The 57671-nt window shown below is 31.1% G+C and carries 60 protein-coding genes and 1 pseudogene (1 of these 61 running past the window's edge); 36 read left to right on the plus strand and 25 right to left on the minus strand.

Annotation, left to right across the window (positions count from 1 at the left end):
* Positions 1-185: 185 nt before the first annotated feature.
* Entirely contained in the window at positions 186-794 is a 609-nt protein-coding gene (locus E5167_RS07740) for a hypothetical protein (RefSeq protein ID WP_136842781.1), read from the minus strand.
* A 204-nt stretch (positions 795-998) separates the two neighbouring features.
* Between E5167_RS07740 and E5167_RS07745 the strand changes: the two genes are divergently transcribed.
* Genes E5167_RS07745 through E5167_RS07765 form a run of 5 tightly spaced genes read left to right on the plus strand, consistent with a single transcriptional unit; the run spans position 999 to position 5014 of the window.
* A complete protein-coding gene (locus tag E5167_RS07745) occupies positions 999-1781 on the plus strand; it encodes an MlaE family ABC transporter permease (protein WP_136842784.1) in 783 nt (260 codons plus the stop codon).
* Positions 1778-2539: an ABC transporter ATP-binding protein gene (locus E5167_RS07750; protein WP_136842786.1), complete on the plus strand. Its 762-nt coding sequence runs from the start codon at positions 1778-1780 to the stop codon at positions 2537-2539. The genes E5167_RS07745 and E5167_RS07750 overlap by 4 nt, the downstream gene beginning before the upstream one ends.
* 4 nt (positions 2540-2543) lie before the next feature.
* On the plus strand, positions 2544-3539 hold the full coding sequence (locus E5167_RS07755) for an MlaD family protein (RefSeq protein ID WP_136842788.1): 996 nt from the start codon (positions 2544-2546) through the stop codon (positions 3537-3539).
* Positions 3540-3559: 20 nt separating this feature from the next.
* A complete protein-coding gene (locus E5167_RS07760) occupies positions 3560-4048 on the plus strand; it encodes a hypothetical protein (RefSeq protein WP_136842790.1) in 489 nt (162 codons plus the stop codon).
* A 15-nt stretch (positions 4049-4063) separates the two neighbouring features.
* On the plus strand, positions 4064-5014 hold the full coding sequence (locus E5167_RS07765; RefSeq protein WP_136842792.1) for a Na/Pi cotransporter family protein: 951 nt from the start codon (positions 4064-4066) through the stop codon (positions 5012-5014).
* 458 nt (positions 5015-5472) lie between these two features.
* Here the strand turns inward: E5167_RS07765 and E5167_RS07770 are convergent, their stop codons facing one another.
* The 4 genes from E5167_RS07770 to E5167_RS07785 form a co-directional block, all read right to left on the minus strand.
* Positions 5473-5925, minus strand: a complete 453-nt coding sequence (locus tag E5167_RS07770) for a pyridoxamine 5'-phosphate oxidase family protein (RefSeq protein WP_136842793.1) — start codon at positions 5923-5925, stop codon at positions 5473-5475.
* Positions 5926-6003: 78 nt separating this feature from the next.
* Positions 6004-7224, minus strand: coding sequence for a metallophosphoesterase (locus tag E5167_RS07775; RefSeq protein WP_136842795.1), 1221 nt, complete (start codon positions 7222-7224; stop codon positions 6004-6006).
* Positions 7225-7239: 15 nt separating this feature from the next.
* Entirely contained in the window at positions 7240-7833 is a 594-nt protein-coding gene (locus E5167_RS07780) for a CDP-alcohol phosphatidyltransferase family protein (protein ID WP_136842796.1), read from the minus strand.
* 60 nt (positions 7834-7893) lie between these two features.
* Positions 7894-9861, minus strand: a complete 1968-nt coding sequence (locus tag E5167_RS07785) for a heavy metal translocating P-type ATPase (protein ID WP_136842798.1) — start codon at positions 9859-9861, stop codon at positions 7894-7896.
* Positions 9862-9990: 129 nt separating this feature from the next.
* On the opposite strand from E5167_RS07785, the gene E5167_RS07790 reads away from it, so the two are divergent.
* Together E5167_RS07790 and E5167_RS07795 are read left to right on the plus strand one after the other, a co-directional pair.
* On the plus strand, positions 9991-10632 hold the full coding sequence (locus E5167_RS07790; protein ID WP_136842800.1) for a hypothetical protein: 642 nt from the start codon (positions 9991-9993) through the stop codon (positions 10630-10632).
* Positions 10629-10997 (plus strand): hypothetical protein, encoded by a 369-nt coding sequence (locus E5167_RS07795; protein ID WP_136842801.1) that lies wholly within the window; start codon positions 10629-10631, stop codon positions 10995-10997. Before E5167_RS07790 ends, E5167_RS07795 begins: the two co-directional genes overlap by 4 nt.
* A 1-nt stretch (position 10998) precedes the next feature.
* On the opposite strand, the gene E5167_RS07800 is transcribed toward E5167_RS07795, so the two are convergent.
* The 6 genes from E5167_RS07800 to E5167_RS07825 all read right to left on the minus strand — a co-directional run bounded on the left by E5167_RS07800 (position 10999) and on the right by E5167_RS07825 (position 14653).
* A complete protein-coding gene (locus tag E5167_RS07800; protein WP_136842803.1) occupies positions 10999-11913 on the minus strand; it encodes a mechanosensitive ion channel family protein in 915 nt (304 codons plus the stop codon).
* 2 nt (positions 11914-11915) lie between these two features.
* Positions 11916-12215: a chaperone modulator CbpM gene (locus E5167_RS07805; RefSeq protein ID WP_136842805.1), complete on the minus strand. Its 300-nt coding sequence runs from the start codon at positions 12213-12215 to the stop codon at positions 11916-11918.
* 1 nt (position 12216) lies between these two features.
* Positions 12217-13107: a DnaJ C-terminal domain-containing protein gene (locus E5167_RS07810; protein ID WP_136842806.1), complete on the minus strand. Its 891-nt coding sequence runs from the start codon at positions 13105-13107 to the stop codon at positions 12217-12219.
* Between the two features lie 50 nt (positions 13108-13157).
* On the minus strand, positions 13158-13772 hold the full coding sequence (locus tag E5167_RS07815) for a WG repeat-containing protein (protein ID WP_136842808.1): 615 nt from the start codon (positions 13770-13772) through the stop codon (positions 13158-13160).
* Between the two features lie 81 nt (positions 13773-13853).
* Entirely contained in the window at positions 13854-14240 is a 387-nt protein-coding gene (locus tag E5167_RS07820) for a DUF302 domain-containing protein (RefSeq protein WP_136842810.1), read from the minus strand.
* The gene (locus tag E5167_RS07825; protein WP_136842811.1) at positions 14237-14653 is read right to left on the minus strand and encodes a hypothetical protein; all 417 of its coding nucleotides are present in this window, start codon (positions 14651-14653) and stop codon (positions 14237-14239) included. The genes E5167_RS07820 and E5167_RS07825 overlap by 4 nt, the downstream gene beginning before the upstream one ends.
* 164 nt (positions 14654-14817) lie before the next feature.
* Here E5167_RS07825 and E5167_RS07830 point away from each other — a divergent pair, with 164 nt between their 5' ends.
* The 5 genes and pseudogenes from E5167_RS07830 to ppsA all read left to right on the plus strand — a co-directional run bounded on the left by E5167_RS07830 (position 14818) and on the right by ppsA (position 21472).
* Positions 14818-16701, plus strand: a complete 1884-nt coding sequence (locus E5167_RS07830; RefSeq protein ID WP_136842813.1) for a PAS domain S-box protein — start codon at positions 14818-14820, stop codon at positions 16699-16701.
* Entirely contained in the window at positions 16698-17750 is a 1053-nt protein-coding gene (locus E5167_RS07835) for a response regulator (RefSeq protein ID WP_136842815.1), read from the plus strand. The genes E5167_RS07830 and E5167_RS07835 overlap by 4 nt, the downstream gene beginning before the upstream one ends.
* 89 nt (positions 17751-17839) lie before the next feature.
* On the plus strand, positions 17840-18688 hold the full coding sequence (locus tag E5167_RS07840; protein ID WP_136842818.1) for a universal stress protein: 849 nt from the start codon (positions 17840-17842) through the stop codon (positions 18686-18688).
* Positions 18689-18691: 3 nt separating this feature from the next.
* Positions 18692-19078, plus strand: coding sequence for a hypothetical protein (locus E5167_RS07845; RefSeq protein ID WP_136842820.1), 387 nt, complete (start codon positions 18692-18694; stop codon positions 19076-19078).
* 12 nt (positions 19079-19090) lie between these two features.
* Positions 19091-21472: pseudogene (ppsA, locus tag E5167_RS07850) on the plus strand (phosphoenolpyruvate synthase).
* A gap of 799 nt (positions 21473-22271) precedes the next feature.
* On the opposite strand, the gene upp reads toward ppsA, so the two are convergent.
* Genes upp through E5167_RS07875 form a run of 5 tightly spaced genes read right to left on the minus strand, consistent with a single transcriptional unit; the run spans position 22272 to position 25542 of the window.
* Complete coding sequence (gene upp / locus E5167_RS07855; protein ID WP_136842822.1) at positions 22272-22925, minus strand: uracil phosphoribosyltransferase; 654 nt, start codon at positions 22923-22925, stop codon at positions 22272-22274.
* A 23-nt stretch (positions 22926-22948) separates the two neighbouring features.
* A complete protein-coding gene (locus tag E5167_RS07860; protein ID WP_136842824.1) occupies positions 22949-23593 on the minus strand; it encodes a phosphoribosyltransferase in 645 nt (214 codons plus the stop codon).
* Positions 23594-23604: 11 nt separating this feature from the next.
* Positions 23605-24252, minus strand: coding sequence for a dienelactone hydrolase family protein (locus E5167_RS07865; RefSeq protein ID WP_136842826.1), 648 nt, complete (start codon positions 24250-24252; stop codon positions 23605-23607).
* A gap of 50 nt (positions 24253-24302) precedes the next feature.
* Positions 24303-25064, minus strand: coding sequence for an SDR family NAD(P)-dependent oxidoreductase (locus tag E5167_RS07870; RefSeq protein WP_136842828.1), 762 nt, complete (start codon positions 25062-25064; stop codon positions 24303-24305).
* 31 nt (positions 25065-25095) lie between these two features.
* The gene (locus tag E5167_RS07875; RefSeq protein ID WP_136842829.1) at positions 25096-25542 is read right to left on the minus strand and encodes a DUF2267 domain-containing protein; all 447 of its coding nucleotides are present in this window, start codon (positions 25540-25542) and stop codon (positions 25096-25098) included.
* 142 nt (positions 25543-25684) lie between these two features.
* Here E5167_RS07875 and E5167_RS07880 point away from each other — a divergent pair, with 142 nt between their 5' ends.
* The 17 genes from E5167_RS07880 to E5167_RS07960 all read left to right on the plus strand — a co-directional run bounded on the left by E5167_RS07880 (position 25685) and on the right by E5167_RS07960 (position 40164).
* A complete protein-coding gene (locus E5167_RS07880) occupies positions 25685-27403 on the plus strand; it encodes an adenosylcobalamin-dependent ribonucleoside-diphosphate reductase (protein ID WP_136842830.1) in 1719 nt (572 codons plus the stop codon).
* Positions 27404-27480: 77 nt separating this feature from the next.
* Complete coding sequence (locus E5167_RS07885) at positions 27481-28329, plus strand: universal stress protein (protein WP_136842832.1); 849 nt, start codon at positions 27481-27483, stop codon at positions 28327-28329.
* A 25-nt stretch (positions 28330-28354) separates the two neighbouring features.
* Positions 28355-29197, plus strand: coding sequence for a universal stress protein (locus E5167_RS07890; RefSeq protein ID WP_136842834.1), 843 nt, complete (start codon positions 28355-28357; stop codon positions 29195-29197).
* A gap of 72 nt (positions 29198-29269) precedes the next feature.
* Positions 29270-30124, plus strand: coding sequence for a universal stress protein (locus E5167_RS07895; protein WP_136842836.1), 855 nt, complete (start codon positions 29270-29272; stop codon positions 30122-30124).
* A gap of 12 nt (positions 30125-30136) precedes the next feature.
* On the plus strand, positions 30137-30544 hold the full coding sequence (locus E5167_RS07900; protein ID WP_136842838.1) for a hypothetical protein: 408 nt from the start codon (positions 30137-30139) through the stop codon (positions 30542-30544).
* Positions 30545-30961: 417 nt separating this feature from the next.
* Positions 30962-31456 (plus strand): Hsp20/alpha crystallin family protein, encoded by a 495-nt coding sequence (locus E5167_RS07905; protein ID WP_239021964.1) that lies wholly within the window; start codon positions 30962-30964, stop codon positions 31454-31456.
* Positions 31457-31516: 60 nt separating this feature from the next.
* Complete coding sequence (locus E5167_RS07910) at positions 31517-31966, plus strand: hypothetical protein (protein ID WP_136842839.1); 450 nt, start codon at positions 31517-31519, stop codon at positions 31964-31966.
* Positions 31967-32047: 81 nt separating this feature from the next.
* Complete coding sequence (locus tag E5167_RS07915) at positions 32048-32662, plus strand: TetR/AcrR family transcriptional regulator (RefSeq protein ID WP_136842841.1); 615 nt, start codon at positions 32048-32050, stop codon at positions 32660-32662.
* A gap of 1 nt (position 32663) precedes the next feature.
* Complete coding sequence (locus tag E5167_RS07920) at positions 32664-33914, plus strand: TolC family protein (RefSeq protein ID WP_136842843.1); 1251 nt, start codon at positions 32664-32666, stop codon at positions 33912-33914.
* A gap of 10 nt (positions 33915-33924) precedes the next feature.
* Positions 33925-34815: an HlyD family secretion protein gene (locus E5167_RS07925; RefSeq protein ID WP_136842845.1), complete on the plus strand. Its 891-nt coding sequence runs from the start codon at positions 33925-33927 to the stop codon at positions 34813-34815.
* A gap of 11 nt (positions 34816-34826) precedes the next feature.
* Positions 34827-35294 (plus strand): hypothetical protein, encoded by a 468-nt coding sequence (locus tag E5167_RS07930; protein WP_136842847.1) that lies wholly within the window; start codon positions 34827-34829, stop codon positions 35292-35294.
* Positions 35295-35315: 21 nt separating this feature from the next.
* Positions 35316-35774 carry an OsmC family protein gene (locus tag E5167_RS07935; RefSeq protein ID WP_136842849.1) on the plus strand — a complete coding sequence of 153 codons (459 nt, stop codon included), beginning with the start codon at positions 35316-35318 and terminating at the stop codon, positions 35772-35774.
* Positions 35775-35780: 6 nt separating this feature from the next.
* On the plus strand, positions 35781-36683 hold the full coding sequence (locus E5167_RS07940) for an ABC transporter ATP-binding protein (protein WP_136842851.1): 903 nt from the start codon (positions 35781-35783) through the stop codon (positions 36681-36683).
* Positions 36683-37411, plus strand: coding sequence for an ABC transporter ATP-binding protein (locus tag E5167_RS07945; RefSeq protein ID WP_136842853.1), 729 nt, complete (start codon positions 36683-36685; stop codon positions 37409-37411). Before E5167_RS07940 ends, E5167_RS07945 begins: the two co-directional genes overlap by 1 nt.
* A complete protein-coding gene (locus E5167_RS07950; protein WP_136842856.1) occupies positions 37408-38514 on the plus strand; it encodes an ABC transporter permease in 1107 nt (368 codons plus the stop codon). Before E5167_RS07945 ends, E5167_RS07950 begins: the two co-directional genes overlap by 4 nt.
* Positions 38514-39635 (plus strand): ABC transporter permease, encoded by a 1122-nt coding sequence (locus E5167_RS07955; RefSeq protein ID WP_136842858.1) that lies wholly within the window; start codon positions 38514-38516, stop codon positions 39633-39635. Before E5167_RS07950 ends, E5167_RS07955 begins: the two co-directional genes overlap by 1 nt.
* A gap of 103 nt (positions 39636-39738) precedes the next feature.
* Positions 39739-40164 carry a hypothetical protein gene (locus E5167_RS07960; protein WP_136842860.1) on the plus strand — a complete coding sequence of 142 codons (426 nt, stop codon included), beginning with the start codon at positions 39739-39741 and terminating at the stop codon, positions 40162-40164.
* 106 nt (positions 40165-40270) lie between these two features.
* Here E5167_RS07960 and E5167_RS07965 read toward each other — a convergent pair whose 3' ends face one another.
* Genes E5167_RS07965 through E5167_RS07985 form a run of 5 tightly spaced genes read right to left on the minus strand, consistent with a single transcriptional unit; the run spans position 40271 to position 46413 of the window.
* Complete coding sequence (locus tag E5167_RS07965; protein ID WP_136842862.1) at positions 40271-40480, minus strand: YgaP family membrane protein; 210 nt, start codon at positions 40478-40480, stop codon at positions 40271-40273.
* Positions 40481-40498: 18 nt separating this feature from the next.
* Positions 40499-40804 (minus strand): hypothetical protein, encoded by a 306-nt coding sequence (locus E5167_RS07970; protein WP_136842864.1) that lies wholly within the window; start codon positions 40802-40804, stop codon positions 40499-40501.
* A gap of 2 nt (positions 40805-40806) precedes the next feature.
* Positions 40807-44001, minus strand: coding sequence for an efflux RND transporter permease subunit (locus E5167_RS07975; RefSeq protein ID WP_136842866.1), 3195 nt, complete (start codon positions 43999-44001; stop codon positions 40807-40809).
* A 10-nt stretch (positions 44002-44011) separates the two neighbouring features.
* Entirely contained in the window at positions 44012-45091 is a 1080-nt protein-coding gene (locus E5167_RS07980) for an efflux RND transporter periplasmic adaptor subunit (RefSeq protein ID WP_136842868.1), read from the minus strand.
* Positions 45092-45099: 8 nt separating this feature from the next.
* Positions 45100-46413: a TolC family protein gene (locus E5167_RS07985; protein ID WP_136842870.1), complete on the minus strand. Its 1314-nt coding sequence runs from the start codon at positions 46411-46413 to the stop codon at positions 45100-45102.
* A gap of 232 nt (positions 46414-46645) precedes the next feature.
* Between E5167_RS07985 and E5167_RS07990 the strand changes: the two genes are divergently transcribed.
* From E5167_RS07990 to E5167_RS08000, 3 genes are all read left to right on the plus strand, one after another.
* Positions 46646-47500: an ATP cone domain-containing protein gene (locus E5167_RS07990; protein ID WP_136842872.1), complete on the plus strand. Its 855-nt coding sequence runs from the start codon at positions 46646-46648 to the stop codon at positions 47498-47500.
* Positions 47501-48874 carry an MBL fold metallo-hydrolase RNA specificity domain-containing protein gene (locus E5167_RS07995; protein ID WP_136842874.1) on the plus strand — a complete coding sequence of 458 codons (1374 nt, stop codon included), beginning with the start codon at positions 47501-47503 and terminating at the stop codon, positions 48872-48874.
* Between the two features lie 95 nt (positions 48875-48969).
* A complete protein-coding gene (locus E5167_RS08000; protein ID WP_136842876.1) occupies positions 48970-51546 on the plus strand; it encodes a M14 family metallopeptidase in 2577 nt (858 codons plus the stop codon).
* Positions 51547-51615: 69 nt separating this feature from the next.
* Here E5167_RS08000 and E5167_RS08005 read toward each other — a convergent pair whose 3' ends face one another.
* The 4 genes from E5167_RS08005 to E5167_RS08020 all read right to left on the minus strand — a co-directional run bounded on the left by E5167_RS08005 (position 51616) and on the right by E5167_RS08020 (position 54768).
* Complete coding sequence (locus tag E5167_RS08005) at positions 51616-52146, minus strand: DsrE/DsrF/DrsH-like family protein (RefSeq protein ID WP_136842878.1); 531 nt, start codon at positions 52144-52146, stop codon at positions 51616-51618.
* A 23-nt stretch (positions 52147-52169) separates the two neighbouring features.
* Positions 52170-52484, minus strand: coding sequence for a TusE/DsrC/DsvC family sulfur relay protein (locus E5167_RS08010; protein WP_136842880.1), 315 nt, complete (start codon positions 52482-52484; stop codon positions 52170-52172).
* A 22-nt stretch (positions 52485-52506) separates the two neighbouring features.
* Positions 52507-53754 carry a type III sulfide quinone reductase, selenoprotein subtype gene (sqr, locus tag E5167_RS08015; RefSeq protein ID WP_136842882.1) on the minus strand — a complete coding sequence of 416 codons (1248 nt, stop codon included), beginning with the start codon at positions 53752-53754 and terminating at the stop codon, positions 52507-52509.
* Between the two features lie 168 nt (positions 53755-53922).
* Positions 53923-54768 (minus strand): universal stress protein, encoded by an 846-nt coding sequence (locus E5167_RS08020; RefSeq protein WP_169301400.1) that lies wholly within the window; start codon positions 54766-54768, stop codon positions 53923-53925.
* Between the two features lie 167 nt (positions 54769-54935).
* On the opposite strand from E5167_RS08020, the gene E5167_RS08025 reads away from it, so the two are divergent.
* The 4 genes from E5167_RS08025 to E5167_RS08040 all read left to right on the plus strand — a co-directional run.
* Positions 54936-55715 carry a DUF3108 domain-containing protein gene (locus E5167_RS08025; protein ID WP_136842886.1) on the plus strand — a complete coding sequence of 260 codons (780 nt, stop codon included), beginning with the start codon at positions 54936-54938 and terminating at the stop codon, positions 55713-55715.
* A gap of 4 nt (positions 55716-55719) precedes the next feature.
* Positions 55720-56121 carry a hypothetical protein gene (locus tag E5167_RS08030; RefSeq protein ID WP_136842888.1) on the plus strand — a complete coding sequence of 134 codons (402 nt, stop codon included), beginning with the start codon at positions 55720-55722 and terminating at the stop codon, positions 56119-56121.
* 137 nt (positions 56122-56258) lie between these two features.
* Positions 56259-57293 (plus strand): M28 family metallopeptidase, encoded by a 1035-nt coding sequence (locus tag E5167_RS08035; RefSeq protein ID WP_136842890.1) that lies wholly within the window; start codon positions 56259-56261, stop codon positions 57291-57293.
* Positions 57294-57389: 96 nt separating this feature from the next.
* Positions 57390-57671: the beginning of a M28 family peptidase gene (locus E5167_RS08040; protein ID WP_136842892.1), read on the plus strand. The gene runs 1272 nt beyond the window's last position; 282 of the gene's 1554 nt are visible here — the first part of the coding sequence; its start codon is at positions 57390-57392; its stop codon lies beyond the right edge, outside the window.

A 57671-nucleotide genomic window follows, 5' to 3' on the forward strand; every position in this document is an offset into this window, starting at 1 on the left:
ACTTGCGATACTACTGCTAATTTAAAGCCCAAATTATAATCGCGCTGAGTACGCTTAACTCTTGATTGCTCTTTGTCTTTCATAATAAGTCGTTTTTGTGTCAACTTATTTCAGGACGGGACACTATTTATAAAAAAAGCACACTGTACAGTGTGCTTTTTTATTAGCTAAACTTTAGTTAGAAGTCATGGTTTAGAAAATGCGTTTTTAAAATGATGAAATGCTTCAGAGATTTCATTTTGAAAATGTTCTAGTTTTGTTTCTTCCACTTCTTTCTTCTTTCCATATTTTTCTTTAAGCTTGTCTATAAACGCATTAAAATCGTTTTTGCCTTTTTCAAAAGTGTCTTTAGCTTCATCCTTTTCTTTGCTAAACTTTTGTTCTAAAATCTCTAATTGAACTTTAAATTGCTCAATTTCTATTAGCATTAAAGCATACATTCTATTGAGTGTTTCATTTGTTTTTATTTTTACTTCAATATCATGTAACAATAAAAGCAATTCTTTTTTTTGCTTCTTAAATGCTTCTTTTGTTTCTGCTTTACCTAAAGCTAATTGTACTTTTAATTCATCAAATTTTGCTTTAAGATCCTCCATTTTTTCTTTTACGTCTTTAACTTTATGCTCACTATCATGAATAAAAAGATTAAACTTTTTCTTAATATCTTCATATTTATCTTGAGCTTCAGCTTTTCCTAAAGCAGTTTGAACTCTCAATTCTTCTAACTCAATTGCTGTTTTTCTAAGAGCTCCAATAATTTTATCTATAAATTGATTATCTTCAGTATTTTTCATGACTACTAATATTTATTGTTATATAAATGTCTTAATAACACACAAAATAGACAATGATAAATATCAGTTTTTAGATAATTTTAAAGCTGGTTAAAGTTAAATACTACGAAATAACATTTACTTTACTATGCTGTAGATATGATTTATATCATTTTATTCATCAACCTTTTCCTATACATTTGATAAAGTACATTACCATACAGCATGTTGGGTTTCAAAAATATAATTAAGCAATTAAAATCCTTTTTAATAGAAATTGGAGAACTCTCCATTTTTGCTGTACGGTATTTTAAGGAAGCTTTTAAAAGTCCTTTTGAATTTAAAGAACTTTTAAGACAGTGCTATAATATGGGGAATCGATCTTTGCTATTAGTTGGTATTACTGGTTTTATTATTGGCTTAGTATTAACTTTACAAACCCGACCAACACTAATGGAGTTTGGGGCAGTTTCATGGATGCCATCTATGGTTAGTATTTCTATCGTTAGAGAAATTGGTCCAATAATAACTGCTTTAGTTTGTGCTGGTAGAATAGGATCTGGTATTGGAGCCGAATTAGGCTCTATGAGAGTTACTGAGCAGATTGATGCCATGGAGGTTTCTGGAACAAACCCTTTTAAGTACCTAGTGGTAACACGTGTATTAGCAACAACATTAATGTTACCTTTATTGGTAATTATTGGTGATGTAATAGCGATATATGGTTCTTACTTAGTTGAGAACATTAAGGGTAATGTATCCTTTATGTTATATTTTAATCAAGTATTTGATGCCTTAGAATTTGGCGATATATTACCTGCAACTATTAAATCATTCTTTTTTGGCTTTGCAATAGGAATTGTTGGCTGTTTTAAAGGTTATCATTGTAAAAAAGGAACCGAAGGTGTTGGTAAAGCAGCAAACTCTGCAGTAGTATTCACCTCCTTACTCCTATTTATTATTGACTTTATTGCTGTTTTTGTAACAGATATTTTTTATGACTTATGACAGAGCATGATAACATATCAAAAAGAGACATTGTTCTTGAACTAAAAGATCTGCACAAAAGTTTTGGTGATAATCATGTGCTAAACGGATTTAATATGCAGCTTTTTCAAGGTGAAAATTTAGTGATTATGGGAAAATCTGGTTCTGGTAAATCGGTCATGATTAAATGTTTGGTTGGATTAATGGAGGCCGACAGTGGTACTATTTCGTTAATGCATAACGATATTACTAAACTAGATCAAGAAGCACTAGACATATTACGAGCAGATATTGGATTTTTATTCCAAGGCAGTGCCTTATACGATTCTATGACCGTACGTGAAAATCTTGAATTTCCTTTACGTCGTCATACTAAAAAATTTGGTGAACATATAGATACCGAAATAATGGTAATTGAAGCTCTAGAGAATGTTGGACTAGCAAGTGCAATAGATTTAATGCCTTCGGAATTGTCAGGTGGAATGAAACGTCGTGTTGCCTTAGCTCGTACACTTATTTTACAGCCAAAAATTATTTTATATGATGAACCAACAAGCGGATTAGACCCAATAACAGCTAAAGAAATAATTATATTAATGCAGGACATTCAGAAAAAATATGGAACCTCATCATTAATAATAACACACGATGTTGATTGTGCACGAGTTATTTCAGACAGAATGATATTGCTTATAGATGGTATTGATTATGCTGTTGGTACATATGCAGAATTATCTGCTTCAACAGATCCAAAAATTAAAGCCTTTTTTAAACACTAATATTATGAAAAACACAAGCTCACAGAAATTACGCTTAGGACTGTTTGTTATAACTGGAACAGTGCTATTTATAGTTGGCGTATATCTTATAGGTCAGCGTCAAAATATGTTTAAAAAAACCTTTACCATAAGTGCCTATTTTCAAAATGTAAATGGCTTACAAAAAGGTAATAACGTGCGTTATTCTGGTATCGATATTGGCACAGTTAAAGATATTATCATGATTAACGATTCTACTATTAAAGTAGATATGAATATTGATGAAAAAATAATCACTCATATTAAGAAAGACGCTATTGCTACCATAGGATCGGATGGATTGGTAGGAAACATGATTTTAAATATTGTTCCAGGAAATGGACATTCAGATATTATTAGTAACGGAGACACTATAGAGTCGTATAGCAAGATTGGTGCTGACGACATTTTAAGTACGTTAAGCGTTAGTTCTGAAAATGCTGCCATTCTAACATCAGATTTACTAAAAATTACTACAGCAATGCTTAAAGGAAAAGGAACTGTAGGCTTACTTCTTAATGATACTATTATGGCACAAGATTTAAAACAATCTGTTACTAATCTTAAAATGGCTAGCAAAAGTGCCACAAACACCATTGACGAGTTAAACACAATTATTTCGTCCCTTAAAACCAACGACGAAACTGTTTTAGGCATGCTGATGAATGATACCATTTCTGGTGTAAAACTTAAAAACATTGTTAGTCATCTTGAAACCTCTAGTCAAGAGATAGAAAATGTATTATCAAATATAAATACAACAGTAAACGATTTTAATTCGAGTGAAGATGGTGCATACAACTATATATTAAAAGATACATCGTTAGTAAATAGTTTAAAATCTACACTTAAAAACATTAATGAAGGTACTGACAAGTTTAACCAGAATATGGAAGCTTTAAAGCATAACTTTTTAACCAGAGGTTATTTTAGAAAACTTGAAAGAGAAGAAAAAAAAGCGGCTAAAAAGGAAAATAATTAAACTCTGTAAACTACTTGATTATGAAAATAGAACATTTAGAAGAGCATATTAACGATTATAAAACATCCATAAAAACAGTAGTAGATAAAAAAACATTATGGCAAAACAAGACCAAGAATTTAATAAGCAATACCTTAAAAGCTATTTGCAAACAATATGATATTGGTTGGAAAGTACAGGAACTAAATTGGATAGGTGCAAATGAAGCCGTAAACATTACCTTTGACTCCTTCCCAAAAGAGCTTATGGATTGTATAAACCAAATACCAACCTTTCAATTTATTCAAGGAGGTGCTCTAATATTTTCACAATCTTACAGCGGTGATGTACATACATTTATTTTGTTTCCTTATGTCGAACAAATTCCAATTGATAATAGTAGTATTGAATTGGAAGTTCACAGTCCTAAAGACATTACTAAAAAACTCATTATAGAAAAAGTAGATGATTTTTTAAAAGAAATGATTAAATGGGAAGTCCCTTCTACTAAGAAAAAATTGGGATATTAATACGTTTAATTTTTAATGGAAGAACTCAATATCATTAACGTATTACCACTGGTTTTAGGGGGACTTATTGTTTTTCTATATGCCATTAGGCAACTGTCTGTCACCTTAAGAGATATCTTTTCAAGTAAAGTTGAAAATTTAATTAAAAAATATACCTCAAATATCTTTTTTTCAATCCTATTAGGGGTCATTGTAACCATACTTCTAGACTCCTCTTCTGCAGTCATAATTATTACTATAATATTCATTAATGCTGGTTCACTGAATTTTAAACAAGCCATGGGAATAATTATGGGAGCCAATGTTGGTACAACTTTTTCCAGTCAATTAATTGCCTTTCAAATTAATAAATATGGTGTTATTGCTTTAGCAATTGGTTTTTTTACATGGTTGTTTTATAAATCTTCCAAATTAAAAATCATAGGAAAGGTCGTAATGTATTTTGGTCTATTATTCTTTGGCCTTTATATATTAGAAACTTCACTAATGCCTTTCAAGAACAGTGAACAGTTTTTTAAATGGGTTTCAAGTATTGATAATCCAATAAAAGGAGTTGCAATTGGTGGTTTAGTAACACTTATTATTCAATCTTCTAGTGCAACAGTTGGAATATTAATTATAATGGCAAAGCAAGAATTAATCAATCTTTCGATAGCCGTTTCCATTATGTTGGGAGCAGAATTAGGTACTTGTTCGGACACACTTGTTGCGCTTGTTGGTGGTAAAAGAGATGCCATAAGAGCAGGTCTGTTTCAAATACTTTTTAATCTTATTCCAATTATTATCGGTTTTTTGGTTTTTGATCATTTTTTATATCTAGTTGAAATGTTAGCGCCAAAAGCAACCATATCAAGACAAATTGCCAATGCTCATGTTTTGTTTAGTGTGTTTAGTGTGTTACTGTTTCTACCATTTGTAAATAGCATATATCGATTTATAAATTGGATAATGCCTCATAAGGTGTGAGTATTAATTATAAACTAGACAAATAACATTAGTAATTGTGCTGAATTTAGCTTCTTTCCAAAATAAATGATTAATATTTGAGATGTTACTACAGCTATTAATGCAACAATAAACCACCAATCTTTTTTAGGCATAAAGAACGTTACTGAAATCAAAAAAAGTATTGCACTAAACAATCAAAGTAAACCAAATGGTCTTTGAAATACTTTGGGTTAACTGAGTTATTTTGGTTAATTGAAATGCTTTTGTAAAACCCATTACATGGATAAGTGCATGAATAATCACTATAAATACAAAAACAAATTTCATATAAATAATACAGTAAAAAATATGAGAAGTAACACCGCAATTAAAAGCTTAAGATAAATTTTCATAATAGCACATTATAGGTTATTGTAACAATATATAAATTGAAGGTTACTTACAAAATGATATAAATCAATCTAGATTATAAGATATCAACTTCTCTTTTTACCAGTAATCTCTTCAATATTAATTAAATACACTATAGGGTTATCTCCTTTGTAAATTTTACTAGAAAATTCGCTTATATAATCCAGTTTAATATGTTCTTTTTCCATAATAACATCTTTAACTCCCAATGAAAAAGCGTGTAAATATGCCTTGGCATCACTTCCAAAATGTTGTTCGAATGTACCATGTACTAATACCGATTTCCAATTATTAACAGTAGAGATTTCTGAAACTTGAAATGATACTACATTGTTTTTTCTCATGGCTGTTATTTTATGTCCTTCTCCTGAATAACAAATAATAATATTTCTAGCCTTATCGTAATAATAAGTTATTGGCACTACATAAGGCTTGTTTTTAAATATGTATGACAAATAACCTATATAATTATTCTCTAAAATGAATTCAATTTCTTTTAAATCTAAGTTTTGTATCATATTTTTTTGGATTATATAGTGATTATTTCAAAGCTTAAGAAAGTTATTCAATATTTACATGTTATACCATGATATTAATCAGTCTTCTGTATGAAGCTCTATTAATGTGATTTCTGGACGCATACCTAACCTTCCAGGGAAGCCCAACCAACCCAAACCTCTATTAACATGCAGATATTGGTTTTTGCTATTATATAGTCCTGCCCAATGCTTGTATTTATATTTTATGGGACTCCATTGTAATTGTTTATACTGAAAAGCTGCTTGCATACCATGTGTATGCCCTGATAATGTTAAGGCAATATTGGTTTTATCAACCACTTCTTCTGTCCAATGTGAAGGATCATGCGATAATAATATTTTAAAAGGTATTTCTTCAACTTTATTCATGGCTTTATATAAATCGCCATATTGCTTAAAGGGTGGATTTCCCCAATTTTCAACGCCAATGATGGCTATGTTTTCATTATTTTTTTCAATAATATCTGATTGGTTGAGCAATAAATTAAAATCAATGTCATTGTAAAAGTTTTTAATAGCATTAAAGTTTTCTTGCTTCTCTTTTTTTGAGTTCCATAGGCTATAATCTCCATAATCATGGTTCCCCAAAACAGCATATTTACCAATGGATGCAGATAATTTTCTAAACACTCTGCTCCATCCTCTTAGTTCCCATGCATAATTATTTACCAAATCTCCAGTAAAGAAAATGAGGTCAGGCTTTAAGTGATTAATCTTGCTTACAGCACGATTTAGAATATGAAACCGATAATTAAAACTGCCTAAATGTAAGTCAGAAATATGAACAATTTTTAAGCCATTAAAGGTTTCTGGTAAATGTTTAAATCTTATTTTTAGATGATATGTTTTAAAGTTGTAAATCGACTTGAAAACACCATAGGCTATGACAAAAAAAGGTAAAAAACCAGAAAACAAACCAATAAGTGGAATAAACAAAAGAGATTCTCTTTCTGATAAAACGTAATTTGTAAAAAACAAAAAGGATATAACTATTACAAAAATTATTTTAGGAATAAAAGAAGATATGGTTAAGCCATATAGCGAGGATATTAGTAATTGTTTTCTTCGAGGATCTATATTATCTAGTCGTAATTTTAAAACTATTATTGATATTATAAGTCCAATGGTAAAAACCCAAAAAACAACATGTATCGTGTTAGTTAAAAATGTTGAAGAAATAAGATTAGTAATAGATTGTAACCAATAAAATGCAAAAACATCTACAATAAAAATTGCGAAACATAAAAGTAGTATGGTAAACAGTGAGTAGCTTCGCATTTGGTTTTTTATTTTTTAATTTTTTGGTGTTTTATAACGACGTTTATCTCTAAACGCCCAATAGATTCCTTTAACATCTGAAGCCCAATTATCATACATAAAAATCAGTACAATTTCTTCAAACGTTTCTAAAAGACCAAATACAATCATGATATAAAACAATGTGTAATTTGGAGAAAAAAACAATGCATATAGAATAAAAGCACTTTGTATTACAGCAGATAATTTAGCTAAATATGTATGAAATGCTGTAGCTTTTCCATACTTATAATAAGCTATAATCATTTGTACTACGTAAGGTGCAAATGCAATAGCAATTAGCATAATATTGCTTTTAATGAATTCATTTTCAAAAATGAGCAACCCTACTAAACCAATAACAAGTGTTATTTGATCACCAAAAGAATCTAACTGAGAACCTCTAGGGCTTGTTATTTTTAACTTTCTAGCCAAATACCCATCAATAGCATCAGTTGAGTAACTAATCAATAAAAACCATGCAAAAAGTTGTCTCTCATCCAGACACAATAATAACACAAGAAAAGGGGCTGCTATAACTCTGTAAAATGAAAACCAATCTGCAATATTAAAGTTTTTGAACGTGAGCATACCTTCTTAGTTTGTATAAAAATACATGAAACGTAGTGTAATAAATATGAGAAATGTCAGTTAAGTTTTATTAAACTTGAGTAATCTTAAAGCATTTAATACTACAACTATTGTAGAGCCTTCATGAAAAGCAACCGCTAAACCAATATTAGTAAGTCCTAAAATGGTGACAGGAACTAGTAAAACAACAACACCTAAACTTATCCAGATATTTTGTTTTATAATGCGTTTAGATTGCCTACTTAAACCAATTACAAATGGTAGATTTTCAATTTTATCAGACATTAGAGCTACATCTGAAGTCTCTAAAGCAACATCACTACCTGCCGCTCCCATGGCTATGCTAACCGTGCTTAAGGCCATTGCAGGTGCATCATTTACACCATCACCAACCATGGCTACTTTTTTGTTCTGTTCTATAAGTTTTTTTATTTCTGAAACCTTGTCCTCTGGCAATAAATTCCCCTTAACATCAGTAAGTCCTATTTCTTTAGCAATGGCATCACCTACATTTTGATGATCTCCAGTAAGCATTATCATGCGTTTAATACCAATAGCTTTCAATCGCTTTAGTGTATTTACCGCTGTTTTTCGAGGAATATCCATAACACTTATTATTCCGACAACCTTATTTTTATAGGCTACAAGCATTACTGTATGTCCATTTTTCAAAAGCTCTCTCATTTTAGAAATTACCAATTCAGGCACTTTTATGCCGGAATTTTCCATCAGCTTTACATTACCAATAAAAACTTCTTCTTTATAATAAAGAGCACTTATTCCTTTCCCTTGAATTTCTTTTACATTTGAAGCTTTATTTTTTGGTTCAATTTTATACAACTTTATTAAATCACTTGCTATAGCCTTTGCAAGTGGATGATTACTTAAGCTTTCAACTTCTAGCACCAATTTAATAAATTCATTTTCATTAAAATTATTTAAAGGGATAATATTCGTGAGTTTTGGCTTTCCTTCTGTTAATGTTCCAGTTTTATCAAAGGCTATTGTTGTGATTTCTCCTAAATCTTCCAACGCTTTTCCGCCTTTAATTAGCACTCCTTTTTGAGCAGCTCTTGCAACTCCACTTAACACTGCGCTTGGTGTTGATATTGCCAATGCACAAGGGCTTGCTGCTACTAATACAGTAATTGCTCTGTATAAACTTGTGACAAAACTTTCACTAATAACCAAATGAGCAAAACACAATAAAAAAACAACGATCATAACCACAGGAACATACCATTTTTCGAATTTTTTAGTGAGCCTTTGTGTTGGTGACTTTTGAGCTTCAACTTCGCTTACCATTTTGATTAATCTTGCAACTGTAGAGTCTTGGTTCAATTTTAAAACTTCAACTTCAATAATATTGTCTCCATTTATAGTACCAGTAAATACTGTATGCTTTTTATCTATATGTTTAAATTCCGGTAACTTTTCTGTAGATCTAATTGCTGTTTTATCCACAGGCATACTTTCACCAGTAATTGATGCTTGATTAATACTGCTATTTCCCAATACAATTACACCATCAGCTGCAATTTTGGTGTTAGGTTTTATTACTATAACATCTCCTATTTTTAAATTTTCAATTGCTGTTTCAATAATCTGATTTCCATTTTTAACAAGTGCTATTTTTGGAGATAAATCACTTAAAGCTTCAATAGATTTTTTTGCTTTGTTCATAGCGTAATGCTCTAATGCATGACCTAAACTAAAAAGAAATAAGAGTAATGCACCTTCTGCCCAACTTCCAATATATGCTGCTCCAACAGCAGCAGCAATCATTAAGAAATCAATATCAAATCCTCCTTTAGTAATTTTCCGATAAGCTTCAATTGTAATAAAATAACCTCCAAAAAAATAAGCTATGATATAGCTTAACAAGAAAATCCAGTCAGGTAAATTGGTTAGTCTTTCCAATAAAAAACCTAATAATACAAAGACACCACATAGGATAGCAAAATAAAGCTCTCTTTTTCCTTTAAAAGTATTATCATGCTTATGGGCTTTTTCTTTAATATTTTTCATTAAAAATTATTTCTTCTAAAATCTAAATTATGAATCTACTCAATAAATCTAACTGATAAATATCATTGCAATACCAAATTGTATGAAATAATTTTATCAAATAAAAATAGAATCCAAAAAATAGAATCCATGAAGTTATTTTATTATATCGTAGCACTATTGTTATTGACTAGCTGCTCAACAGCTAGAATGACAGATACTTGGGTGAATAAGGAGTACACAAATTATCAACCTAAAAAAGTGCTTATTGTAGGTCTTACCGACAATTTGATTGCACGAAAAATGTTTGAAGAACAACTAAAAACTGAACTTATAAACAGAGGTATTGATGCTGTTGAAAGTTATGATGTATTTAAACCTACTTTCACCAGTTTAAAACAAACCGAAGAAGATATTGAAAAAGAAGTAAAAAGAATCTCTAATCAAGGGTTTGATGCTATTTTAATTTCTGCAGTAAAGGGTATAGATGAAAAGGTATCATATAGTGGAGACACTTATCGAAGAGATTACTATTGGAGACGTTTTGGTCGTTATTATTATCTGGTTCAAGATGTTTATCTAATTGAAGGCTATTATAATGAGTATGAAATTTACCACATAGAGGCCTCATTATATAACTTAAAAGAAAATAATGATAAGTCATTGGTTTGGGTAGCATCTTATGATATTGTAGATCCTAAACGAATTAATACTACGGTTACAAATTATGTGACTGCTATTATTAAATCTTTAGAAGAAAAACGATTAATCAATGAAAATTATATGCCATGAAGAAAGCAAAATTTATAAGTATTGTCCTTTTACTAGGTGCTTTTTTAAGCCTAGAAAGTTGTGGTCCAGTTATTATTTCATCTAGACCAAGCCATCCAACACCTCCTTGGTTTTATCCCAACAGAGTTGTTAATATTAGATATGTTTACTTTCCTGATTATACTATTTATTACGATTTAACTTTACGTAAGTATATCTATCTTGATAATGGTGCTTGGATAACAGTAAATGTATTGCCATCAAGATTTAACGGTATTAATCTAAGACGAACAAAACAAGTTAAAGTTGAAGATTATTATGGCAATGACATTAGAGAATACCATTCGAGAACCAGAACTCCAATAAAAAGCAGGCGCAAGAGTTAATTTAGGTTTGTTTATTAATACCAATTTTTAATTCTGGAATCTTAATTAATTCTAATGTTGTGGATGCTAAAATTACTTTTCCATTAGTTTTTTCTATTTCAGCTCTTATAGAATCGTTTAGTATATGCTTAGTAATCCGTCTTTTCTTAAAATCAACGATATAGCGTAGATTAAATTGAATCCAATTATCTGTTAGCGTAATGGCTAGTGTAGGTTCTACTTGGGCATCTTCTACGTAATACTTGTTGACAACGGCTTTCCATTGAGATTTTGAATTTGTAGTAAATTCTGAAAGTGTTTTAGACGCTATATCGATAACAATTGATTTTGCTAAATCTATGTCTGAGCCATATCGAATTGGTAAATTAAATTCATCCCAAATAAAGGGAAAGTCTTTTGAATAATTATAGACAGGCCCTTTAAAAACAAAGGCATTGCTAAGTTTTACAATGCGTCCAGTGTAATTGTCGCTACTTACCCACTCACCTATTTCCATCATGGTTGTATAAACACTATCTACATCAATAACATCGCCTTTAATCTCGTTTATTTCAATGCGATCACCTGGTTCATAAACTTTTACTAGAAAAATATAAAGAGATCCTGCTATACTCAATATTAGCTCTTGCAAGGTAAAGGCCATTCCTGCAGTAAATAAACCTATTATAAGAGTGAAATCTTTAATAGTACCTGTAAAGTAAGTAATAGCAATAATTACTAACAATACATAGCCAATAATTTCAACACCTTTTTGAGATTTATAGCGTATAACTGTGTTAGGAATACTCTTTTTTAATTGACTTCTTAAAAACTTTATTATGACTAAAATAATAGAAGCAAGAATGAGAAACTTACCAATACTCCATAGTAAAGGGTAGTCTGCAATCCAATCTTGGATTTGTTTAAAATAAATCATTTTCATTGATAGTTATTGTAAAAATCTAATCTATTTTTTAGTTTATTAATTTCATTTTGAAGTGACTCTACTTGCTTTAATAAATTATATACAGCATCTATACCCTCAAAATTAATATCAAGGTCATAGTGTAATCGCATCATTTTTTCAACTTCACGAAGCTGTGTTGTTTTTAAATACTGTTCATCACTCTTAACTATTATTTCTACTAATTCATATTCATGTAGTGTATTAATAAATGCTTTGGGGACATTGTAATGCTTACAAAACTGTTGTATTGATATTAGATTTTTTGTTTCCATACTATCTCAATTTTGCTAATTCTGTAAAGAGTTCTTTTTCTTTAGCTGAAAGCTTTGTTGGTGTTTTAATGTTATAAGTAACGTATAAGTCACCAAACTGACCTTGTTTTTTATATACTGGAAAGCCTTTTCCTTTAAGTTTCACTTTTGTTCCGTTTTGAGTTTCTGGTTTTACATTTAGCTTTACTTTTCCATCTAAAGTGTTAACCATAATTTCACCGCCCAACATTGCCTTGTATAAGTCTAAATCTACCGAGGTATATAAGTTATCGCCATTTCTTTTAAAAGACGTGTTGTTAACTATTGAAAACTGGATATACAAATCGCCATTTGGACCTCCATTAACACCTTTACCTCCATATCCTTTAATTTTTATAATCTGACCATTTTCTAGACCTGCTGGAATAGTAATTCGTATATTCTTATTGTTTACTGTTAAAGTACGTTTATGAGTAGTGTAAACATCTTTGAGTTCTAGTCGAAGTTCGGCATTAAAATCTTGTCCTCTAAATTTAGCTTGTCTCGTTTGTGATCTTGACGATTTACCACCAAACATAGACTCAAAAAAATCTGAAAAATCTTTTTCTGTGTATCCATCAAAATCTCCTTGAGTACTATGTTGCTGTGAATATTGCTGTTGTTGTTTGGCTTTCTCGTAAGCTTCAGCATTTTGCCAATGCTCACCATATTGGTCATATTTTTTTCGGTTATCAGGATTACCCAAAACTTCGTTAGCCTCGTTAATCTGCTTAAACTTTTTTTCGGCTTCTTTATCATTTGGATTTAAATCTGGATGATATTTTCGTGCTAGTTTTCTATACGCTTTTTTAATATCTTTTTCACTAGCGTTTTTAGGCACTCCTAATATGTTATAATAGTCTATAAATGCCATTGTGAGCTTCTCTATGAGTTTTTGTTGTGTTTAAAATCGTGCTTTAAACTTTATTCAATAATCTTTTTTATTGTCCACTTACCATTATCACTCTTAACAGCAATAAGGTTATTAGATAATTGTTTTGTTAAAAACTTAGGAGGCTTTCGTAAAAATTTTCTATCTAAAGCAATATTGACGCCTTTTTGTGTTAAATAGGTTTTTATAGTTCCATTAATATCTATAACAACTTCAAAATATTTGTAATACACTATACCTTTATTTAAAGCAGTATTTTTACCAACCTCTTCTTTTTCAAGTTTTAACGCAGTTGCAACATTGTTATTAAAAGCAGTAGCATTTAAAAATTGAGGTTCAATAGCAGTGTTTCCTAAAGAATCAATATATCCAAAATAGGAGATTCCGTTTTCTTTTTTTACAATTAAACATCTACCACTATTAAATATTGGGTAATTACCATTAACAGATGCTGTTACAACCAAATCATTCCTAAAGTTAATTACAATATCACCAACTTTGTTTATAAAAGCCCATTGGTTATTTTTTTTAATAGCTGCAACACCTTCATTAAAAGGTGATATATAATCAATATTCTCTATGGTTTGTGAAAAGCTACTAATAGGAATAACAACTAGCAGCGTAAACATAATTATTACTTTTTTCATGATGCTAAAGTTTAATATTTATGTAAAAGTATTGATGATTACTTAGTTATAAAATGATATTCATCATAAAGAAGTGATACATCAGCATGATTTTATTACATTTTCAAGCTTATCACTAACTTCCTTTGCAACATCCTTTAATGCTTCATTATTTACAGCCTGCATGGATACTAAAGGGTTAATAGCAGAAATCTCAATATGATTTGGTGAAAGTTCTTGAATGATAACATTACAAGGCAACATGGTTCCAATTTTATCTTCAGCTTGCAATGCTTTATATGCAAAAGGTGGATTACAAGCTCCTAAAATTTTGTACTTTTTAAAATCAACATCCAGTTTCTTTTTTAAGGTTTGCTGAATATCTATTTCTGTAAGCACACCAAAATTTTCTTTTTTTAGTAATGCTCTAACTTTTTCCTCAGCATCATTAAAACTTCCGTTTATTGTAGTTGTAAAATAATATTTCATAATCTTGTTTTTTTAAATTCAATATCAAGCTTTGCTAACAACATTAATTCTGATTTATTGACTTTAGAAAAAGCTGCCGCTATGGCTCTAGCTGTTTTTAAAATAAGCTTGTTAACCTCGTTTGTAAACAGCGTTTCATGGTTGTTTTTAAAAATTAAAAAGCTTTTATAACATTCGCTAGCATTATATTCGTTATCGTCATGCAACCATCTAAAGGTGTTGATAATAGACTGTTGAGCATTTAACTTTAAATCATCATTCGCTAAATGTGTTAATAGCCATTCCTTTTTTACTATTTCTTTTAGGCTTTCAAGTTCTTCGGTTCTTACGCTACCATCTATTGAAGCAATAGCATAGAACAGCTTTCCTAGATTTTGATAAAATTTATGTACTACACTCTCGTTACTATCCATCTTTATAAAAATTAAGATTTATAAAAATAAGCACTTGTTGTGAATTTAATAATGATATAAATCAGTTCTTTAAATTAAGCAAAAACTTAATCTACTAAATAGTATGATGCTCATATCTTTACTATATTTATACATCAATAAGGGATTAACAGAACTAGATAATAATGTTTAAACAAGATCAAGAGATTTTCAATATTCTATTAGAAAGCATTTCTCAAGGCGTTATTATTGTTGATGAACATCAAACTATTATAGAGGTAAACAAATATGCTACTAAAATTTTTGGTTACTCACAAAAAGAATTAATTGGCCAACATCTAAATATTTTAATTCCAAAACAATACCATACAAACCATACTTCTCATTTTAAAAGTTTTATAAAAGATGGCAAACGTCGTGAAATGGGTAAACAAACTATGGATATTTATGGTGTCAAAAAAAGCGGAAGCTCTTTTCCGGTGAAGATTGAATTAAACCCTTTTTACATCTATAGAAAGCTATACACAATGGCTTTAATAAATGACCTTTCTGCAAAAAAGAAGATAAAAAAGAAACTCTTATTAAAAAAGAAAGCTCTAAAGTCTGCTAGTAATGGTATTATTATTACTGATGCTTTAAAAGCTGATAACCCTATTATTTATTTTAACCCTGCTTTTCAAAAATTAACTGGATATTCTAAAGAGGAAATATTACATAAAAACTGTAGGTTTTTACAAAAAGACGATAAGCAACAAAAAGCCATTACCAAACTTAAAAATGCTGTTAATAATGGTAAAAGTTGTAGAGCTACATTAAGAAACTATAAAAAAGATGGCACTCTATTTTGGAACGATTTACAAATAACACCTATAAAAAATAAGAAAGGTGTAGTTACACATTTTATTGGAATACTAAATGATATTACACGCACAAAAAGCATAGAAGAAGAAAGAAATCATCTAGCAAATATTTTTAATGAATCTTTAAATGAAATTCATGTTTTTGATGCTAAAACCTTAAAGTTTATTAATGTTAACTATGGCGCACAAAAAAGCCTTGGCTATACATTAGATGAATTTATTAATATGACACCAATAGATATAACTCCATTTAAGAATGAAGTTGAGCTTAGAAAGACTATTGATGTTTTACAAAAAAAGAATATAGAAAAATTAGAACTCGAAACTGTTCATTATAGAAAAGATGGCACCAAATATCCAGTAAAAACCCATTTACAATTATCAAAATTAGGTGATAGAGACGTTTACGTTGCTATTATTTTAGATATCACTGAGCAAAAAAAACATACAAACGAACTTGAGGAAACTGTTGCAAAACGCACCGAAGAGCTAAAAGCAGCATTGGCTGCAGAAAAAGAGCTCAACGAACTAAAAACAAAATTTTTATCGTTGGTTTCACATGAGTTTAAAACACCTTTAAGCGGCATTTTAACATCAACCATACTGCTGAGTAAATACACTCAAGAAGATCAGCAACATAAACGCGACAAACATATAAAAACCATTACCGACGAAGTACACCATTTAAACAATATACTTACCGATTTTCTTTCAATTGAAAGATTAGATAAAGGGAAATATAATTACAAATTTTCTACCTTTAAAGTTAGTAAGGTTATTAACGAAGTAATATATAACGCAAATATGCTGCTTAAAGAAGGTCAACATATTAATTATCCAAGTAATATAGATGAGCTTTCATTACATCAAGATGAAAAAGTTATCGAGTTGGCATTGTCCAATTTACTTCAAAATGCCATTAAATACTCTGATGAGAATACAGTTATAGACATTAATGTAACACAAACTAAAGACACTACTGTTTTTAAAATAAAAGATTATGGAATAGGTATTCCTTTAAAAGATCAAAAAAATATTTTTAATCGTTATTTTAGAGCAGAAAACGTACTACTAACTCAAGGAACAGGAATTGGGTTAAATATTGTAAAAGATCATCTAAATAATTTAAAAGGAGAAATTTATTTTGAAAGTATAGAGAACAAAGGTTCTACTTTCACAATTGAAATACCCAATATAGCAGACCAATGAAAACTATATTACTAATAGAAGACGATACAGTTTTAAGGGAAAACACTACCGAGTTATTAGAGCTTTCAAACTACAATGTAATTTCAGCCTCTAATGGTGAAATTGGTGTTAACAAGGCAAAACAATTGTTACCAGATATTATTGTATGTGATATTATGATGCCTGAATTAGATGGTTATGGTGTGCTTGATGCCTTATCAAAAAACAAAAACACAAAACATATTCCTTTTATTTTTCTATCGGCTAAAACTGAGCATCTAGACATAAGAAAAGGAATGAATTTAGGGGCAGACGATTATATTACAAAACCTTTTAGTGAAGACGAGTTAATTAGCGCCATAGAAAGTCGCTTAGCAAAAATAGCCATATTAAAAGATGAGTATGATGTTAATAATAGAATAATAGAAAGTGGTCAACATGAAATACAATCACTAAACGATTTTAAAAATTACATGTATGATAAAGGTGAAATTTTTAGATTTAAAGAAGAAGAAACTGTTTACAAAGAAGGTGAACACTCTAACTACATTTATTTAATCACAAAAGGTGTTGTTAAGTGCCATAATCTTGATGAACAGGGGAAAGAGCTTATAACTGGTTTGTATAAAGAAGATGATTTGTTTGGTTATATAAGTTTTACCGAAAACAATCTGTATCAAGAAACTGCAACTGCTATTAAAGATTTAGAAATGGTAGGTATTTTAAAACAAGAACTTAAAAATATTTTAGACACCAACCATAAAGTTACAATAGAATTAATACAATTATTAAGTAATGACCTCACTGGTATAAAAAATCAATTATTACAAATGGCTTATAGCTCGGTAAACAAAAAAACAGCTACCACCATTTTAAAATTTGCCGAAAAATTAAATCGAAAACCAGAAGATCCTATAAAGATATCACGTAGCGACTTGGCTAGTGTTGCCGGAATAGCTACCGAAACTTTTATTAGAACCATGTCCGATTTTAAAAAACAAGGTCTCATAGCTATTGAAGGTAGAAACATTAAAATTTTAGAGCTTCAAAAACTTAAAGATATCTACTAATTTATTTAGTAGAATAGAACCAATATGACGAATATCATTTTGTACAATACCTCTTGCCATTAAATTTGTAATACTTAAGAGGAATTATAATGAAGTCAATATTATTACCAACGGATTTTTCAGAAAACTCATGGAACGCCATACAATATGCACTTCGTTTTTTTGAAAAGTTCAACTGCCACTTTTACATATTACATGTTAATCGATTAAATAATTTAGCATCGGACACATCATATATAATTGCTCCTGAAGTAATAGAAGAAGTACAAACTAAATTAGCAAAAAAACAGTTGCGAGAATTTTTAAAGCGAATTTCAAAAGAATTACCACATAATAAAAAGCATAAATTCTATACGCTTACAGACTATAATTTTTTTATTGAATCCATTAGAAACCAAATAGAAGAAAAGAACATAGACATGATTGTCATAGGAACTAAAGGCGCTTCTGGATTAAAAAAATATATCATAGGGAGCAATACAGGTGATGTTATTACCAAAGTATCTTGTACTACGCTAGTAGTTCCCGAAAATGCTAAGTTCAATAATGTAAAAGAGATAGCTTTTCCAACAGATTTATCTATCTCGTATCCCATACAAACATTGGAGCCTATTTCGGAAGTTTTAGAAGAGTTTGACTCTTTTTTAAGAATTCTTCACATAAGTAAAAAGGAAGAAGATTTAAATATTGATCAAATAAAGTATAAAGAGTTATTGGAGGATTATTTTTTCAACAACAATTATAGCTTTCATTTTTTAACCAATGATGACATAGAAGATGCTGTACAATGTTTTGTACAAAGCAGAGATATAGATATGATTGCTATGGTAGCAAAAAACTTAAACTATTTTCAACGGATTTTATTTATGCCAACGGTTGAAGAAATAAGCTATCATACCGATGTACCATTTTTAGTATTACACGAACAACAAAATTAAATTATGGAAAATTCAATTTTTTTAGCCAAATTTTGGGGATGGTATCTTATCATTTTCTTTTTTATTTTAAGTTTCAACCCTAAACGAATAAAACAAATATTTGAAGATTTAAAAGATGAGAAATTTTTGATCATTTCATCTCTTGTCGCCATTATTGTAGGCTTATTAAATATATTATTTCACAATATATGGGAACCAAACTATAAGCTTATAATTACATTAATTGGATGGACATCCCTTTTTATAGGACTATCATTATTCATATTACCCAAGCAAACCATTTCATGGTTAAAATTTATTAATATAAAACTGGTTCAGGTTATTTATATGCTACTGTTTTTTATTGGGTTATTTCTTTTAAATGTAGCCTATAATATTTTGACTTATTAACTATAAAAAGTCATGCGGAAATTTATTAAAGTATTCAAAGAAATAACTATTAAAGATATTCATGAAGTTGGAGGCAAAAATGCATCTCTTGGCGAAATGTATAATAAATTAACATCACAAGGCATTAAAGTACCAGATGGTTTTGCTACAACATCTTATGCTTTTTGGACTTTTCTAGATGAAAATAATCTCACTAATAAATTAATTGAGTTACTCAAAAACCTCAATAGAGACACATATTCCAATCTTAATAACATAGGTACACAAGCACGAGAATTATTTTTGAATGCTAGCTTTTCGGAAAAATTTATAACTCAAATCAAAAAAGCTTATAAAGAACTTTCTGGTAAATGAAATATTGATGTTGCAGTACGTAGTAGTGCCACAGCCGAAGACCTCCCTGATGCCAGTTTTGCTGGTCAACATGAAACTTTTTTAAACATTAAAGGAGAAGATGCTTTATTGGATGCTGTAAAAAAATGCTTTGCTTCACTATACACTAACAGAGCAATAAAATATAGAGAAGAAAAAGGGTTCAAACATAGCGAAGTAGCACTTTCAGTTGGTGTACAAAAAATGGTTCGTGCAGATAAAGGTTGTTCAGGTGTTGGTTTTACTATTGATCCAGAATCTGGCTTTGAAAATGTAATGCTTTTTTCGGGTGTTTGGGGTTTAGGCGAAAATATTGTTCAAGGTACAGTAAACCCTGATGATTTTTATGTTTTTAAACCTACCTTAAAGCAAGGATATTTTCCATTGATTCAGAAAAAAATTGGCGATAAAAACAAAACCATGATTTATAACAAATCCAATGGTCATGATTCCACTATTAACATTGACACACCAAAAGTAAAACAAGAAGTGTTTGTTTTAAGTGATGATGAAGTTATTAAACTCTCGCAATGGGCTTTACTAATAGAAACCCACTATAAAAAACCAATGGATATTGAATGGGCAAAAGATGGAATAACCAATCAATTGTTTATAATTCAAGCACGACCAGAAACAGTACACCATTCAAAAAACAAAAGCGTATTAATTGAATACAAGTTAACTGAAAAAGGCAAAATATTAACCACTGGAAATGCTGTAGGAACTAAAATATCGGTTGGTAAGGCAAAGCTATTAACATCAACAAAAGATGCAGATAAATTACTGCCTGGAGATATTATAGTGACTGATACTATTAGTCCCGATTGGGATCCCATTTTAAAAAAATCAGGAGGCATTATCACCAATAAAGGAGGTAGAACAAGTCATGCAGCAATTGTTTCCAGAGAATTGGGAGTTCCTGCTATAGTTGGCTGTAACAATGCAACTGAAACAATTAAAAACGGAGAATTAATCACTTTAAACTGTGCTGAAGGTAAAATAGGATACATTTATGAAGGTAAACTTTCCTATGAAGAAAAAGCAATCGATTTTAGCAACATACCACTCCCAAAAACTGAAGCCAAATTAATTTTAGCAGATCCCGATAGAGCCTTTCAGCTGTCTTTTTATCCAAATAATGGTGTAGGCCTATTACGTATGGAATTTATTATTACACATTCGGTAAAAGTGCATCCAATGGCATTGGTTGAATTTAATAAAATAAAGGATGAAAAAGCAAAAGCAATCATTGAAGAACTTACAAAGGCATATAAAAACAAAGAGTACTATTTTATTGATAAGTTGTCTCAAGGTATCGCTACCATTGCTGCAGCTTTTTACCCTAAAGAAGTCATTGTACGTTTAAGCGATTTTAAAACCAACGAATATGCTAATCTTATTGGAGGGAAATTTTTTGAGCCTAAAGAAGAAAACCCAATGTTAGGTTTTAGAGGAGCAGCAAGATACTATAGTGAATCTTATATAAATGGTTTTAAACTGGAATGCGAAGCACTAAAAAAAGTGCGAAATGAAATGGGTCTGACTAATGTAAAAGTGATGGTGCCTTTTTGTAGAACGCTAGAAGAAGGTAAAAAAGTCATAGAGATAATGAAAAACAATGGACTCAAACAAGGTGACAAGGGTTTAGAGATTTATGTTATGATCGAAATTCCGAGTAATGTTATTTTAGCTGAAGAGTTTGCTGAAATTTTTGATGGCTTTTCTATTGGTTCTAACGATTTAACACAACTCACTTTAGGTGTTGACCGAGATTCACAATTAATGGCAAAACTTTTTGATGAAAATGATGCAGCAACAAAAAAAATGATTGCTATGGCTATAGAAAAAGCAAACAATACCAAAACCAAAATAGGATTGTGTGGTCAGGCACCAAGCGACTTTCCAGAATTTGCTTCTTTCTTGGTAGAAAAAGGAATTAACAGCATATCATTTAATCCAGATGCCTTATTACAAGGCATAGACAACATTAATAAAGCTGAAAATAAATTAGTTTCTGTTTAAAAAAAGACATTTTTTACGATTTATTTTTCTAAACTGATATATATCATTTTAAATCGAGGTAATATCATTTATATTAGTGTCATAATTAAAAAGTTCTTTAAAAACACTGATAAATTTTAAAAACATAGATCTATAAATCGTAAGACCTTATAGATCGTAATAGAGTTTAAAATTATTATTTTGTGATATTAATTTTTTGAGATGCCTTTAGCAATAAAGTTGTTTTGGATATTGATAAATTAGATAATGAAATTAAGCTCTTTAAGAGAAACAGGAAGTTTCGGCTTCCTGTTTCTTATAAAGCATACAGGTTAAACATTGAAAAATGCTTAATCTGTTATGAAGAGTTCAAAGCTATAGTTTGGCTTATGGTTCTAATGGTTTTTTAGTAATAAAGAGTTATTGGAAGTGCTATAGGAGGAATAATAAAATTGAGCTTTTCAAGAAAGCAGGAGGTTTCGGCTTCCTGCTTTTAAAAAGCATATAGGTTTTATCATTGTAAAATGATGAGGTCGAAACAAAACGTTCGAAGCTATTATTTAACAGGAAAACCATAATAGGTACTTTAGCAATAAAGTAAATATTATAGTGAATCGAAAGTTAGATAATAAAATTGAGAGTTTTGGAAAAACAGGAGGTTTCGGCTTCCTGTTTTTTATTTAAACATGGCTATTAATCAGTTTGTACAAGCATTATTTTTTAGGAAATATGTTATCTATAATGATTAAATTTTTTGCTTTTGTACAATAAAAAAAGGTAAGTGCAATACTTACCTTTTTTGTTCTATATAACTATTTGATTATAGTTTTAATCCGAAGGACAAATCACCTGCATCACCAAGCCCAGGAATTATATAACCCTTACTGCTTAATGTGTCGTCGATTGTGGCAATCCATAAATGTGTGTCTTCAGAAAAAATCTTTTTAACATATTCCACTCCAATTTTTGAACCAATAACCGAAACAATATGAATTTGTTTTGGAATACCATGTTTTTTTAAAGCACTATAAACGTTTTCCAGGGTTTTACCTGTAGCCAACATAGGATCTGTAAGCACTAACGTTTTATTCGTTAATGATGGAGCAGCTAAATATTTTACAATAACTTTAAAAGCATCTTGGTTATCCCTATGGTACCTATATGCCGAAATAAATGCATTTTCAGCCTTGTCATAATAATTTAAAAGCCCTTGATGCAAAGGCAAGCCTGCACGTAAAACAGAGCATAGTACAAGGTTGTTTTGAGGCATTAAAACCGTTTTGTGACCAAAAGGAGTTTTTACTTTTTTGTCTTTATAATTTAAAGTTTTGCTTAATTCATAACCAAGAACCTCTCCAATTCGCTCAATATTTTTTCGAAAGCGCATGGTATCTTTTTGGATGTTGACATCTCTTAATTCAGCTATAAACTGATTTAAAATTGAATTTTCTTTACTAAAATCATGAAGTATCATGGTATAATTAATTTAAACCTTTATTAATCCTTAATGGTCTTTTGGTTAGCTTCTTTTAATAATCTAATGACTTCACTATCATCAACTTGGTAAAATTCTTTATAGAATTGTCCAACAGCATGAAAATTAAAAGGTGTAAGCAAGCAAATAGTGTTATTTACCGACGACATATTTTTAATTTTGGCAATAACCGAAGGAGGGCCAACTGGTAAGGCTACAATTATTTGAGAAGGTTGTTGTTGGTGAATAAGGTTAATACTAGATATTAATGTTTGACCTGTAGCAACACCATCATCAACCAAAATTACTGTTTTGTTTTTCAAACTAGTAGGCGTGATTGAGCCATAATACATGTCTTGACGTTTTTTTAAAATATCTCGAATCCTACTGGTTTCGCTATCTATATAACTATTTGAAATATCTCTGGCATCTTCACTTAGTATAATGTCATTTAGGGTTACAGCACCAATTGCAAATTCTTTGTGAAGTGGATGCCCAATTTTTTTTGAAAGAACAATTTCTAAAGGGACGTTTAATTTTTTTGCAATAATATGTCCAATAGGTAAACCTCCTCTAGGAATAGTAACCACTATTGCCTTTTTATTGTTTTTATATTCTAACAATTTATTAGCGAGTTGTTCTCCTGCTTCAATTCTATCTTTAAACATCATATAATTTTTTATAAGATTAAATATGTGTCGAACCAATCGCTGGTTTCTTTTGCAACAAGATCCAGTTTACCAGGTTCTGAAAATAAATGAGTAGCACCTTCAATAATTTTTAATTCGCAAACTCCAGGAATGTTTGCTTGTGCCTTTTTATTTAACTCAATAACAACACCATCATTACTTCCAACTAATAAAAGTGTAGGTGTTTTAACTTGTCTTAAATAATTCATAGCAAGATCTGGCCTACCTCCTCTAGATACAACAGCAGAGATAGTTTTTCCTAATTTAGCAGCAGCACTAAGGGCAGATGCAGCGCCTGTACTTGCACCAAAATAACCTAGTGGTAATTGTTTAATATCTTTATTGTTTTTAACCCATTTGGTAACACTAACCAACCTATCTGTGAGGAGTTCTATATCAAACCTATTCTCATAAATAGCATCCTCTTGTGGTGTCAATAAGTCGAATAATAAGCTTGAAAATCCATTATGCAATAAAATATCGGCAACATAATTATTTCTTGAACTTAATCGACTACTACCACTGCCATGAGAAAACAAAATAAGACCTTTACTATTTTGTGCTTGTCTTAAATTTCCCTTTACGTGAATTACACCTATAGGAATATCAATTTCTTTATAAGTTTTTATTGTGTTCATTTTATAATTTGGTTTATGCCATCCAATAAATCTTAAAATATTTTAGCATATTATTTCACGTTCATTCCTCCATCAATTACATGCATGGCTCCAGTAATATAATTGCTCGCATCTGAAGCTAAAAACAAGGCTAACTGCGCAATTTCTTCAGATTCGGCATATCTTTTAAAGAGTATATCTGCTTCAAATTCTTTTTGTACGTCCTTGGCATGACCTGGTGAAATACTTTCTTCTATTGAGCGCATCATACGGTTATTTACTGGTCCAGGATGGATGGTATTAACTCTAATACTATGATTGGCATATTCGATTGCCGCAACTCTCATAATACCAACAACAGCATGCTTGCTCGCAACATAAGTGCCAAGGCCTGAAAAGCCTTTAATGCCTGCGACAGATGACGTTATCATCACACTTCCACCGTCGTTCATTTTTGGAATTACATATTTGCAACCCAACCAAACGCCCTTTACATTAACATCGATAACTTTATCAAAATCTGTTTCAGGGTATTCCTTGATAGGTTTTACTGGACCTTCTATTCCTGCATTATTAAAAAAGACATCAATGTTACCGAATTTTGTAAGTGTCGCTTCAGTATACTTTTTAGTGTCTTCAACTTTTGTAACATCTGCAACACAGTACGAAACATTTTCAGATTTTAACTCGCTAATAGCAGCTTTTAGTTTGTCTTCATTTCGAGCAACCAACATCACTTTAGCACCTTCGGCTAAAAAAAGTTTTGCAGTGGCTTTACCTATATCTCCTGAGCCTCCAGTAATGATTACACTTTTGTTTTTTAGAGTATTCATAGCTTTATTATTATTTGTTATTATAAATTGATTAAAACATAATATTATGGTATATCATAGATTTTAAATCTTTAGGAAGCTCGGATCTTATATCTTCCAGTTCACCTAAAGAGATGTATCTACGTAATAATATAAATGTTGTATCTATATAATTTTCTGCTAATTCATCAGACTCAAAATCGTGAATCGAGGTTAAACCACTATATTTCCTGCATAAATCAATAAATTCAGTCATATTTTTTACCTTTTCTCTTTTATGAGTTGTCCATCCATTTACATAAACTGCCTTTAAAAACATTGGAAACTGTGCAATAAGCTGTATCGATTCTTCAACTGATATTACCTCTCGCAAAGCGTGTAAAATAGCAGATAAAATACGTCCAGCTTTCTCTTTATCGGTAGCAAGATTCATTTCTTTTGAGTATTCCTTTAAAAAAGTATTTGCTTCTGCTGCAAATTGATTAAAATTAAGAGCCATGACAATATGTTTTTTTTGTGAGTTATAAAGTTGGTGACTACCAACAAGTTACCAAATGATATATATCAGTATTAATAAAGATTTATTAAATAAATTTGAGTTAGCAAAATTATAATCAGGAACAAACCCTCACCTTTACAATATGAATACCCTTTCTAATAATGCCATACAAATTTTAAAGGATCGCTATCTTATAAAAGATAAGGAAGGGAAATTGATAGAAACTCCGGAACAAATGTTTAGGCGTGTGGCAAAATTTGTAGCAAGTTGTGAAAATGAAAAAAGTACTTTTTACGAAAGAAATTTTTACTCCCTTATAAGTAATTTAAAGTTCCTCCCTAATTCACCAACACTTATAAATGCTGGCTGCAAAAATGGACAATTAAGCGCATGTTTTGCATTACCAATTACAGATAGTTTAGATAGTATTTTTACGTCTCTAAAAAATGCGGCATTAATACATCAAAGTGGTGGTGGTACTGGATTTAATTTCTCCAAACTTCGCCCCAAAAATGATTTGGTAAGCTCAAAAAGTAGCACATCGTCTGGTCCAGTGGCTTTTATGAAAATTTACGATACTGCTACAAAGTATGTAAAGCAAGGAGGAAAAAGACGAGGCGCAAATATGGGAATTCTAAATATAGACCATCCTGATATCGAGGAATTTATTTCGTCAAAGTCCAATAAAAAATCTATTGAGAATTTCAATATTTCGGTTGGTATTACTGATGCTTTTATGAATGCTGTCAATAATGATTTAGATTGGCAACTAATAAATCCACGAACAAAAAAAGTTGTTAAAACCTTAGCAGCACAATCACTTTGGAAGCTTATTGTTAAGAAGGCATGGCGTACTGGAGATCCTGGACTTGTTTTTTTAGATACAATTAATAAATCAAACCCAACACCAAATTTAGGAAGGCTAGAAACTACAAACCCTTGTGGCGAAGTACCTTTACTGGATTATGAGAGTTGCAATTTAGGGTCTATAAACCTATCTAAAATGATTGTATATAAAGCCAATCACTATTCTATAGATTGGGACACATTATCTAAAACAATTCATCTTGCCATTCGGTTTTTAGACAATATTATAACCTTAAACCATTACATATTACCAAAAATAAAAGCTATAACAACTTCTAACAGAAAAATTGGATTAGGAGTTATGGGTTGGGCAGAGTTATTGATTTTATTAGAAATTCCTTACACTTCAAAAGAAGCTTTGAACTTAGCGGAACAGTTAATGAAGTTTATTAAAACCGAAAGTTATAAAGCTTCAGAAAACCTTGCAAAAGAACGAGGTGTTTTTCCAGAATGGAAAAATAGCATTCATGTTCATAAAACTCAAATGCGAAATGCAACTTGTAATAGCATTGCGCCAACAGGAACTATATCTGTAATTGCTGATACCTCCTACTCAATTGAGCCCTTATTTGCTTTAGCATATAAACGTGTAGGTATTTTAAATAATCAAACTCAAACAGAAATAAATAAGTTGTTTGTTAAAAAAATGAAACAATTAAGTTTATGGAACTTAGAGCTTGAAAATACCGTTTTAAAAGCTGGAAGTATAAAGAATATAGATTCAATTTCAGAAGCAATAAAAGCCATTTTTAAAACGAGCTTGGAAATTCCATGGCAATATCATTTATTGCATCAACAAGCATTTCAAAAATATACCGATAATGCAGTTTCAAAAACTATTAATCTCCCAAGAAATACAACTAAAGAGGATGTTTCAAAAATTTATAAAACTGCTTGGGAATATAAACTTAAAGGTATTACCATTTATCGATATGGTAGTAAAAGCAACCAAGTACTTCAAAAATGTCATCTAAACTCAATTGAAGATTGTTAATGTAACCAATCTGATAAATATCATTGTTCACGTCTATTGCATGCTGTACTTTTAGATAACTAATAAACATTATAGCCATGAGAAAAATATTAGTTCCTATAGATTTTTCCGAAAATGCAATGAATGCCTTAAAGTATGCTTTAGAGTTATTTAAGTATGAACGTAGCGATTTTTTTATAATGCATGCATATCAAGATGAAATTTATGCTAATCCTTCCCTATTAAAAAAACAAACTCTCGATCAAGTTACACAAGAGGTTAGTAATAAGTCACAACAACAGCTGGAAGAAGCCTTAAACAAGGTAAAAGAAATATCTCCAAACCCAAGGCATGTATATAACATAATATCTGCTAACGAAATGCTTTTAGATGAAGCAGACAGAATTGTTGATGAAGAAAATATTGATATTATTGTTATGGGAACTCGTGGTGAAACCAATGATAAAAAATTAATTTTTGGCAGTCACACATTACAAGTTTTAAAGTATGTGCAATGTCCTGTTTTGGCTATCCCAGAAAATTACAAGTACACACAACCTAAACGTGTTTTGTTTCCTACTAATTACATGATTCCTTATAAACGTAGAGAACTTAAATTACTCTGCGAAATGGTAACTCCTTATAGAGCAACAATAGATATGCTTTACATTTCAAAGAACAGCAAGCTATCGTTAAGACAAGAAGATAATAAACAATTTATTAAAGAAGGCTTGTGTAAAAACATCTTAAACTTTTTAACAATTAATAAAAAAACGATAGCTAATACCATATATAAATACATCACAGAAAATAAGATGGATATGTTAGTAATGGTAAATACTAGGCAATCATTTCTAGAGAGTATTTTATTTCAATCTACAATAGATAATATCAGTTTGCATATCGATATTCCATTCTTAACATTACAAAATATTAGACGTAGTTAGTAACTAAAAATAAAATTAAGTCATCATGAAGAAAGTATTATTACCAACCGATTTTTCTGAAAACTCTTGGAATGCTATACAATATGCATTACAGTTATTTAAAGATCAAGAGTGTCATTTTGTGTTATTAAACACCTATACTCCTATAATTTATCAAGTTGAATACTGGCAACCTAGTTCGGCTCAATTAGGAATTGTAGATGCCTTAAAAAAAACATCAAAAAATAGATTGGATGAACTCCATGAAAAAATAATTTTAGGTTTTAAAGACCCTAAACATACATTCTCACAAATATCATCAATTAACAACCTTACATCCGAGATTGACAACCTTTATTCAAATAGCATCATGGATATTATTGTTATGGGAACCAAAGGAGCAAGTGGTGTTGCTGGCGTACTATTTGGCTCAAATACAATACATGTAATAAAAAATGCCAAATGTCCCGTTTTAGCAATTCCTTCAGGTTTTGATTTCGAAAATCCTCACGAAATACTCTTTCCAACAGACTATGAAATAGAATACAAAAACACGCAGCTAAATCCAATTATTGAGATTGCTAAAAAACATATATCAAGAATTAACATTTTACATGTGTTTGCTGGTAATGGTCTAACTAAAACGCAAGAAAAGAACAAGTCAATTTTAGAAACAAGTATGAAAGGAATAGCACATCTTTTTCACGATGTTAAAAATCAAAATGTACCTGAAGCAATTACAAATTTTCAATTAAAATCCCGTGTTAATTTATTGATAATGATAAATAACAAGCGTTCCTTTTTCGAAAACTTGTTTTTTAAATCAACCATTAACCACATTGGGTTTCATTTAAATATTCCATTTATGGTAATACCTTCAAGGAAATAAGCCTTAAACTGATTTATATCATTTCCATTTTATTGATCACACCTTATTTTTATATCTACAAATAATTGAATCATGAAGCGCAAAATTTTACTTCCTACCGATTTTTCCAACAACTCATGGTTGGCTATCAACTATGCCTTGCAATTATTTGAAAACGAAGCTTGTGATTTTTATTTGCTTAACGCTTTCTCTGGAACTAATAGTCTCATTGATAATATTATTAATATGGAATCGGGAGGTAATTTTTTTGAAGAAGCAAAAGAAGAATCTGAAGAAAATTTATCTAAATTACTAGATAAACTTATAATAAACAAACATGGCAACCCAAAACATAATTTCAAAACTATTTCGATGTATAATGAACCTATTGAAGCGTTTAAAGATGCTGTAGAACAGAAGGATATAGAAATGATTATTATGGGAACTAAAGGCAAAACAAGTAATAAAGGAACCGTATTTGGCAGTGTTGCAGTGAACACAATGGAAAAAATTCGAAATTGCCCTATCATTGTTGTTCCAGAAAAAGCTAAACATAGCTTGCCTAAAGAAATTGTGTTTCCTACTAGCTATAAAACACATTATAAAAGAAGAGAATTAAGCTACTTAACCGACATTGCTAAAAAATGTGATGCGACCATAGCAATACTTCACATTTCAGAAGAGAATGAATTAGATAACAACCAAAAAGAGCATAAACACATGCTTAAAGATATTTTTGAAGGTGTCAATTATACATTTCATTCATTATCAAATTATTCCGTAGAATCTGCTGTAAACATTTTTGTTGAAAGCAGGAATAGCGACATGGTAGCATTTATTAATAAAAAGCACAACTTTTTTGGAAGCATATTAACAAACCCAATGGTTAAAGGCATTGCGTTTCACTCTAAAGTACCAATTTTAGTTATGCATGATTTAAGAAATTAAAAACATTAGAAAATGAAAAAAACTGGCATTTGGTTAGATAAGGATAAAGCACTTATTATAACTCTAGAAAATGGTAAAGAAACATTAGATACTGTTATATCGAATGTAGAACATTACCGTACTCATGGTGGCTCTGGAACACGATTTAAAGGCGGCCCACAAGATGTTGTTCAGGACAGTAAATTCCTAGAACGTGAAAAACATCAACTAAAGCAATATTATCAATCATTAGCTTCACAAATTGATGATACTGATGCATTAGTCATTTTTGGTCCGGCAGACACCAATGAGAAATTCAGTAAAGAATTAAACAAAAGCTATAAGTCTTTAAGCTCCAAAATAAAAGGTGTAAGAAAAGCAGATAGTATGACAGAAAACCAAGCTAAAGCTTGGGTAAGAGACTTCTTTAAATCATATTAATTTATTAGTTAGTTGAAAACTGTCAAGACATTATGTTTTGGCAGTTTTCTTTAAAAAGAAGCTTATAGAATGTAAAAGCCTAAAAATTACAAAATCATCTAGCAAAATTCAAGATTTCCGTTAGATAAACTAAAAACTTCACTAAAAAGAACTGGAGCATATAAAAGAGTGTAAATCGAATTATTAATAAAGTAAATGACGAATTATACTAAGGCATAAAAATATACAAATTTTTAAAGCAAATAACTTCAATATTTGAAGATAGTAGGAAAACCTGAACACATTGTTAAAAACACATCATAATGTTAAAAACACATCATAATTTCACCTATCAAACTGATTTATATCATTTTATAAAATTGCCTTCGGTACTAAATTAGCATTACAATTTAATGTTTAATCTAAAAAAAATATATCATGACAACACTAGCAAAACGTAGAAACAGAAACAGACAATTATCTCCATTTAGAAGTAGATTAATGTCACCTTGGGAAAACAGACTATTTCCATCTAGTTTAGATGATTTTCAAAACCTTTTTAAATTTGATGATGTTTTTAATGGTGATTTTTTGGAAGAAGATAGCCTTATGCCATCAATGAATGTGAAGGAACACAAAAATGATTTTGAGATTGAATTTGCAGCACCAGGTTTTAATAAAAACGACTTTGAAGTTACCATAGATGGTAATGTACTTAACGTTGAAGGAAAAAAAAGTGATAAAAAAGAAGAAAACTATACTTGCAAAGAGTTTAGCTATAAATCATTTAAAAGATCTTCAACTTTACCAGAATCAATTGACTTAGATCAAGATGTAAAAGCAGTTTATAAAGATGGCATTCTAAAAATAAACTTAGAAAAAAAGCCTGAAGCTAAAAAATTGTCTACAAAAAAAGTAGTAAAGATTTCTTAACATTTAAAAAGAAGAAAGCAATTCTATGAATTGTTTTCTTCTTTATTTTAAACAAATATTATGAAAACAACACAAACTAGTACAAAATATGTTGAGTGGCTAAGTGCCGAAACAATGCATAAAAACTCAATTGAATGGTTGTCAGACTTAGAATTCATGAAAAATGAACAATTATTTTTTGATGACCTAATCAAGTCTTATACATTACAACTCATAGATTCAAAGCACTTTAAAGAGAGTAAGACAATAATTGATACATTAAGTAAGCTACAAAAAAAAACCGATTTACTTATTAAGTATGTAAAAACTCATAAAAACGATTTAAAAATTATGGTTGATGGTATAGATCAACCAAAAGAAGAAGCAGATTATAAGAATGAGCATCGTCGTTTAATTGTTGAAATTAATGACTTTATAATAGAGTATAGAGTATTAAAAACAACCCTTTTTAGCTTAATTAAAAGCATTAAAAAAGAAATAAAGCAAAGTCGTTTACTCAGCAATAAATAATATATTTTATTTCTTATAAATGACAAGTAAATAAATATTTTGTACATTTGTTAACCAAATGGTTAAACTAAATAGTTGGTTATGACGAAAACAAGAGACGAAAACACAGAAGGACAGATATTAAATGCAGCAAAAAGCATATTTCAATCTAAAGGTATGGATGGTGCGCGTATGCAGGAAATAGCTGATAAAGCTGGTATTAACAAGGCCATGCTTCACTATTATTTTAGAAGTAAACAATTGCTGTTTGAAGCAGTTTTTAAGAATGCATTCTCATTATTAGCACCTCAATTAAATGCGATTTTAAATGATGACTCCACTATTGAAGATAAGATTAAAAATTTCACTTCTAACTATATATCATTCATCATTAAGCATCCTTACTTACCAAATTTTATTATTCAAGAATTAAATAGGAATCAAGATTTTATTCTAAAGATTAAAGACAATAAAGGATTTCCCAACCTTGAAAAATTCAAGAAACAAGTTGATGAGGAAGCAAACAAAGGCATCATCAAACCTATAAGTGGTGAACAACTATTCATTAATATTTTGGCTCTTAATATTTTTCCATTTGTGGCAAAACCTTTGGTAATGGCATTTGCCAATGTTAGCGATAAAGCCTACAAACAACTTATGGAAAACCGTAAAACCGAAGTAGCCAATTTTATTATCAATGCTATAAAGCACACATAAAATGAAACGCTTAATACTCATTTTAATAAGCATAGCAACGTTTACAGGTTATGCGCAACAACGTATCACAATTGAAGAATGCTATAATTTGGCAATTCAAAACTATCCTTTAGCTAAGCAGTCACAACTCCTTGAAACACAGTATGAGTTGGATGCTGAAGTTATTTCTACTGCAAAATTACCACAGCTAAATTTAGATGCGCAAGCAACCTACCAATCAGATGTGATTGAAGTGCCTATTCCTAATTCCAATATTGAGCCATTAAATAAAGATCAATACCGCGCCACGTTATCGGCAAACCAATTGATTTATAATGGAGGCTTAACAGATGCGTCTTTGAACGTAAAATCTGCACAACTTAAAACCAAACAAAAACAGATTGAGGTTAGTTTGTATCAGCTAAAACAACAAATCAATCAACTGTATTTCTCTATTTTACTGGCTCAGGAATCAGAGTTGTTATTAAAAGCCAAACAAACACAGTTGGAAGCAAAGCTTAAAGAAGTGGTTTCTGGCATAAAATACGGTGTTATTTTACCCTCTTCAGATAAAGTATTGGAAGCTGAATTATTGAAAATTAGTCAACAATTTCAGGAACTAGATAGTAATAAGGCTGCACTTATAGAAACACTTTCAAGTTTAATCAAAAAACCATTGGAAGCTTCTACCCTATTTCAAAATCCGCTTATTGAAACTCAGTTGCAGAATGACTTAAACAGACCAGAATTGGAGTTGTTCCAACTTAAAAAAGAAGAAATATCACAATCAGAAACCTTAATCTCAAAACTAAATGCGCCAAAACTACTCGGTTTTGTAACAGGTGGTTATGGCAATCCTAGATTGAATATGCTAGATAATTCCTTTCAAGCTTTTTATACGGTTGGTGTTAAATTGAATTGGAATGTTTTTAACTGGAATTCAAAAAACAAGCAACGCAAATCATTAACCATTAATAAAGACATTATAGATACCGAAACCGAAGCGTTTAAACTTAACACCAACATTGAACTCAACAAACAGCAAAAGGAAATAGAGAAAATAGAAGGCTTTATCACATCAGATGAAGCTATCATTAATCTTAGAAAAGAAGTCTTACAAACCGCAGATTCACAACTTAAAAATGGTGTGATTACGTCTTCGGCTTATATTACAGAATTGACCAATTTATACGAAGACGAAAACACATTGGTAAGACATAAAATCCAGTTACAACTCGCAAAAGCAAATTACAATGTCATTAAAGGACAATAAATATAAACACATGAAAAACTACAACTATATATTAGGAATAAGTGCTATAGCAATAAGCTTGTTTTCCTGTAGCGATTCCAATGGAAAAGCAGATGGTTATGGAAATTTTGAAGCAACAGAAATAACAATTTCGGCTGAAAATAACGGAAAGTTAATGCAGTTTGATGTTAATGAAGGCGATGTTATTGAAAAAGACCTATTTATAGGTTATATCGATACCATTCCGTTGACATTAAAACGTGAGCAATTACAGGTATCTAAAGCTGTAATTAGCTCTAAATCTAAAGGTGTTTTGTCGCAAATATCTGTTTTAAATGCTAAATTAAAAACAGTCAACACCAACAAAACCAGAGTTGAAAACTTAATAAAAGACAATGCTGGAACACAAAAACAATTGGATGATATTGAGGGCGAAATAGACGTGATTAAAAATCAGATTAGAAGCGTGGAAATACAAAATGCTCCTGTGGTTAATGAGCTCAAATCTATTGATGTACAATTAAAGCAGATTGATGACCAGATACAGAAGAACAAAATCATAAATCCAACAAACGGAACAGTTTTAACCAAATATGCCGAACCTAACGAAATTACTGCTTTTGGAAAACCATTGTACAAAATAGCCAATTTAAACACCATGCAATTGCGTGTGTATGTGAGTGAAACCCAATTGGCAAATATAAAAATTGGTCAAGAGGTGACTGTGAAAATTGATGATGCTGATACTATGAAATCTTATAAAGGCACTATTTCATGGGTTGCATCTGAAGCCGAATTCACACCTAAAATCATTCAAACTAAAGAAGAACGTGTAGCCTTAGTTTATGCTGTAAAAATAGATGTTGTTAATGATGGAAGCTTAAAAATTGGCATGCCAGCAGAACTTTGGATAAACCTTTAATTTATTTCATTATGAAAAAATCAATAACCCTTATCATTTTAATATCAGCGTTGGTTATAAGTTGTAAAAACTCTGAAAAACAAGAAGACATAATTCCTTCAAAAGAAGTTTTACAAGAACAAACCGATCTTTTAAGCACCCAATGGATGAACGACATACAATTAAATAATGGTTCAAAGTGGGAAACTAACATTGAAACTACCGAAGGTGTAGAAAAAATGCAAGAGTTACTAAAAGCACAGTCAACGGCTTCAATTGACGATTATCATCAATTAGCAAACCAATTAAATGAAGTTAAAAACAAAGTAGTAAAAGAGTGTACTATGAAAGGTGCTTCACATGATAATCTGCACATTTGGTTGTATCCTTTAATAGAGAAAGTTTCCGCATTATCAAAAACCAATGACATTGATGAAGCTTCAAAAATAAAGCAGAGTATCATTGACAATGTAAATGCTTACACTACATATTTTCAATAACACCATCAAAAAATTAATTCAATGGACAAACATAGTTACAATGTCAACATAAGTTGGACACAAGACCGAAAAGGCATGATGTGTTCACCAGAACTTCAGAACAAACAGGTCAATGAAGCTAATTGCATAGAAGTTTCAACACCACCAGAGTTTGACAAAGGAATTCCTAACATTTGGACACCAGAACATCTATTTACTGCGGCTGTAAGTAGCTGTTTAATGACTACGTTTTTAGCAATTGCTGAGTATTCAAAGTTAGATTTCATCAGTTTTAAATGTAGATCAAAAGGCATTTTAGAGAAAGTAGATGGCAAATTTGTAATAAGCGAAGTACTGTTGTTTCCTGAAGTAGTTATTGCTGACGCATCTAAAACAGAGCGTACCGAACGCATTTTAGAAAAATCAGAAAAAGCCTGTTTAATCTCAAATTCCATTAATTCAAAAGTAACAATGGAGGCAAAAGTTATCGTTCAAAATTAAGGTTTGGTGAGTATTTCCGTAAAACATATTAGTAAATCCTACAAAAGTGTAAACGCTTTACAAGACATTTCTTTTGAAGTTAAAGAAGGAGAACTCTTTGGGCTAATTGGTCCTGATGGTGCTGGAAAAACTACGTTATTCAGGATTTTGACCACACTTTTATTTGCTGATGAAGGCACAGCAACCGTTGCTGGTTTTGATGTGGTTGCAGATTACAAAAGTATTAGAAACAGTGTTGGCTACATGCCTGGTAAATTTTCCCTCTATCAAGATTTAACCGTTGAAGAAAATCTGGATTTCTTCGCCACTATATTTGGAACAACTATTGAAGAAAACTACGATTTAATTAAAGATATCTACGTACAAATTGAACCTTTTAAAAACCGTCGTGCTGGGAAATTATCTGGTGGAATGAAACAAAAATTGGCCTTGAGTTGTGCCTTGATACACAAACCAAAAGTATTGTTTTTAGATGAGCCCACCACAGGAGTTGATCCTGTTTCAAGAAAGGAATTCTGGGACATGCTTAAACGCTTACAACAAAAAGGAATCACCATTTTGGTATCAACACCTTATATGGATGAAGCCGCTTTATGCGACAGAATTGCTCTAATTCAAGATGGGAAAATTTTAGAGATTGATACGCCTGAAGCGATTGTAAAGTACTATCCGAAACCAATTTATAACGTTCGTGCTAATAATATGTATCAGCTCATCAATAGCTTAAATGCCTATGAGCACAACCACAGCGTGTATCCTTTTGGCGAGTTTGTGCATTATACCGATAATAGAACAGACTTTAATCCAGACCATTTAAAAGCGTATTTAGAGAGCAGAAACTTATCAAACATACACATTGAAAAAACAATAGCCACTATTGAAGACACCTTTATGGAATTGGCAAAATAATGAACAACAACAAGGTCATACAAGTAGAAGGATTAACCAAAATGTTTGGTGATTTTACAGCAGTAAACGCCATTACGTTTGAGGTTGATAAAGGTGAAATATTTGGGTTTTTAGGTGCTAATGGCGCAGGAAAAACCACAGCAATGAAGATGCTTATTGGAATTTCAAACCCTACTTCTGGCAATGCCAACGTCGCTGGTTTTGATGTGTTTACACATACAGAAAACATCAAGAAGAATATTGGTTATATGAGTCAGAAATTCGCCTTGTATGACGATTTAACAGTTAGAGAAAACATTACGTTTTTTGGAGGTATCTATGGTTTATCCAGAAAACGCATCAAGGAAAAATCAGATGCTTTAATTGAAGAATTAGGCTTGCAAAATGTTGCTAACAAACTAGTTGGTGCATTGCCTTTAGGCTGGAAACAAAAACTATCCTTTTCGGTGTCCTTAATTCATGATCCTAAAATTGTGTTTTTAGATGAGCCAACAGGAGGCGTCGACCCCATTACCAGACGTCAGTTTTGGGAGTTGATTTACAAAGCTGCCAACCAAGGTACAACCGTTTTTGTAACCACGCATTATATGGATGAAGCGGAATATTGTGACCGAGTTTCTATTATGGTAAACGGAAAAATAGAAGCTTTAGATACACCCAAAAAACTGAAAGAACAGTTTAAGGCTGAAAATATGAACGATGTGTTTTTAAAACTAGCAAGAGGATGAAACGTTTTATAGGCTTCATAAAAAAAGAATTCTACCATATTTTTAGAGATAGACGCTCGTTGTTTATCCTCTTTGGGATGCCCATTGCTCAAATTTTACTCTTTGGTTTTGCTATCACTAATGAAATCAATAATGTGGATATTGCCATTTTAGACCATTCAAAAGACGCTACCACAACAGAAATTATCAATAAAATTTCAGCTTCAAAATATTTCAGCATCAAACAAATCATTGAAAAAGAAGCTGATATTGAATCCGTATTTCAAAAAGGTCATGTAAAAGCCGTTTTAAATTTTGAAAAAGATTTCAGTAAGAACCTTATCAAAGAACACAGAGCAACAGTACAAATTATTACAGATGCCACAGATCCGAACACCGCAAATACTATTAGTAACTACGTTAATGCCATTCTTCAACAGTATCAAAAAGATGTAAATAAAGACATCACTATAGTCTATCAAATCATTCCAGAAACACGTATGGTTTATAATCCGGAATTAAAAAGCGTGTATATGTTTGTTCCTGGTGTGATGACCATTATTTTAATGTTAGTCTCTGCAATGATGACTTCAATTTCTATTACTAGAGAAAAGGAATTAGGAACCATGGAAATACTTTTGGTATCGCCTTTAAAACCTTTTCAGGTGATTATTGGTAAAGTGTTTCCATATATTTTCCTCTCCATTATCAACGCTGTTGTGATTGTGATGTTAAGTGTTTTCATTTTTAAAATGCCTGTTGAAGGAAGCCTATTTTTATTAGCCTTGGAGAGTATTTTATTTATCATTTCAGCATTAGCCTTAGGGATTTTAATTTCAACCATTTCGGCTACACAACAAACCGCAATGATGATTTCACTAATGGGACTCATGCTTCCTGTGATATTATTATCAGGATTTATTTTCCCTATTTCCAGTATGCCGTTACCATTGCAAGTAATTAGCAATATCATTCCTGCTAAATGGTTTATCATCATTATTAAAGGTATTATGCTTAAAGGTGTAGGATTACAATTTATATGGAAAGAAACGATGATTTTATTGGGCATGACCGTGTTTTTTATTGCCTTAAGTGTGAAGAAATATAAAATAAGACTGGAGTAATGAAAACCATTCTATACATCATCCAAAAAGAGTTCAAGCAAATCTTTAGAAATAAAGGGATGCTTCCTATTATTTTTGTGTTACCACTACTCCAACTCGTCATTTTATCTAATGCAGCGACATTTGAGGTCAAGAATATCAAATTTGGGTATATCGATAACGACCATACATCAACATCAAGGGCATTGGTAGAACGATTTAATGCCTCAACGTATTTTAATGTCTTAACTGATTTTCCTTCGGAAGCCTTAGCAAGTTCAGCCATGTTAAAAGGTGAAGTAGATGTTGTTTTAGAAATTCCGCAGTATTTTGAACGCGATTTACAAAACGAAAAACACCACCGTTTAGGTGTAACCATTAATGCCATTGATGGTGCAGCTGCTGGTGTCATGAACGTTTATGTGTCACAAATTATTCAACGGTTTAATCAACATGTAAAAGTTGATTTACTGCAGCCTTCAGATCAACAAATACAAGCATCCAACATAGATACTATTCCGTTGTTTTGGTATAACGAAACGCTCAATTATAAAACCTTTATGGTTCCAGGCATATTAGTTTTATTGGTAACTATGATTACCTTGTTTTTATCAGGTATGAATATTGTTAGGGAAAAGGAAATTGGCACCTTAGAGCAAATCAACGTGACACCCATCAAGAAAAGCCAGTTTATTATAGGGAAACTCTTTCCGTTTTGGGTTATTGGTATGGGTTTATTAACCATAGGTTTAATTATTGCCAAACTCATATTTAATGTACCTATGGTTGGTAGCTTGCCACTTATGTATGTTTACACATCCATTTATATTTTGGTGGTTTTAGGGATTGGTTTATTCATTTCAAACTTTACGGAAACACAACAACAAGCCATGTTTATTGCTTGGTTTTTTACAGTGATTTTTATTTTAATGAGTGGTTTGTTCACACCTATTGAAAGCATGCCTAAATGGGCTCAAATGATTACTGAATTCAACCCAATCAAATATTTTGTTGAAGTGATGCGAATGGTGATGCTTAAAGGTTCTGGATTTATAGATATTCTTCCGCAGTTATTGAAAACCTTTTCATATGCTCTTATAATGAATGGATTGGCTGTTTGGAGTTATAAGAAAACGACTTAAAATGCATATATGCATTGTAAATAAAAAAAACCACTTACTTAAAGTTTGAATTAATCATAATCAGCAGTATTTTTGCAATATATTTAATGTAAATTAATTGAACATGAAAAAAGCCATCATCCTTTTAGCAGTATTAATAACAGTAGTCACATCTTGTAAAAATACAGAAAATGAGACCAAAGAGTTAACCCGTATGGAACGTGTTATTGCAGTTCATGATGAAGTAATGCCAAAAATGGGAACTATAGGCAGGCTTATTAGCCAGTTGGAACCAAAAGTAGACAGTACTGAGATAGGAATGCAATACAAAGCTGCAAAAGATGATTTAGAAGAAGCACATACTTATATGATGGATTGGATGAAAGGCTTTGGAGAGCGCTTTGATGGAGATGAAATATTAGAAGGTAAAACCTTAAGTAAAGAAAAAGAAGTTTTACTTATAGAAGAGGAAAAAAAAGTAAATATCATGAAAGACATGATTAATAATAGCATTACAAAAGCTGAAGCATTATTGAAAGAAGAAAACTAATAATGCAATTCCTTTTGATTAAAAAACTCAATCAACAACTAATAAAAAAACCCTTTAAAATTAATAAATTAAAGGGTTTTATGTTTTTAAAAAGCAGTGTTTAAGATTAATTTACCGAACAGCCAGATCCTTCTTTCTTCACACCTAATTTTACAAGAATAGTTTCTAACAAGCACCATTTTGTAAATGCTGACTGTATTAAGTTTACTCCTATAAAAACTGTAAACCACATCCAGTTAGGATGCACATAAACAGTTAGTACTACACTTAACAGTACCATAGTACCAACAATTGTTCTAAAATATGTATTTAGCATGATAATTATTTATTAAGGTTAAATATATTTTTCTATTGGAACAACAATCGCTTTCATAGGATTATTTGTCTCTAAATTTTCATTAAAAGCTTTAATCAATTCAAACAAAGCATCAATATGCTCGTCATCAGTAAATGAAAAAAACATACTCGATTCATTTCCTCCTTTTTCACTCGGAAACCAACTCGATGTTTTTAATACCGATGGAATGTTTTTATAACCATCAATATCCGAACTACTAAAACTCTCTATATTCGCTTTTTTGAAAAGTTTTAAAACTACATCTTGAAACTCTTCTACTACTGTTACAATTACTAATTTCATTTTTATTTATACTTTTTACGTTCAATCATATAATATACTAGTGGTACAACCAACAAGGTTAGTACAGTACTCACAATAGTTCCACCCATTAAAGAAATGGCTAACCCTTGAAATATTGGGTCAAATAAAATGACAAATGCTCCAATAACAACGGTTCCTGCTGTTAATAAAATTGGCGTCGTTCTAACGGCTCCAGCTTCTATTACTGCTTGCTTTAATGGTACGCCTTCGTCTAGACGTAAATTGACGAAGTCAATAAGTAAAACCGAATTTCTTACCATAATACCTGCTAATGCAATCATACCTATAAAGGATGTTGCTGTAAAGAAAGCACCCATAATCCAATGGCCTAATACAATACCTACCAACGAAAGCGGTATAGCTACCATCATTACAACTGGTGCTTTAAAGTTTTGAAACCAACCTACAATTAAAATGTAAATAATGATGATAACTCCTAAAAATGCAATTCCTAAATCTCTAAATACCTCAAGAGTAATTTGCCATTCACCATCCCATTTCACAGTATAATCGTCTTCAAACTCTGGTTGATTTATATATAACTCGTTCATAGAGTAACCTTCCGGAAGGTTAATTGCCTTTAGTTTTTCTTCCATACCTAAAATTGCATATACAGGACTTTCTAGGGCTCCAGCCATGTCTGCCAATACATACACAACTCGTTTCTGGTTTTTTCTATAAATGCTCTTAGCCTTAATGTTTTGCTGAATATCAACCAAGTCTGCAATTGGAACCATATTGCCTTGTTTCGAGACAACTTTTAATTGTGAAATATCTGTAATAGTCGATTTTTCCTTTTCATCTAAAGCTAAAATCAATCCAATTTGGTTAACAGCATCCTCATCATACAATGTTGTAATGGCTCTATTAGACATAGCCATATTCATGGTATATGCAATTTGCTGAGGTGCTACTCCATATAACATCGCTTTTTCCTTATTGATTACAAATTGGTATTCTATTTGGTTATCCTCAACCATCCAATCAATATCCACAACATCATCAGTGTTTTTTAAGATGTTTTGTACTTCATTAGCAACTTCTATTTGACTATTATAATCTGGACCATATATTTCAGCAACAATGGTTGATAATACTGGAGGTCCTGGAGGTACTTCTACCAATTTCACATTAGCGTTAAACTTATTTCCAATGGTTTGAATATCGTCACGCATTAATTTTACAATATCATGACTTTGAGCACTTCTATCATGTTTATCAGTAAGGTTTACTTGAATATCTGCCATATTACTTCCACCACGTAAATCGTAATGCCTTACAAGACCATTAAACGTAATTGGTGCTGACGTACCAATATAACTTTGATAGTTTACCACTTCTGGTCTTGTTGAGAGGTACTGTGCAATTTCCTTGGTAACAACTCCTGTTCTTTCAAGGGTGGTGCCTTCTGGCATATCTATGACTACTTGAAATTCATTTTTATTATCAAAAGGCAACATTTTTACAGCTACCGATTTTGTAAAAAACAAGCTCACAGAACCTATTAATAAAAGAAAGGTAATACCTAAAAATAACCAACGCTTAATTTTGTTTTCTATTAAAGGAGTTTCAAATTTTGAATAAATTTTGAAGATTAAGGTTTCTTCCATTGGTTTTTCAACCTTTTCCTTGGTTCCTTTTTTATCTTTTTCGCGAAGGAAAATATAACCTAAATATGGTGTAATAGTTAATGCTACAAATAACGATAATAACATTGCTATTGAGGCACCAATTGGCATCGGACTCATATAGGGTCCCATTAAACCGGATACAAAAGCCATTGGTAACACCGAAGCAATCACTGTAAAAGTTGCCAAAATGGTTGGATTCCCAACTTCGTTAATGGCATACAAAGCCGCTTGCTTAAATGGCAAGCGTTTCATTTTAAAATGTCGATGCATGTTTTCGGCAATAATAATGGAATCGTCAACCACAATACCTGTTACAAATACCAAAGCAAATAAGGTAATTCTGTTCAAGGTATAATCAAGCATGTAGTAGCTTAACAGTGTTAAGGCGAATGTAATTGGTACAGATAAAAATACGACCAAACCACCTCGCCAACCCATGGCAAGCATCACTACAAGTGTAACAGCTATAATGGCTCCTATAAGGTGCATTAACAATTCTGATACTTTTTGTGAGGCTGTCTCTCCATAATTTCTTGTAACTTCTACATGAACATCGTTAGGAATTAATGTCGTTTTTAAGTGCTCTACTTTGTCTAATATTACATCTGAAATCTTCATAGCATCTGCTCCCTTACGCTTTGCTACAGATATGGTTACTGCTGGATATTCAGAATTATAGGTTTGAGATTTTTCGCTTGCAGCTCCAAAACCTAATGACACATACTTATTTGGGATTTCTGGACCATCAATGATTTTAGCTATTTGCTTTAAATAAATAGGCTGATTTTGTTGTACACCAACTACTAAATTTTCTACATCTGTTATGGTTTCTAAAAATGTTCCTGTAGTTACTAGAAATTCAGTGTCATTTTTATCAAAACTCCCTGAGTTTAATTGAGCATTATTAGCTTTTATCATTTCTGCAACGGTAAGAAAATCTAAACCGCTAGAAGCTAATTTATCTTTATCTAAAACCACCCGCAATTGTCGGTTTCTACCTCCAATTTTGTTAGTTATAGATACATCATTAACTTTTTCTATCTCACTAATAAGCTCCTGAGCAATTTGATTAAGCTGAAAATCATCATAACTTTCACTCCAGAGTGTCAATCCTAACATTGGCACATCATCAATGGCACGTGTTTTTACTAATGGAAAAGTGACGCCTTGTGGCATAATATCCATGTGCTTATTAATCTCGTTGTATAACTTTACAAACGAGCGCTCAATGTCTTCACCTACATAAAACTGTACGATAACCATTCCCTGCTCTTTCATAGAGGTAGAATAGACATACTCAACACCTTTAATATTAGAAATTAGTTTTTCCAATGGCTTAATAACTCGAGACTCTACTTCTGTTGGGCTTGCTCCTGGATAACCTACAAAAATATCTGCCATAGGCACATCTATTTGTGGTTCTTCTTCTCGAGGAATTAAGAATGAACTATATACTCCAACAACCATAAATACAATCATTAAGAGCACTGTAAGCTTTGAGCTTATAAAACTCTTAGCTATTTTTCCTGCTAAACCTTCTTTCATAATTTTATAATTATTGAATAGTTATTTTTACACCATTATAGAGCTTTCCATCAGCTGAAACGATGTACGATTCATTGGCAGATAAGCCAGATAATACTTCGACTTGATCTCCATACGTTCTTCCTAATCGTAACCAACGTAGTAAGGCAGTATTACTTTGACTTACAGTATAAACTCCTGATAACTGACCATTAGTTACAATGGCTTCAGTTGAAATTAAAACCATTTCTGAAGCAGATGCATTCTCTACTGGAAACTGAACAGTTACAAACATGCCTGCTAAAACATTAGCTTCAGCTTCATCTAAATTTATTTTTACTAAATACTGTCCTCCAGTATGTTTTGCTGAAGTACTTATCTCTGATACCTTCCCTTTCAAGGTTTTATTAATTGACTTTACTAAAACATCAACAGTACTACCATTTTTAATTTCTGATATTTCGGTTTCTGGCACCATGGCTATAACTTCAAAATTTCTAGGGGACTCAACTGATAACAATGGTTGTCCTGGGTTAGCCATATCACCTTGCTTAACTGTTTTAGATGTAATTACACCAGAAAAAGGTGCTGTAATATTAGAATATGCAAATTGAGCATTAACTTCATTTTTCATTTGCTTAGCAGCTTCTAAACGTGCTTTTGCCATTTCGTAATTTGCAGTTATATCATCTAACTCTTTCTGTGAAGCACTGTTATCTGCAAACAAGTTTTTAAAACGGTTATAATCTTTTTGTGCATTATTAAATGCTGCGGTTGCTTCTGTAATACTTGCATTTACTTGAGCTTTTTTTGCTTGTAAATCGGCATTATTTATTGAAACCAAAAGTTGCCCTTTAGCTACCTTGTCACCTACATTTGCATGAACTTTGCTTACATAACCCATCATTCTAGTGCTTAAATCTGCACTATTTACAGATTGTATTTTACCACTAGCTGCTAAAAACGAATTATTTTTTACTTCAGATACTTTGTTTACCTGCACTTGTATAGCTGGCGAATTATCTGCATTTGATTTAGTCTCTTCTCCTCCACAATTAGTTAGCAGTAAAGACATTGTTATTAATGCTATTAAGTATGTATATTTTTTCATTGTAGTAATTATTCTTTAGTTAAAAATTGTAAGTATGCTTGTGTGAAATTATATTCAAAAATAGTTTGGTAATATTCTAGTTGCTTTTGTAAATATTGAGTTTCTGCCGATAACAAATCGGTTGTTTTTTCTAAACCTTCTTTGTATCTATTTGTTCTTATTCTTAGTGCTTCTTCTGATTGTTCTAAGGCAAGTTTTGTTAGATTTAATCTATTTTCAGCATCAGTCAACATGCGTTTTGCTTTGTTTAATTCTAATTGGTTTTTAGAGACATACTGCTGATATTGCAGTTTAGATTTTTCTAATTCAGCTTTACTCTTTTGTGCTTTCCCAAAGCGTTTAGTTCCATCTAAAATGTTCCAACTTAATTGTGCTCCAAAAACGTATCCACTAGCATCTCCTTGAAAAATTTGATCATCGTATAACTCGTAACTTCCAAAAGCATTTAGCCTAGGTAAAAACGACATTTTATCTGCTTTGTTCATAGCGTCATAAGCATTAGATGCTAATTGCATTGCTTTAATGTCTGAACGCTCTTCAGAAATTGTTTCTGAATTTATGTTATTAAAGCTCACTATTTGTAAACTATCTAATGGCTTATAGATAACCTTGTTTGAATCGTTCATTAAAAACGACAAATAATTTGATGCATTTTCCACATTACTTTTGGCTGATTGCAACTGGTTTTTAATATCACTAACTCTAACTTCAACAGACAAAACATCGGCTCTTTGCAAATACCCTTGTTTAAAGCTGTTATCTGCTAATTTCTTGTTTTCATTGGCAGTTTCTAAAGCTTTTTCTAGTACTTCAATGCCTTTATAGGCAAGCTGTAATTGCATGTATGCTTTTTCTACTTCAAGTGTATAATAATCTGAAGTTCTCTCTATTTGCAATGCCTGAGCTTCCATTTTAGACTTGGCAGCTTTACGTTGGTACATGCCATCTACATTAATTAATGGTTGTTGTATTTCAAATCGGGTTGCAAAATTTTCAACTTGGTTTGGATTGTTTAAAAGGTCTGGATTAAAATCAGATGGTGTTAAAATTTCCTGATTCAATTTAGAGCCAAAGGCCATTAATGGATTTGTAGTTGCCATAGCGGTATGACTTGCTGTTATGCTTGGTAAAAACACAGCATTGGTTTGCCTAAAGTCGGCTTTTGCTTTAAAATATTCCTGCTTAGAAATCTTTATTGAAATATTGTTTTCTGATACTTTTGATAAGACTTCTGCTTTTGAAATGGGTACTACCTCTTGTCCTTGTACAAGAAGCGATACCAATAAAAAACTTAAACTTAATATGTATGTATACTTTTTCATTAACTATAATTTTTAATACTGCAAATTTAGTTTCTCAATGGTATAGCTATAGTAACCATTGTTACCAAACAAGCGTAACAATAGTTACATAACTCTATAACAAAAAGTTGTAGAAAAGAGAAAGTAAAAACTGAATTGCATAACTGATATAAGTCATTTTATTATTGATTTTTATTAGGTTACTTCATAATTATTATATTTAGTCAAATAACTGGATTATTAAATAGTTGAAATGAAAAACAAAGATTTTGAAATAATGAAATCATCTGGTGAAAAAGTAAAATTTTCACTAGACAAACTAAGAGCATCACTTAAGCGTACAGGTGCCGACAAAGAGACTATTGATCAAATTATTGATAAGGTACGTGATGAATTATATCAAGGTATTTCAACAAAAGAAATATATAATAGAGCCTTTGCTTTGCTAAAGAAAAAGAAAAGCTATCTAGCCTCTAAATACAAATTAAAAAAAGCTATTTACGAATTAGGACCAACTGGCTTTCCGTTTGAAAGATTTATTAGTGCCATCTTGAAATATTCAGGTTACGACACCGAAGTGGGATCTATTATACAAGGTGAATGTGTAAAGCATGAAGTAGATGTCATTGCAACCAATAATGGAGAAACAACATTAATAGAATGCAAATTTCATAGTGAACAAGGTCTTAGCTGTAATGTAAAAATTCCGCTTTACATAAATTCTAGATATAATGATATAAAAGCATATTGGAATGGTGACAAAAAAACCAACTCTACATTAACTAAAGCTTGGGTTGTAACAAACACCAGATTTACTGAAGACGCTTTACAATATGGCAATTGTTGTGGCTTATACTTATTAAGTTGGGATTACCCTAAAAACTATAGCTTAAAAGAAAGAATCGATGCCTTAGGCTTATACCCAATTACCGTTTCAACACTACTTACAAACCGTGAAAAACAGTTTTTACTAAGTAGAGATGTTGTGTTGTGTAGAGAGCTACTTCAAGATAAATTTTATTTAGACCACTTAGGTGTTTCAGATATTAGAAAAGAAAAAATACTTCATGAAATATCACAACTTTGCACCTTACAAAACCAAAAATAAATGGAAAAACTTGCTAAAATACATTTTTTGGGAGCCTCAGGAATGGTTACTGGGTCCAAGTTTTTTATTGAAACTTCCGAGCAAAACATCTTAATTGACTGTGGTATGTTTCAAGGTTTAAAAGAACTAAGAGAACTTAATTGGAATGACCTACCAATAGATGTAGCATCTATCGATGTAATTTTATTAACTCATGGGCACTTGGATCATGTTGGTTATTTACCTCGCTTATTAAAACAAGGGTTTAATGGAAAAATTATTGGAACACCACCAACATTGGCTGTTGCTGAAATTATTTTGAAGGATAGTGCTAAAATTCATGAGGAAGAAGCCGAAAAAGCAAATAAAGAAAAATATACTAAGCACAACCCTGCACTTCCTTTTTACACAATTAAGGAAGCTGAAACTAGTGTTAAATTATTTGAGGTTTCCATAGAAGATAAATGGACCATTTTAACAGAGCATATTTCTTTTCGTTTCCAATACAATGGACATATTATTGGAGCCACATTTATTGAGTTAGATATTAATGGCAAACGCTTTGTATTTTCAGGAGATGTCGGTAGATGGGATGATTATCTACTTGACGACCCTAAAACACCAGAATGGGCAGATTTCCTGTTTATAGAAAGTACTTATGGTAATAAATTACATCCTGAAGAAAATGTTGAAGATTTATTAGCAGGAACTATTAATGGAATCATTCATAAAAAAGGTAATTTAATAATACCGAGTTTTGCAGTTGAGCGACTGCAAACCCTTATGTATATTCTATGGAAACTTTACAAAAAGAATAAAATTCCAAATATTCCAATTTTTATAGATAGTCCAATGGGAACAAATGTGCTTTCCATTTTTAAGCGCTTTCCAAAATGGCACAAATTGTCAAATACAGAATATAATGCTATGTGTAATCATGTAAACATTGTTCAATCATACAAGGAAACCTGGGAAACAATAGATGATAAAAGGTCTAAAATAGTCATTGCAGGCAGCGGAATGGTTACCGGAGGAAGAGTACTTACCTATTTACAACAACTAATAGATGAATCTTCAACAACAGTTATGTTAGTAGGCTATCAGGCCGAAGGTACTCGTGGAAGACAATTACTTGAGGGTGCACATGAAATTAAGTTTTTTGGCAAATACTATCCTGTTAAAGCCTCTATTAAACACATAGAAAGTCTTTCAGCACATGCTGATCAAGACGATTTAATAAAATGGATGAGCAACATTAAAAATATACCTGAAAAAGTGTATTTAGTACATGGTGAACCTTCTGCTTTAGACACTTTTAGAGTTAAAATAAAAGATGTTTTTAATTGGAATACTTGTATTCCAAAACTAAAAGATGTTGAAAACTTAATGATTTAATTCAATTAAAAACTATCATGTTAAAAGACTTAATTAGTAGCAAATAATTTCTAAATTTATGCTTTACATTAAGCATAACCATTTAAACCAACCTTATGAAGAATTTATTTCGTCTATTGTTTTGCCTTTTTTTCTTGGCAAACCTATCTCTTAATGCACAAATACCAAAGCCTTCTGATGTTTTTGGATTTGAAGTTGGCGCTGATTATAAGCTAGCCGATTACGATCAAATGCTAGAATATTACGAAAAACTAGCTGCCTCGACAGATCGAGTTCAAATGATTGATATAGGAAAATCAGTCATGGGACGTCCAATAAAACTACTATTTATTTCAAGTGAAGAAAACATAAAATCTCTCGAGAAATGGCGAACTATAAGTGAAAAACTATCTCGCGCAAGAATCTCACCAGAAGAAGCTAAAAAACTATCCTACGAAGGAAAAGCTATTGTTTGGTTTGATGGTGGTATGCATGCTACAGAGCGTGCTCATGCACAAATGACCTCGGAACTTATGTGGCGAATTGCTTCAGAAGAATCTGATGAAATGAAAAAAATTAGAGATAATGTTGTAACCTTAGTCGTACCAGTAATAAATCCGGATGGTGTGGATATTGTAGTAGATTGGTATAAGAAAAATCTAGGTACACCCTACGAAACTACTGGACCTCCAATACTTTATCAAAAGTACGTAGGACACGATAACAACAGAGATTGGTTCATGAATAATATGCCAGAAACCAAAGCTGCAACCACAGTTTTATACAATCAATGGTATCCACAAATAGTTCATAACCATCACCAAACATCGCCAGCTTGGGCTAGAATATTTTTACCACCTTTTAGAAGTCCTGTTAACCCAAATATTCATCCAGGTGTTACCACTGGAGTTAATCTTGTTGGTACAGCTATGGCAAATAGATTTGCTATGAAAAAAATGCCTGGAGTAATCTCAGGCACCTCTTTTAGTATGTTTTGGAATGGAGGTATGAGAACAACTCCTTATTATCATAATCAAATAGGAATTTTAACAGAAGTTGCTCACGCTACACCTACACCACGTTTTTACGATCCAAAGAAAAAACCTAAAAATGTTGGTGGAAAACCATCTAATGGTACCGAAATATTTTATCCGTACCCTTGGGAAGGAGGTGAATCCCACTTTAGAGATGCTGTAGATTATATGCTAACTGCGTCTATGGCTGTATTAGATTTAGCTGCTGACAAGAAAGATGAGTTTTTATACAACATCTACGATATGGGAAAAGATGCCATAGAAAATACAGATGAAGCATTTGCTTACATCATCCCAAAAGACCAATGGAATCCTAGTGAAGCAATTAATCTTACAAATATTTTAATGCAAGGTGGTCTTGAAGCTCATAAAGCAACTTCTGGTTTTAGTGTTGGTGAAAAAAATTATGAAGCTGGTTCAATAATTCTTTATGGAGCTCAGGCGTTTAGACCTTACCTAACAGATTTGATGGAAAAGCAAAATTATCCAGATCAATTTTTATATCCAGGCGGACCACCACAACCTCCATACGATTTAGCAGGTTGGACTTTGCCAATGCAAATGGGAGTAACAGTTGATAGAGTTAATGAATCATTTAACACCAATACAACTCCAATCACGTCTAAACTAAGCTATGATGAGGGTTCTGTAAATGGTAGTGGTAGTTTTATGTTTTCTAATAAAGATAACTTAAGTGCACTAGCTATAAACAGGCTTCAAAAAGCTGGTTATAAAGTTTCTCAATTAAAGACAGATTATAACAATTATTCAGCTGGTTCATTTCTTGTTAGTGGAAAAAAGAGTTTAAAAAATGACCTTACAAAGCTTAGTAAAGAACTAGGACTCGATTTTGAAGGTGTAACTAATGTAGATAAATCAAAATTTAAAGAACTAAATAAAGTTAAAGTAGGACTTTACAAGTCTTGGCAAGCTAATATGGATGAAGGCTGGACTAGATGGGTTTTAGAGCAATTTGAGTTTGATATTGATACATTACATAATAAAGACATAAAAAATGGAAAACTATCGCAATACAGTGCTATTATTTTCCCTTCACAAAGTTCAAACGGTATTTTACATGGGTATCGCGAAAACTCTATGCCTAAAAAATTTACTGGAGGCATTGGTTTAGATGGAATGGCAAAAATAGACCAATATGCTAAATCTGGTGGTGCTGTTATTTTCTTTGATTCGGCAAGTGATTTAGCTATAGAACAATTAGGACTTCCTGTACGTAATGTTATCTCTAATTTATCGTCAAGTAACTTTTTTATTCCTGGCTCACTAATTAGAATGAAAGTTGATACAAAAAATCCATTAGCTTATGGTATGATGGATGAAGTTGCAGCTTCCTTTAACCGAAGTCGTGCATTTCAAAAAGTAACACAACGTAAATCAGGCGAAGGTGGAGTCGAAAATATTGCTGATGCTCCTGAAGCTAATGTTATTGAAGTTGCTAAATATGCCGATAAAGATTTATTAATGAGTGGCTGGGCAATGGGTGAAGATCGTTATTTAAAAAACAAGAGTGCTATGATGCATATTCCTCATGGTACTGGTGACATTGTATTGTTTGGTTTCAGACCTCAATTTAGAGGGCAACCAAGAGGCACCTATAAATTAATTTTTAACTCTATTTATATGGGAGCTGAAAAATAAGCATTCATAAAGTCCATAAAAAAAACCGATATTAAACATATCGGTTTTTTTTATGCTTTAGTATAACTACTATGTAAAAATAATTTGTGTTCTATCACCATCACATAATTCATAAAATTGTCCAATAGTGATTATGTCTTCTACTTCATCAGATAAATCTTTTTTCTCTAGTTTAAACATATCTATAGCTAATTTACATGCGTAAATAGTACCTCCACCAGCTGTAATCATTTCTAAAAACTCTTCTACTGGAGGCATATCTAGCTCCTCCATTTGTTTACGCATCATGCCAGAAACTGCAGTTTCAACTCCTGGTAAACCACCAAGCATGGTTGGGAATGGAAGTCCACCTGGCATTCTCATAGCTGGATTACCTATTGTTGCAGTATGCAAATGATTCATTTGTTTTTTGGTTATACCATCAAGACCAAAGAAAGTAAAGAATACATTGGTTTCTATTCCTTCCATTACTGCACCATTAGCCATAACTAATGTTGCATAAACATCTTCCAAACTACCTTTAGCACATATTATACATACTTTTTCCAAAGGTTTTTTCTCTACTATTTCTTTTTTTGTATTTGCCTCTTGTGTTTCCATTTTTAATTTTTTTTTATAATTAATTATATACAGCTCGTTGGCTTAGGTATCCCTGCTATTTTTGATGAGAATTTTAAAGGCCCCTTTGGAAACAATTGATATAATTCTTTTATAGTAACAATACCTGATTTTCCTACTTTTCTAATTGTTAAAGCCTCTTTTGCAGCAGCTTTTTCGCGTAAATAGTTTATAACTTCAAAATGCTTATCGGTTAATTCAATACCAATTTCGTCAGCTATTTCATGTGCAATCTCTTTGTTCCATTGAGACATATCTTCTAAGTATCCGTCTTCTGAAACGTTTACTTCTACCTGTGTTTTACAAAATGTTTTAATCATGATATATATTGTTTTAATGTTATTATTTTTCTATTGTTTCAAAATGTTTTCCTTTTTCACTCATTGTAGCAGATACAAATGGTATGTGTATTCCTTTAATTAACATATTCCAATAAATCCATCTAAATGCCATTTTACCCATATGGTTTGTTCTACTTTCTTTTAATAAGCTTAATGGTCCTACGTGTGGAAAAGGGAATGAACCTTCAACTGGTTCGTGAGTATAATTGAAGTCAATTAATAATGCTTTTCCGTTACCTGTTTCGATAAAACAGTTTGCGTGACCATCAAATTCTTCTTTTAATGGTTCTCCATTAATGTATCTTAAAATGTTTTCGGTTAAAATTTCTGCTTCAAAATGTGCTACAGAACCTGCTTTTGATGCTGGTAAATTAGTAGCATCACCTATGGCAAAAATATTTTCGTAATCATTTGTTTGCAGCGTTGCTTTATTGGTTGGAATAAAGTTTAAATCGTCTCCCATGCCTGATTTTTCTATGAGCTCATCTCCCATATTTGTTGGCACTGTTACCAATAAATCGTACTCTACTTCAGTATCTGCATAATCAATTATTTTGTTGTTTTCGTAATCAACTCTTTCTATGCTAAAATCTGTTACTTCTTTTATATTTTTTTCTTCTAATAAATAGTGAAGCGTTTCGGTTGCTTTAGGTTTTGTAAAAGCACCTCCTAAGGGTGTTACATAAGTTATATCAACCTTATCTCTCATGCCTTTATTTTTAAAATATGAATCTGCTAAAAATGCAAACTCTAATGGAGCAACAGGACATTTTATAGGCATTTCTGTTATATGTACTACCAATTTACCACCTTTCCACTCACGAAGTTTATTACGTAATGCTTTAGCACCTTCGTAAGTATAGAAATCAAATATATTTTTGTGCCACATTGGACCATCCATACCTTCAGTTTCGGCTGGAGCTATTTTTGTGCCAGTTGCTACAATTAAAATATCATAATTTAATATTTCACCTCCTTCTAGTTCTACCTTATTAGCTTCAGGTTGTATTAATTCTATTTTCTTTTGAATATACTCTACCTTTTTAGGAATAAATTTCTTCCCATTTTTCTTTACTTGCTTTGTGGTGTAAATGTCAAAAGGTAAAAATAAAAACCCTGGTTGATAATAATGTGTTTTATATTGATCAACAATTGTAATTTTCCAGTCATTCTTGGGAAGTTTAGACACCAAATGGTTTGCCATCATGGTTCCAGAGGTTCCTGCTCCTAATATTAATAATCTTTTCATCTTTATATAAGTTTAGCGTTTTATAATGTATTCTCTATAAATTTATAAAATCTAGGGTAAAATTATAGGTTTTGCATGCAGTAAATTATGACAAAAATCATGAAAGCCCCATAAGTAACTTATGTTACAATGAGGCTTTCAAATAATAAATATTATTAATCATGCTTCTTATTGGTTGCTATTTTCCATTACTAAAAATGGAATATCAATATTAAAGGCAAAAGCTTCTACTAAATGTCTTGTAAAGAGCCGCTCTAAAAAAGAGTGATGCCTACTTGTCATTGCTAATATTTTAATGTTTTTTTCTTTTATATAATCTTGTATAGCTTTAAAAATATCTGCTTTTTCAAGATCGATAAATTCATGCTTTAAATTACTAAAATACGCGTCTAAAAAAGCTCTATTATTTTCTTGACTTGATGTTAAATCTCCATTATTAGTAACGTGAATGATATCTATACTAGATTTATAAAGTGATGAAATATCATATAACGACTTAAGGTCTTTGTTGCTATACTTAATTAAATAATTTGAAGTAAACGCAATTTTATCTACACCTTTAAATTTGCATCCATCTGGTATAGCCAAAACTGGTGTATTACAACGTTGCATAACTCTTGCTGTATTACTTCCAAAAAGAACTTTTTCGGCACCAGAAGCACCTTTAGTTCCCATAATTATTAAATCAATGTTTCTTGATTCACAAGCTTGATTAATGCCATCAACAAAATTATCATAGTCAACAATAGAATAAAACTGATGTAAATTATTATTATACGTTTCCTTAACATCATCTATTATGTTCTTAATAGACTTTTTGGCAATATCAATTAATGTATGATAGATTGTTGCCGAAGAGGTCATGGTCATTAAATCATCAGACACAAAAGAGGATGCTTTTTGAATGTTTATAACATAAAATTCACATACTTCATCTTTTAATAATTCTACTGCATAGTTAATTGCATTGATGGAATTATTCGAAAAATCTGTAGGTAATAAAATTGATTTCAAAATTCTTTCTATTTTTAACAAAGTAAATGTATTATAGCGAGCATATAAAAACTATGATAATTATCAGTTAATCTATAAGGATATATTTAGTTAGTTTTTAATATAGTAAGCTCTATTTTGGTATAATAAATGTTAATATTTGCGATATAATCTACAAACTACTACTTATGAAATCATTATTATTTACTTTACTATGCTTTTGGGCATTTACTTTTCAAGGTCAAAATAATGCTGTTGGCACTAACGAGAAGCTTGTATTTACAGCCTCGTATAATATGTCTGGGTTATTAACCGATTTAGCTCAAGTAACTATGGAAACCAGCGAAGTAAACACTTCAAAGAGCACGTTATTACATTTAAAATGTAAAGCCAGAACCTATAGTAAATGGGATAATTTCTTTAAGATAAACGATTTATACGAAACCTATGTACACCCTACTTCTTTAAAACCATATTTATACAAACGAGATATTAACGAAGGTGGTTACTATAAATTTATGCAATATAACTACAACCATAATACAAATACTGTAAAAAGCTTAAAAAGAAAAAGACGTGGTGATGGTACCTTTTGGGATGAAAATAAAAATATAACCATCTCTACTAACACAAGAGATCTAGTAGCAACCCTATATCACATTAGAAATTTAGATATACACAAAGCAACTATTGGTAGTGCTGATACTTTTACTGTATTAATGGACAACGAAGAATTTAAAGTAACACTCACTTTATTGGCTAAAGAAACTATTAGTACCAATATTGGTAAAAAAGAATGCTATAAATTAGCAATAGCCATTAATAAGAATAACCTTTTAGAAGGCACTAATAATAACTTACTTTGGTTAACAGCCGATGAAAATAAAATCCCTGTCTATGCCAAATTTAAAGTTCCTGTTGGTAATGGTGAATTAAGAATACAAAGTGCAACCGGTTTAAAAAATTAAAATTATGACTTTATATGTTTATTTGGGTTTTATCTCTCTTATTTTAATTCTGATTTTTGCTGCTATTGTTAAAAAATTAAGATTAGCAATTACTATCTTATCTTTAATAACTGCAATTATTGGACTAATACTTTCTATTTTACCTTTTGGCAAAATAGCTTTAATACCCATAATTGCAGCATTTATACTATGCTTTATTGCTTACAAAATGACTCAAAAAGTAAGTGCAAACACTAAGTTTGTTAAAGTTATTTTTTTAGTGACCATTGTAGCCTTTGCTTTATCTTTATATAGAATTGCGTTTGATGAAAACATTGTAGAAAACGATATTGAAACCATCGAAAAAGAAAAACAATCAAAAGAAGATGCGCTTGAAGAATTAGAAGATTTAGATATTGAAAATTAAACATATTTTCACTTTATTTGCCTAATAATTAATTGCTTAATTCATCAGCTATATATTTCTTTAGTATGATTATTCTCAAATAATCATTTATGTTAAAAAAATGCTTGGTGATTAACATTTGAACAAAGGGTAACTTCATGAAAGTTTTAATATACGTTTCGGCATTAGTACTTATTGGATCTTGTGCAAGCTTAAGCCATAAGGAAAAAATGCAAGCCATTGCTGACAATATTGAAATTGTACAACCTGAACAAGTAAAAACATACTCAAAAACAATAACATCTACAGAATTAAAAGAACATTTATACCTTTTTGCTTCTGATGACTTTAACGGAAGAAAAGCCGGAAGTGAAGGGCAAAAGAAAGCAGTTAAATTTTTACGAGACTATTACAAATCTCAAAACATACCTTCTCCACTAGCCGATTCTAGTTATTTACAAGTAATACCAAAACATTATTTAGGAGACGAATTTAACGACACTGAAAATTTATTAGCTTATATCGAAGGTACTGAAAAACCAAACGAAGTTATCATCCTTTCGGCACACCACGACCATGAAGGTACTGATAATGAGGGGGATATATATAATGGTGCTGATGATGATGGCTCGGGTACAGTAGCACTTATGGAAATGGCTCAAGCTTTTAATGAAGCTAAAAAAAATGGTCATGGCCCAAAACGAAGCATACTATTTTTGCATTTAACTGCAGAAGAATCTGGATTACAAGGCTCTAAATTTTATACCGAAAACCCAATATTTCCTTTAAAAAATACAGTAGCAAATCTAAATATCGATATGATTGGTCGTGTAGATAAGTATCATGAAAATAATCCTGAGTACGTCTATCTTATTGGATCCGATAGATTAAGCACTGAGTTACACTTTATCTCAGAGACTGTTAACAATGAGTTTACAAATCTTGATCTTAACTATAAGTATAACGAAGAAAATGAGCATAATCGCTATTATTACAGATCTGATCACTACAATTTTGCAAAGCATAATATTCCTGTGATATTCTATTTTAATGGAGAGCATGAAGACTATCATCAAGTTACAGATACACCAGATAAAATTGAATACAACATCTTAGAAAAACGTGCAAAACTTGTTTTTGCGACTGCATGGCAACTCGCTAATCAAGAAAATCGCATAATTGTTGACAAATAATGTGTTAAAAAGTGTTAAAAGACATGCTGTAAAAGGCATCATAATCGTTCTTTTTTCGTATTATCGCACATCACTTAAACATAACAATCTAATAAAATGAAAAAAACACTAATTCTATTAAGTATCTCTTTAATAGCTTTTTCTTGTAAAAAAGAAGCTACCCAAGAAGATATTATTAATTATGCAAGTACTATTACTCAAGATGAGTTAAAAGACCATTTATACATTTATGCTTCTGATGAGTTTGAAGGGCGTGAGACTGGAGAGCCTGGACAAAAAAAAGCTGTAGAGTATATTAAAAAAGAATACGAAACTCTAGGAATTCCTTCTGTGATCGAAGGCAATTATTTTCAAACAGTACCTTTAAACGTAGTAAAA

This window comes from Pontimicrobium aquaticum, from assembly GCF_005047595.1.
Taxonomy (GTDB): domain Bacteria; phylum Bacteroidota; class Bacteroidia; order Flavobacteriales; family Flavobacteriaceae; genus Pontimicrobium; species Pontimicrobium aquaticum.

Bases quoted from the DNA above. Each gene is read 5' to 3' on its own strand.
- E5167_RS07905 (WP_239021964.1), top strand. From the start codon at position 30,962: ATGACAACACTAGCAAAACGTAGAAACAGAAACAGACAATTATCTCCA.
- E5167_RS07750 (WP_136842786.1), top strand. From the start codon at position 1,778: ATGACAGAGCATGATAACATATCAAAAAGAGACATTGTTCTTGAACTA.
- sqr (WP_136842882.1), bottom strand. From the start codon at position 53,754: ATGAAAAGATTATTAATATTAGGAGCAGGAACCTCTGGAACCATGATG.
- E5167_RS07790 (WP_136842800.1), top strand. From the start codon at position 9,991: ATGAAGTTATTTTATTATATCGTAGCACTATTGTTATTGACTAGCTGC.
- E5167_RS07795 (WP_136842801.1), top strand. From the start codon at position 10,629: ATGAAGAAAGCAAAATTTATAAGTATTGTCCTTTTACTAGGTGCTTTT.
- E5167_RS07800 (WP_136842803.1), bottom strand. From the start codon at position 11,913: ATGATTTATTTTAAACAAATCCAAGATTGGATTGCAGACTACCCTTTA.
- E5167_RS07810 (WP_136842806.1), bottom strand. From the start codon at position 13,107: ATGGCATTTATAGACTATTATAACATATTAGGAGTGCCTAAAAACGCT.
- E5167_RS07925 (WP_136842845.1), top strand. From the start codon at position 33,925: ATGAAAAACTACAACTATATATTAGGAATAAGTGCTATAGCAATAAGC.
- E5167_RS07975 (WP_136842866.1), bottom strand. From the start codon at position 44,001: ATGAAAGAAGGTTTAGCAGGAAAAATAGCTAAGAGTTTTATAAGCTCA.
- E5167_RS07935 (WP_136842849.1), top strand. From the start codon at position 35,316: ATGGACAAACATAGTTACAATGTCAACATAAGTTGGACACAAGACCGA.
- E5167_RS07860 (WP_136842824.1), bottom strand. From the start codon at position 23,593: ATGTTTAAAGATAGAATTGAAGCAGGAGAACAACTCGCTAATAAATTG.
- E5167_RS07755 (WP_136842788.1), top strand. From the start codon at position 2,544: ATGAAAAACACAAGCTCACAGAAATTACGCTTAGGACTGTTTGTTATA.
- E5167_RS07915 (WP_136842841.1), top strand. From the start codon at position 32,048: ATGACGAAAACAAGAGACGAAAACACAGAAGGACAGATATTAAATGCA.
- E5167_RS07805 (WP_136842805.1), bottom strand. From the start codon at position 12,215: ATGGAAACAAAAAATCTAATATCAATACAACAGTTTTGTAAGCATTAC.
- E5167_RS07845 (WP_136842820.1), top strand. From the start codon at position 18,692: ATGGAAAATTCAATTTTTTTAGCCAAATTTTGGGGATGGTATCTTATC.
- E5167_RS07950 (WP_136842856.1), top strand. From the start codon at position 37,408: ATGAAACGTTTTATAGGCTTCATAAAAAAAGAATTCTACCATATTTTT.
- E5167_RS07815 (WP_136842808.1), bottom strand. From the start codon at position 13,772: ATGAAAAAAGTAATAATTATGTTTACGCTGCTAGTTGTTATTCCTATT.
- E5167_RS07740 (WP_136842781.1), bottom strand. From the start codon at position 794: ATGAAAAATACTGAAGATAATCAATTTATAGATAAAATTATTGGAGCT.
- E5167_RS08005 (WP_136842878.1), bottom strand. From the start codon at position 52,146: ATGGAAACACAAGAGGCAAATACAAAAAAAGAAATAGTAGAGAAAAAA.
- E5167_RS07875 (WP_136842829.1), bottom strand. From the start codon at position 25,542: ATGGCTCTTAATTTTAATCAATTTGCAGCAGAAGCAAATACTTTTTTA.
- E5167_RS07765 (WP_136842792.1), top strand. From the start codon at position 4,064: ATGGAAGAACTCAATATCATTAACGTATTACCACTGGTTTTAGGGGGA.
- E5167_RS07840 (WP_136842818.1), top strand. From the start codon at position 17,840: ATGAAGTCAATATTATTACCAACGGATTTTTCAGAAAACTCATGGAAC.
- E5167_RS07895 (WP_136842836.1), top strand. From the start codon at position 29,270: ATGAAGCGCAAAATTTTACTTCCTACCGATTTTTCCAACAACTCATGG.
- E5167_RS07865 (WP_136842826.1), bottom strand. From the start codon at position 24,252: ATGAACACAATAAAAACTTATAAAGAAATTGATATTCCTATAGGTGTA.
- E5167_RS07990 (WP_136842872.1), top strand. From the start codon at position 46,646: ATGAAAAACAAAGATTTTGAAATAATGAAATCATCTGGTGAAAAAGTA.
- E5167_RS07945 (WP_136842853.1), top strand. From the start codon at position 36,683: ATGAACAACAACAAGGTCATACAAGTAGAAGGATTAACCAAAATGTTT.
- E5167_RS07960 (WP_136842860.1), top strand. From the start codon at position 39,739: ATGAAAAAAGCCATCATCCTTTTAGCAGTATTAATAACAGTAGTCACA.
- E5167_RS07820 (WP_136842810.1), bottom strand. From the start codon at position 14,240: ATGAAATATTATTTTACAACTACAATAAACGGAAGTTTTAATGATGCT.
- E5167_RS08010 (WP_136842880.1), bottom strand. From the start codon at position 52,484: ATGATTAAAACATTTTGTAAAACACAGGTAGAAGTAAACGTTTCAGAA.
- E5167_RS07965 (WP_136842862.1), bottom strand. From the start codon at position 40,480: ATGCTAAATACATATTTTAGAACAATTGTTGGTACTATGGTACTGTTA.
- E5167_RS08030 (WP_136842888.1), top strand. From the start codon at position 55,720: ATGACTTTATATGTTTATTTGGGTTTTATCTCTCTTATTTTAATTCTG.
- E5167_RS07835 (WP_136842815.1), top strand. From the start codon at position 16,698: ATGAAAACTATATTACTAATAGAAGACGATACAGTTTTAAGGGAAAAC.
- E5167_RS07780 (WP_136842796.1), bottom strand. From the start codon at position 7,833: ATGCTCACGTTCAAAAACTTTAATATTGCAGATTGGTTTTCATTTTAC.
- E5167_RS07825 (WP_136842811.1), bottom strand. From the start codon at position 14,653: ATGGATAGTAACGAGAGTGTAGTACATAAATTTTATCAAAATCTAGGA.
- E5167_RS08035 (WP_136842890.1), top strand. From the start codon at position 56,259: ATGAAAGTTTTAATATACGTTTCGGCATTAGTACTTATTGGATCTTGT.
- E5167_RS07885 (WP_136842832.1), top strand. From the start codon at position 27,481: ATGAGAAAAATATTAGTTCCTATAGATTTTTCCGAAAATGCAATGAAT.
- E5167_RS07745 (WP_136842784.1), top strand. From the start codon at position 999: ATGTTGGGTTTCAAAAATATAATTAAGCAATTAAAATCCTTTTTAATA.
- E5167_RS07890 (WP_136842834.1), top strand. From the start codon at position 28,355: ATGAAGAAAGTATTATTACCAACCGATTTTTCTGAAAACTCTTGGAAT.
- E5167_RS07910 (WP_136842839.1), top strand. From the start codon at position 31,517: ATGAAAACAACACAAACTAGTACAAAATATGTTGAGTGGCTAAGTGCC.
- E5167_RS07830 (WP_136842813.1), top strand. From the start codon at position 14,818: ATGTTTAAACAAGATCAAGAGATTTTCAATATTCTATTAGAAAGCATT.
- E5167_RS07930 (WP_136842847.1), top strand. From the start codon at position 34,827: ATGAAAAAATCAATAACCCTTATCATTTTAATATCAGCGTTGGTTATA.
- E5167_RS07760 (WP_136842790.1), top strand. From the start codon at position 3,560: ATGAAAATAGAACATTTAGAAGAGCATATTAACGATTATAAAACATCC.
- E5167_RS07770 (WP_136842793.1), bottom strand. From the start codon at position 5,925: ATGATACAAAACTTAGATTTAAAAGAAATTGAATTCATTTTAGAGAAT.
- E5167_RS08025 (WP_136842886.1), top strand. From the start codon at position 54,936: ATGAAATCATTATTATTTACTTTACTATGCTTTTGGGCATTTACTTTT.
- E5167_RS07775 (WP_136842795.1), bottom strand. From the start codon at position 7,224: ATGCGAAGCTACTCACTGTTTACCATACTACTTTTATGTTTCGCAATT.
- E5167_RS07870 (WP_136842828.1), bottom strand. From the start codon at position 25,064: ATGAATACTCTAAAAAACAAAAGTGTAATCATTACTGGAGGCTCAGGA.
- E5167_RS07900 (WP_136842838.1), top strand. From the start codon at position 30,137: ATGAAAAAAACTGGCATTTGGTTAGATAAGGATAAAGCACTTATTATA.
- E5167_RS07995 (WP_136842874.1), top strand. From the start codon at position 47,501: ATGGAAAAACTTGCTAAAATACATTTTTTGGGAGCCTCAGGAATGGTT.
- E5167_RS07970 (WP_136842864.1), bottom strand. From the start codon at position 40,804: ATGAAATTAGTAATTGTAACAGTAGTAGAAGAGTTTCAAGATGTAGTT.
- E5167_RS08000 (WP_136842876.1), top strand. From the start codon at position 48,970: ATGAAGAATTTATTTCGTCTATTGTTTTGCCTTTTTTTCTTGGCAAAC.
- E5167_RS07980 (WP_136842868.1), bottom strand. From the start codon at position 45,091: ATGAAAAAATATACATACTTAATAGCATTAATAACAATGTCTTTACTG.
- E5167_RS07785 (WP_136842798.1), bottom strand. From the start codon at position 9,861: ATGAAAAATATTAAAGAAAAAGCCCATAAGCATGATAATACTTTTAAA.
- E5167_RS07880 (WP_136842830.1), top strand. From the start codon at position 25,685: ATGAATACCCTTTCTAATAATGCCATACAAATTTTAAAGGATCGCTAT.
- E5167_RS07955 (WP_136842858.1), top strand. From the start codon at position 38,514: ATGAAAACCATTCTATACATCATCCAAAAAGAGTTCAAGCAAATCTTT.
- E5167_RS07985 (WP_136842870.1), bottom strand. From the start codon at position 46,413: ATGAAAAAGTATACATACATATTAAGTTTAAGTTTTTTATTGGTATCG.
- upp (WP_136842822.1), bottom strand. From the start codon at position 22,925: ATGATACTTCATGATTTTAGTAAAGAAAATTCAATTTTAAATCAGTTT.
- E5167_RS07920 (WP_136842843.1), top strand. From the start codon at position 32,664: ATGAAACGCTTAATACTCATTTTAATAAGCATAGCAACGTTTACAGGT.